This window comes from Pseudonocardia sp. EV170527-09 (genome assembly GCF_008369905.1).
Taxonomy (GTDB): domain Bacteria; phylum Actinomycetota; class Actinomycetes; order Mycobacteriales; family Pseudonocardiaceae; genus Pseudonocardia.
Genome location: NZ_VRMC01000031.1, coordinates 1 through 57,671, shown reverse-complemented (window position 1 = coordinate 57,671; position 57,671 = coordinate 1). Strand labels below are relative to the sequence as shown.

The window sequence follows — 57,671 nt, the reverse complement described above, 5'->3', positions numbered from 1 at the left end:
CGGACACCACGCCGACCGGCTCCTCGGCGCCCTGCGCCGGCAGCTGGGCGACGCCGACACCGACCGGGCGGGCCGCCCGCGCGACGACGTCGCGCACCGTCGCGCCACCGGCCACGCCCGCGCCACCGCGGCCGCCGTGTACCTGCGCGGCCTGCTCGCCGACGTCGAGGGTGGGGTCCGGGTCACCGCCCGGTCCGCCGTCGACGCGCCCGACGGGGTCGTCCCGCCCCCGTCGCGCGGGGTGCAGGCGCTCGTCGACCAGCCGGTCCGGCGCACCGTGATGGGCGACCCGCAGGGGCGTCACCTCGCCGACGTCCCGCGCCGGGTGCACGTCCCCCTGCTGAACGGGCGACTCGACTCCCGGAGCCTGCGGTCGCTGGCCGCGTGGGCGCAGCGGACCGGTGACCCCGCCGACGTGCACGTCTGGACCCACGCGGGCCGACTCACCGAGACCGCGCGGGTCAGCCTGGACCGACGCGGGTTCACCGTCCGCGACGTCGCCACCGAGTTCCCCGCCGGCACCCGCGCCTCGGACCGCATCCTCAGCCGCCTGCTCACCGACGACCTCGACCGGGCCGGGGCCGACGTCGCGGTCGCCGTCCTGCACCGTGACGGGGGCATCTGGGCCGAGCCCGGTGTCCTCCCGGACACCCTGGAGCCGCTGCCGGAGGTGATGCCGCTGATGCCCCGCGGTCTCACCGACGGCGAGCCGCTGTTCCCCCTGCTCACCCGCCCCGACGACGGCTCGGGAACGCCGCCCACCGGGTTGATGGTCGCCCCGCCCGGGTCCCCGTTCCTCGGCGCGCTGCTGGACTCCCCGCGCCTGGCCGAGGACGGTTTCGTCGCCGGCCGTCTGCACGGGTACCTGGAGACCCGGGGTCTGGTGGACCTCGACGCGCCCCGCGACCCGAACGCGGTGCGCGCGTTGCGCGACGACCTGGAGTCGGGCCGCTACCGGTTCGACGACGACGTCCTGGCCCCCTGGACGGGCCCGGAGCCCGCTCCCCGGCGCGGCGACGGGCCCGCCGGGACGGGACCGGCGACCCGCACCGGCGGCCCGGGGCCCGACCGGCTGCTGCGCGTGCGGACCGTCGGGGCCGACCAGCGCCGCGCCGTCGCCGAGCTGATCGACGAGATGGTCCCCGGCCGCCACCGCCGTCGGGAACGGGCGGTGGCCGAGCAGCTCGACGAGATGCTGCGTGCCCGGCCGGAGGCGCTGCACAGCGGCCTGCCGTTCGACGTCCGGGTCGGGGGCCGCGTCTTCGAGGCCGTCGTCGCGATCGACCAGGACCCGGCCCGGCCCGGCCCGGTCCGCGGCCCCGACGCCCCGGCCGCGACCGACGGCACGGAGCAGATCCGCCGGGGAACCGCCACCTACGTCGAGGGCCTCGCCCACACCTCCGGCCTGTCGGTCCCGGTGGTCGGCACCGGCGGATCCATCACCGGCTTCGGTGGCGGCGGGATCACCCTCGGCGGCAGCGACACCGTGCACCACCGCACACGCAAGACCGTGAACGTCGACATCGGCTACGACGGCAAGCACCCCCCGGCCGGCGACGTCCCGGTGCGGTTCACCGTCACGCTGCGCGACGACACCGGCGCCCTCGTCGGACCGGGCCCACGTACCCTCGCCGGCACCGCGAGCGGCTGGTTCGACACCGCCGACCGCCGGTCCGGCGGGCGCGTCCCCGCCCGGCTGGACGGCACCGCCGGCCCCGCACTGTCCAACGCCGCGGTCCTCGACATCCGCACCCCCGGCGTGGACGCAGCACTGGCCCGGCTGGCCGGCCAGCTCCCTCCGGAGCTGGTCAGGCCCGGGACGCCGGGACACAACCGGCTTGCCCACTTCCTGTCCGACAACACCCTCACCCACCACTTCCAGCGGCTGACCGGCGGCTGGATGAAGTCCGACGAGCTGAGCGTGGGCGGTGGCCGGTCGGCGTTCGTCATGGCCCGGCTGGTCCCCAGAGCCGGGTCGTGGCGCGGCCCGATCGCCGGCAAGACGACGCTGTCCCAGCGCATCGACTGGGGTGTCGAGTCCGGCCGCAGCCGGGGCCGCGGCGTGTCCGGTGAGCTGCGCGGCGGCTGGCGGGTCGCCCCGAAGTTCCTGTTCCTGAACCTGGGTCCCTATGTCGGTGCGGGCTGGAACCACCGGCGCGGGTGGTCCGCCAACCACATCAGCGCCTCCCGGCGCAACGTCGACCAGACCAGCCTGCAGGCCTTCGACGTCGACTTCGACCTGGAGATGAAGGTCGCCTGGGGTTCGACGAGCGAGACCGCCCCGCCGGTGCGGGTCCCGGTCGAGACGCTGCTCGCCGACGACCCGCACAACGCCCGCGACGCGGGTCTCCCGGTGCCCGACGAGATCCGCGACGCCCCCCGCTCGGCCCGCACCGACACCCTGCCGCCCTACCTCGCGGCGGGCCGCGGCATCGGTCGCGCCCACGTGCACTCCCTCGGGGACGCCCCGGCCCGGCTGCGGGAGCGGATCGAGCGGATCGCCGCCTCCGAGGAGGGCGGCATGGCCTCGCTGGTCGACCCCGACGGGTCACACCGCACCGCGTCGAAGGCCGGCACCGTCGAGGGCTTCGGCGAGAGCTGGCGGATGCTCGACCACCAGACCACCCACGCCGTCCTCGGGGCGACGGCGGACCAGCTCCACGACGGCGGCGTGCACCTGCTGTTCGCCCGGGACGGCGTGCGGCACACCGAGTACCTGCACGTCCGCGTCGACGCGGAGATGTCCGGCGTCGTCGACGAGGGACCGCGGGCCGGCGTCGCCGTGAAGACCAGCGCGGGCCACCGTAAGGAGTCCACGGCGAGCGCGGGCAGCGCGTTCGACGCCGGGTTCGGCGCCCGGTTCGGCCTGAGCTTCGACGTCGGCCCGATGTACCTGGGCGGGACGGCCCGTGCCGGCTACGCCCACGGCGGCGACGCCGGGAACGCGGTCGGCACCGTCACCGGCCGGCGCAGCGTCGGGGGCCCCGGCGGCGACGCGCACCGCGTCACCGGACTCAACACCTACCGCGTCACGGCGGAGAGGTTCTCGGTCACCAACGCGTTCGGCCGGGTCACCGGCATCGGCCGGCCGGGCCTGCAGGCCGTCGAACGGACCCCGGTGCCCGACGTCGCCGAGCCGCCCGTCGCCGAGCCGTTCGCCCTCGACGTGCCGAAGGAGGAGATGCTGCAGCCGGGGACGCCGTCGCGTCTGCAGCGCGTCCCGATGCCGGGCGCACCGACGGCGACCCCGATCGGACGGAACTGGACCAACCTCGCCCCGACCCTGCGACCCGACACGATCCTCACCTGGGTCGGCGGGGCGGCCGCCCGGCGCGTGGCGATGGAGCAGGCCTTCGACGCCACGACCGGGGCCGGGGTGCTCGCCCGGTCCGGCACCGACGACGGCCGCGCCCTCGACATGACCTTCGGCCCGGAGCGGATCGCCAACGACCGCACCGTCACGCAGAAGGGGATCGGGACACCGGTCTTCGTGCACAAGGGTCGCCTGTTCGACCAGCGCGGCACGGGGGAGGGCGAGCTGATGCTGTTCCGCCCGCGGATCCTGTCGGTGGACCACGCACCACCCGTCGATCGCTCTCGCAGCGAGGTCGTCTTCAGCGGCGGCCTGGCGTCGGGCAGCAGCAACCGCACGCACACCGTCACCGGGACCGCCGGCGTCGAGGCCAACGACACGGCGCTGACGGCACAGGACATCGCCGCCGCGAACGGGCACCCGACCGGCTCGGGGGGAGTGCACGGCGGCTACCGGGCGTCGCACCGGGCGGGCCGCTCGCGCGGTACGTCGGGGGCCAGCGAGACGTTCCACGACCTGGGCAGCAGCCGTTCCTACGTCGTCGTGATGGACGGGGTGTTCAAGGCGACGGCGCGCACGACGGCCACCAACCGGGCGCTGGACCTGTTCCACACGCCCACCGAGCGGACCGCGACCCGCTACGTGAACCTGCCCCGGCAGGTCTACGTGTCCGCCGGTGAGGCACAGCTGCGGGACTGGGGCCTGCTGCCCCCCGAGCTGCCCCGTCCGGACACGGCCGACGTGCCGCTGCAGGTGCCGTCGCGGCTGCGCGCCGCGTCGCCGGTGGGCGGCCTCGGCTGGGCCATGGACGAGGGCGTCGCCGGACCTCTCGCCGACCTGGCGGCGAAGATCCCCGCGCACTTCGACGGGGTGCTGTCGGAGGCCGACATCCGCACCGTGACCGAGCGGTTCACCGATCCGCAGCGCGGGTTCACCGCCTCGGACCTGAAGGGCATGCAGGACAGCCTGGCCGGCAACGGCCTGACCTTCACCGGCTCCCGCGGCGGTGTGGTCGGCCACCACGACCTGACCGGGACCCTGCGGTTCGTGCCCGACCCGGCGCCGGACGCCGCGCGGGTGGAGCGGGTCGTCCACGACGGACACGCGCCCAAGGTCGAGCAGTACTTCAGCGACCAGCGGATGAGTGTGACCGCGGTGTCGTCCGGGCCGAGCGCCGACATCGGCGGCAGCGCGGGGGGCCGGGAGGGCTCCGTCGACGGGAGGCCGCACTACGGCGGCGGGCTCGCAGCCGGGGGCGCGTCCTGGTCGTCGACGACCCACCGCCCCGACGCGACGGCCCACACCTACCGCGGCTGGCGCTGGCTGGGGTCCGACGGCCCGACCGCGATCCTCGGCCGCGACGGACATCTGGAGCTGTCGGTGTCCCGGGACGGGACGACCACCCCGTCGCTGGCCTCGGTGCCGTTCACCCTGCGTCAGCGGGTCCCGGCGTCGTTCCTGTCCACCCAGCCCGACCCGGCGGTCCCGCCGCCGAACCAGATGCGTCCGGCGGCGGCGGTCGACCCCGAGACCGTCCTCGGCAACATCCGCGGCGACGCGCAGCGCGCCCGGACCGCGTTGCAGCAGGCGTTGCAGGCCGCGGACGTCCCTCGGGCCTGGACGACCCCGGGGGAGCCCGGTCACCACGCCCTCGACGCGATGTTCACCCCCGAGTACCTCGACCCCTGGATCCCGCTGCTGCTGGACGGCCCGACCGACCTGCCGCCGGTCGCGCACCCGAGCCTGCCCGGCTCCACGCTGACGCCGCGGCTGCGCATCGTGCCCGAGTCGCTGCACACCGAGGCCGTGTCGGCCCAGCTCGGGGTCGGTGCGGAGTCCAACTCCATGACCTCGACGGTCGCCGGTCCCTACGGCGAGGTCTCCAGCGGTGTCCGGAGTGGCCTGATCGGGGACGGCCGTACCGTCGACGAGTCCCGCGGGGACCTGCGCGGCGACGCCCAGGGGCAGTCGTCGACCAGCAACCGGTCCATGCAGCTCCCGCTGACCGGACGCGAGCACGAGACCAAGCTCGGCGACTCGGTCCGCATCCTCGGCGGCTCCTACCGCTACGAGGTCGGGGCGGTCCTCACCCGGCCCGCTCGCGCCGACCTGGACATCACGGGCACGGTCCGGGGCGGGGACCTGCGCCTGTTCATCGGCGAACGCGACGCGGAGGCGCTGCTGGGGCCGATGCCGGCCGAGGTGCGTGCCGCGATGACCGACGAGAAGGCGCGCGCCGACGCCTGGCGCGCCGCCGACACGGAGCTCGTCGCGGTCCAGCACCGCTACGACGAGCTCTGGCTGGACACGCCCGCGGCGGACCGCCGTCGGCTGGAGGGCCTGCGTGGTGAGGCGACCGGCCGCATCGCGACCGACCTGCGCGTGGCCGGCGAGCGCTACGCCGAGGCCGCCCGCGAGTGGGCCGAGGCCAAGACCGAGCTGGACCGCCGCACCGCCCAGTGGGTGCAGCAGCGTCCGGTGGCGCCCGCGCCGCTGCCGCCCCGCGCGCGGCGGCTGGGCACGATCCCCGAGGACGACGAGCCCCCGGCGCCCACCCGGTCGGGGAGGAGCACGGCCCCGGGAGACCCCGGGACGGTCGTGCACCAGCCCCTCCGGGCACCGGAGATGCCGACGCGACCGCAGATGGACGCCATCCGCGTCGCCCTGGACGACCGTGGGCTGCGCTCCGGTCGGGACGACTCGTTCGAGGTCTACCAGCGCTGGCGCGAGCAGGGTCTCCCGGTGCCGTCGTCGCCGACCGAGCTGGCCCGCGCCGCGGTCGAGCACGCCGACCGCAACGGCCACACCGCCGAGGGTCGTCTCGCCGCCGCGGTCACCGACCGGGACGGTCGCCCGCGGCCGTTCGTGATGCCGGACCGCTGGGTGCACCTCCTGCAGGGCGATTCCGCGGACGCCGCCCTGGCCGTCGTGGAGACCTGGCACGGGGCTCCCCGGCTGCCCGACGCGGGCTACCGCCGCACGGCGGACGAGGTCGTCGCCGAGGGGCTCGGCACCGAGCTGGTCGCCGTCGGTGACGGCGCGGGCGCGTGGGCCGCGGTGTCCACGGCCATCCGGGACGCGGGGCACGGTTCGTCGGCCGTCGTGGAAGCCGTCCGGGACACCGGCCGGCGGGGACCGCGCGCTGCTCCCAGCACCTGGGTGCTGCTCCAGGACGGAGACACCCAGTGGCTCGTCGACCCACGTGCCGGGGCCGCGACGCGGGTCGGGCCGGACGGTCTGCCCGCCGTCCGCGAGGTGCGCGCCGCCGCGGTCACCGGCGGTCGGGCGCCGCTGCCGCTGCCCAGCCACTCGGCCGTGCCGGAGACCGCGCCGACCCCGGAGCCGACCCCGGAGCCGACCCCGGAGCCGACCCCGGAGCCGACCCCTCGGACGGAGCCCGCCGTCGCGGGCTCCGCGGCGGACCGGTCCGGCCCCGCCGGGTCCTCCTTGCCCCAGGGGGATCGCCCCGGCGACCCGACCGAACTCGGTGGGTCCGGAACGCAGAGCCCGACCGTGCTACCGTTCGTCGTCCTCGATCCCGGCGCGGTGGGCTCCGCCACGACGACGACGTCGACGCCCCGGACGGTGGACGACCTGGCCTGGACCTACTCCGGATCCCGTCCCACCGCCGCCGCCGAGCTGCACGAGGCCTGGCACGGGCAGCCGCACGCCCCTCGCGAGGAGCCGTCCGGGCCCGTCGGCACCCGTCGGATGCTGGAACGGACCTTCGGCGCTCCGTGGACCGCGGTCGGCACCGGTCCGGCCGCGCTCGGCGCGGTCATCGACACCGTCCGGGCCGCCGGCCCGGGCGCCGACGCGGTGGTCTGGGGCGCGTTCGAGCGCGACCCCGCCGTCCCACCGACCGGAGAGGGACACCCCCGGCTGATCGGGCCGACCCACTGGAACCTGCTCAACGACGGCGGCACGGTGCTGCTCGTCGAGCTGCGTACCGGCGACGTCGTCCCGGCCACCGCCGACCACCTGAGCTACCTGGGCCGGGTCGAGGCGGTCGGGACCGGCGCCGACGGCGTGCCGCTGGTCTTCCCCCGGGCCGACCACCGGTCCGTTCCGCGGCCCCCGTTCGCCGACGACCCGACGGCCGTGTTCGGGCTGCACGAGCAGATCTGGCGACAGCTGCGGGGATCCGGTCTCGACGGGCACCTGGCGGTGCACGATCTCTGGTGGGGCCGCCCCCGCACCACGCCGGACTCCGTCGCGACGCCCGCACCGGCCGCCACCCCCGATCCGGTCGACACCCGGGCTCCGACCGAGAGCGACCGGGGCCGGAGGAACGTCCGGGACGAGATCGAGCGGACGTTCGGGTTCCCGCCGGTCGAGATCGGCACCGGCCCGGACGCGTGGGCCCGGTTCGCCGACGCGCTGCACGGCGGTGGCCACGGGGGCTCCGGGCTGGTCCGGCTCGAGCACCCCGGCGACGGGCGCGTCGAGACGCTCACCCTGCTGCAGGTCGAGGGTGACGTGCTCGTACTGACTCCGTCCGACGGCGGCATCGTCCTCGCCGAGCACGTCGTCGTCCCCGACGACGCGCGCCTCACGGCGGTAGGGGTCACCAGCACGGGCGACCGTGTGCGGGCCATCCCGGCCGACGAGCCGGAACCGTTCGTGCCCGGGCCATCGGTGCCCGAGGCGCCCCCCGTGGACGCGGTTCCGGCCGCCCGCTCCGGGCGCGCGGAGCCGCTGCACCGCACCGGCCCCCGGTGGCAGCAGGGGCACGAGCCTGCGGCGGACTCCGAGCAGCTGTACCGCCGCGACGTCGTCTGGGACGCCCAGCGGGCCGCGGCACCGGTGACCCTCGTGCGGCCCGACGCCGTCACGGTGCTTCCGCCCGGTGAACGGGACGTCGGCATCTCCCGGTTCGCCGACCTCGCGCCGGTGGAGGTGCGCCGCTACGAGGTGTTCCCCGGGCACTTCGTCCGTGAGCTCACCGCCGCCGTGCGGCTGGTGGGTGACCCGGCCGCGGTCGCCGAGGCCACTGCGTTGGCCATCGAACAGCTGGAGCTGCTCAACTACCGCTACCGGCTTCCCGGCGGGGACCAGCTGCACCTGAGTCTCGATCTCTCGCCCACCCGCCCCGAGCATCAGGTCGTCGTGGTGGAGGACGTGCCGTGGGTTCGCGGGCAGTCGCCCACGTCGCACCAGGAGCGCTGGCAGCTGGACCAGATCCGCAGCCTGAAGGCGACGGGGTCCGCCGTCGCGTCGCACGAGCTCTCCCACGTGTTCGGCCTGCCGGACAGGTACGGCCCGCACGGGAACGCCGCCGCCGTCGGCGGGACCGTCGCGTACGGCGCCCTGATGGGCCCCGACGGCATCCCGGTGTACACCGAGGCCGATCTGGCCCGCCTCGACGCCCTGTTCGGCGGGCCACAGCTGCCGAGCAGGCCGCTGCCGTCGGTCACCACGCCGACGGCCCGGGATCGGCTGGTGCCGGGCCACCACCAGTGGGCCGCGATCCAGAACGTGCTGAGGGACCTGCGTCTGCCCGTCGTCCGGGACGATCTTCCGGAACCGACCGCGTCCGGCGAAGCCGCGGCGACCGCGCGGGACCGCGCGGCGTACCACGGGAACGAGGCCTACCGCACGGCGTTGCTGGACGCCTACGACGCGTGGCGGCGGCGGACCTCCCCGCTTCCCTTCGACGTCGACACGCTCGCCCGGGCGACCGTCTCACTGGCCGAGATGCGCAACCTGGTGCGCGATCTGCTCCCGTTCACCACCGACCGGACGGACCGGTTCGCGCTGCATCGTGGGGCGTGGGAGGAGTTGGCGGGCAGCGGTCTCGACGGGCACCTGGCGCTGCACGACCTGTGGCGTGGACGCCCACGGGAGGTCGTCGCCGAGCCCGCCGCGGATGCGGTCGAGCAGACGTTCGGCGCCCCGCTGGCGGAGATCGGCACCGGCGTCGCCGCCTGGGTGCAGGTCCACAACGGCCTGGTCCACGGCGGTGACGGCAGCTCGGCGCTCGTCCGGATGCATGACCCGGCCACGGGACGGACCGAGACGGTGTCGATGATCCACAGCCGGGGAGCCGTGGTCGTGCTGACCCCGTCCGACGGCGGCGTCGTCGCCGCGGTGCGGCGGGAGCCGGGCGCCGGCGTGGTCGTCTCGGCCGTCGCGACGGGCCGCGACGGCAACCTGCTGCGACTGCACGATCCCGCGCCGGCCGACGGCGTATCCACCGACGGCGTGCCCACCGACGGCGTGCCCACCGACGCCGCCCCGGAACCCACCCCCGCACCCGAAGCTGCTCCCACGCCCGAGCCGGCCTACGCCCCCGCCCCGGGCAACACCCTGGCCCCAGCGACCCAGAGCGGTCCGACCACGGGCGTCGACCACGTCGTCACGGTGGCCGCCGCACTGTTGCCGCGCCCGCCCGCCGACAACGATCTCGCCTCCCTGCGGCACGCCGTTCGGGACGACGTGGGTGCCCTGCTCGACGGCCGCATCGTGCGGGTCGGCCGGGAGAAGGTCCTCGTCACCGTGGACCCGGACTGGTCGGCGGCGACCCCGGTCGACGATGGCTCGTCCGAGCCCGCAGGCGCGTCCCGTGAGTCCCACCGGGGCTCCTCGGCGGCGACGTCGTCGTCGCGGTCGCCGATGACCCGTTGGTTCCTCTTCGTCCCGGCGGTCCCCGGTCTGTTCGGCCTGGGTGGGGTGACCCTGCCGACCGGGGCGTCGACGCACCGCACGGCCGTCCGCTCGGAGTCCGAGCAGGTCGCGATCTCGGTGACGCTGCCCGAGCGGCCCGAGGGCGGCACCGGGTTCCGGGGCATGCGCACGGTCGAGGTGCCGCTGCGCTTCAGCCTCACCAGGGTCGACGCCGCAGGCGACCCGATCGGCCCGACGACGACGGTCGGGGACCGTCCCGGCGACCCCCGGGTCTCGGCCGGGATGACCGTGCCTGTCGGGCTCCGCAGCACCGGGACGACGGTGCCGCTGCCGCCGACCCTGCCTCCGTCGTTGGTGGAGGGCGCGCACCTGGACTCCTCGACGCCCGGACGGCACCAGCGGACGGCACTGCCCGCCACCCCGGAGCGGACGCCGGACGTGGCGCGACAGCTGGCCGAGCACATCGGGTCGGCGAACTCCCACACCCTGCGTGCGCTGCGGACGGCGCTGAGCGCGGACGGCCTCGCCTCGCAGCTGCCACGGATGGCGGTCGGCCCGCGCCAGGCCGGCAGCGGCGCCGGCTGGGTGGACTCGGTGTCGTTGCTCCCCAAGAGCAACCCGCTGCTCTCGCTGTTCAGCTCGCACGGCCGCAGGCTCCAGCTGCGGGCGGTCGCCCGGGAGGTCGAGTACCTGGAGACCATCGAGGGAGCGAGCTGGTCCACCACGACGAAGGGCGCCGCGACGGCCGCCGGCGGCACCCGGGCGAGCCGGGCGGGCGAGGGCTCACTCGGGGCCGGAGCGGGCGTCGACGTCGGCATGGTCACCGCGGCGGCCGGTCCGCTCGGGGCGGGCGGCCGCTCGGCCGAGACCTCCCACGCCCACGACCGCACGACCACCCACGAGTCGACGCAGGACCGGACGGGCCCGGTCGTGCGCTACCGCACGGTCTACGACCTGGAGGCCCGCCTCCCGGGCCAGGCGCCGATCACCTTCGACCGTGCGCTCACCGCGCAGCACTGGACCACCCCGGAGGAGGCGGCCCGCACCGGCGTCCTCCCCACGGCGGACGGCCTCCCGGGAGGCCCGTCGGCGTCTCCCGAGCCGCAGGCGACGAGCGAGAAGCTCGCCGCGATCATGCGGGACTCGGTGGCGTTGCTGCCGGGCCACCACCGGTGGTCGTGGCGGGACTCGACCTTCGCCACCTCCTTCGACGACACCCGGCTGAGCGGCGGGATCTCCGACCGCCACGAGCGCGAACTCGGCCGCACGGACGCGGTCGAGGCGGCGGTGTCGGCGGACCGGCTGCCCCGCATCACCCCGGACCTGCTCGTGGACGGGCCGCTCACCGTCGAGCTCACCCCCGAACCCGGCCGCGGCCACGACTACCACGTCGCGCTGCGGGTCTCGGCCCGGCTCGACGGCGAGCTGGTCGACCTGGGCCCCGCCCCGGAGCGCCCCTCGACCACGCGGATCGGCGAGACCGGTAGCGGCGAGCACACCGCGAAGCGGGGCTGGTCGGTCACCGGGGGAGTCGTCGGCCGGGTGTACTCGCAGCTTGCCGGGAACCTCGCACTGGCCACCTTCTACAGCAAGCTCGGGTACCACCGTTCCACCTCGACGACGATCAGGCACACCACCGGGTCCGACGTCGGGGGGGCCCGCGGCCCCCGGCTCGACGCCGACGGCGCGCCGGTGCCCGAGCCCCTGCACCGGTACCGGGCCCGGGTCGAGTACACCGTCACCGGGCACCACTGGTCCCGGCCCAACGCCCTGGTCCGGGGGGTCACCGTCGGCGGTTCCGGACTCGGCGTCCCGACCCGTCATGACCTGACCATCGTCGATCCCGGAGCCGCGGAGGCCGGACGTGCGCCGGGGACGGTCGTCGCCGACGTCGTGCTCGAACTGCCCGCCGGGTCCGACGCCGCCGCCGTGCGCGCCGAGCTGGAGCGCACCGTCGTACCGACCGACCGCACCGCCCTCCCGGGGATCGCGCTGAACGGGGACCCGGCGCTGCGCCGGGGCACGTCCCGCGAGCTCGACAGGATCCGGCTGCTGTCGGTACACGGCCTCGAACACGTCCGGACCTCGGTGCGCGACCAGACCGTCGACGCCTCCGGAGACCCGGCCCTCGGGTTCGCCGACGGAGCGAACTCCGGCCTGATCGACACCGCGCTCTCACAGAGCGCGCTGCGCGGCGACCCGCACCTGTTCTCCCGGCCGGTGCACCTGGACGGGCTCGGCTGGGCGCGTCGCCGGGCCGACACCCAGGCAGCGGCGGCGGTCTCGTTCTCCCTCCGCGAACCTCAGGTGCTGGACACGGTGTGGGAGCAGCCCTCGGGGGCGATCACCGGCGGCAGCGTCCTGGCCCGCGAGGCCGGGAGCGGCTGGTCGCTGACGAACTCGATCGAACCGGCGTACCTCGCCACGGGCGACCCGGGCGCCATCGGTGGCGGTGCCGGCAACGCGATCGGCCTGTTCCTCGGCGAGATCGGCCTGTGGGGTGGCTCGCAGTCCTTCCGGGACGGGGAGAGTGCTGCCGCGCAGACCACGCGCACGATCTCCGGTGAGCCCCGGGCACTGCACCTGATCCGGGCCGACCTGGGCTCCACCGTCGCCGCCGAGGCGAGCCGCCGGGGCAATCTCGACCGATGGGAGGTGTTCGGGCGGTCCCCGGTGGGACGCTCCGCGGAGCGTTTCACGCTGCCGGGAGCAGTGCACGCCCTGGTGACGGACGAGCAGCTCCACGCGATCCGGACCCTGCAGGCGGAGGAGGACGCCCTCCGCGCCGCGGAGACCGGACCGCCCCGCCTGCCGGAGCTGGTCCTGGACCACACCCCCGGCGGGTCGATCCTGGCCCCCTCGTCGCGTCCGGCGGTCGAACCGGTGCCCGAGGGGCGGTCGCTGCCGGCACCGGACCGGGTGGGCGGCGTCATGCAGCCGGTCGACCTCGGCGACACTCTCCCGCTGCTGCGCGAGCAGCTGGTGCACCGGCTCGGGCCGGAGCGGGCCGAACGACTGCTCTCGTCCTCGGCCGTGACGACCCCGCACGACGGCCACCGCGAGGCGCACACCCTGCTGTCGGCCCTGCAGGGCTCGTTGCGTGACGCGATGGCCGACGGGGTGGGTATCGCGCTGAGGCTGGAGGACCGGCTCAGCGGCCGGACCTACGACCTGCGCGTCGGAGCCGAGCTGCTCGCACCGCCCGAGCCGCTGGGCGTGACCCACGGCGAGCTCACGACGACGACGGTCTCCACGTTCACCCGGACCGCCGCGCGCACCCTGCGCCGGGTCCTGGCCGAGGTCATCATGACCGTGGTGCCGGGCGGGATGTTCATCCCCTCGACCGAGGCGGGCACCGCCCGACATGGTGCCCCGTACCTCGCGGCCGGTCTGGGGCTGGCCTACGTCGGGGAGTGGCTGGCCCAGACCCGGCAGACGGTCGAGGAGTGGGCGACGGCCCGGCAATCCTCGGAGACGGCGTCGGGGGTCCTGGCGGCACACCGTGCAGACGTCCTGTTCGACGTGCGGATCGAGCGGCACGGTGAGCGGATCGCCGCTGCCCCCGCGGTCCGGACGGTCGAGCTCCGGTCCCTGGCCGAGGACACGCCGGCCGGTCGTATCCCGCAGGCCCACCCGCAGGTCCCAGCCTCGCGGACCACGATCCGGTCGGCGGACGAGGCCCGGCCGGACGCGCTGGCAGCCTGGCGGTCCGCGGACGCGGCCGTGCTGCCCGCCGAACCCGCCCGTGCCCGGGCCGTCGACTTCGCCGGCGACACCGGCGACCTCGTCCGGGCCGCCGAGCAGGCCGTCCGTGAGGGCGGCGGGACGGTCACCGCGGCGACCACCCGTGCCCTGCAGGCGGACCTGACCCCGAGCCGGTTGACGGCCTCGGCCCGCGAACAGCTCGAGCGCGGGATGCCCCTGATCGTCCCCACCAGCTCCGGCTTCGACCTGACCCTGCACGCCGTGCTCCCCGACACCGGCGAGCTGGTGGGGGCCAGCGACCGCATCCGGCTGGGTGGCTCCACCGCCCGGACCGGCGCGGAGCACGTCGAGTACGGGTCCGCCAGCGAGCACCTCGTCGGTGCCATGCCCGTCGTGTCCGGCGGTGTCCCGCACCCGCCCGAGTCGAACACCTACTCCGAGGGGCGGCAGCCGTTCGGCCAGGCCTCGGGCTGGGCGCTGGGCCTGGAGCCGCTGGGCGCGGCCGGGGCCGAGCACGAGCAGCGCGGCGCGACCTCCTCGGGCGGCACCGAACGCCCCGCACGCGGGCCGGGTGACGTGAGCCCGATCAGCACCCTGCACACGCACGGGACCCGGTTCAGGGTGGTCGCCGAGCCCCGGTCCGTGCCGCTCGGCTCCGGCCGGCGGACCGGCGTCGTCGACGTCGACCTCGACCAGGGGTACGTGGTCCGGCGCACCGACCGCGGCGAGAGCCTGCCCGCCGCGCTCGTGGACGCGGTGCACCAGCTGGGCGTCAGGGACCGGGAGTGGGGCCGGGCCCGGTCGGAGCTGCGGGCCGCGGAGAGGGGCGCCGGGGCCGATGCCGCCGCGAACGACCACTCGGCCGCCGCGGAGCGCGAGCGGGCCGCCGCCGAGGCCTGGTGGTCGGCCAAGGGGACCTACGACGCCGAGCTGGCCCGGACCGGCACCCGTTCCGACAGCCCCCTCCCAGTGCGAGGGGACCCCCCGCGTGACCCCGCCCCCGCCGACGGTCCTGGCGTGCCACCCGGCCCCGCGGTCCCGCCGGCTCACGAGAGCTGGGTCTCCGAGGCGGTTCCGAGCTGGGACGTCGACGGCGACGTGTCCACTCGCGAGCCCGTCCGGTCGGCCCACGAGGACGACGCCGTCCGGGCCGGGCACAGCGGTCAGTCCGCCCGGACACCCCCGACGCCGTAGGCTCCCGCCGTGCTGTCGATGTGGGACCTGCCGGAGATCCGGTCGGCCCCGCGACGGCCGGGCGTGTGGCCTACGGCAAGGACGGCACCCGGTGCGCGGCACGTGGACGCGATCCGGGACCTGGGGCGTCCCGACCCACGCGTGGCAGCGCCCCGGCCGCCCGCCCGCTGACACCACGAACCGCCCCCGAACGGAGCGCTGTCCATGAGCACCTCCCCCGGCCACACGCCCACCCCGGAGGGCGGGCCCGCCGAGCCCGAGGTCCCCGACACGGCCGAGGACCAGATCGCCTACCTCATCGACCCGGGCTGGCGGCCGACCCCCGGGCAGCCCGATCCCGGGCCGGCCCAGGTGGTGGGGGCCTGGATCCTGCGCGCCGACGGCGGGATCGAGGGGTTCCAGAGCAACCCCGACTACGTCCCGTCGGACCCCGGGTCACCGACCGACCCCGTCGACGCCGTCCTGCAGATCCTGGCCCTCGACCGGGAGGACGGCCTGCGCCCCGAGGACGAGACCATGGAGCTGCTCGACACGGTGCTGGTCGAGGCCCGGCTCGGCGTCGCTCTCGACGAGAACGGTGTCGCGGTCGTCCGGGCGGCACCCGGCGGGGGAGTCGTCCCCGTCGTCACCGCCGCCGCGCACCGGGACCGGGTCACCGGCGTCGCGTCCTGGCGCGAGACCACCGCCGCGGAGCTGGCCGCCGCTCTCCCCGCCGAGGGTGTCGACATCGTGGTCAACCCCGACTCGCCCGCCCCTGCGCTGATCCCGGCCGCGAGGCTGCGCTCGCTCGTGGGCGGGGCCCCCACCGGGTGACCGGTTCGCGGGGGATCTCCCCCGTGGCGCGCGCGTGGGGTCCCGTCGTCGCTCCGCGGTGCCGGGGCCCGCACTAGACAGGGGAGGACCGCCGGAACCGACTCTGCCGAAGGGGCGCGATGGAGCCGCGACGCCGTACGGGACCGGTGCCGCGATGAGCGCGGCACTGGCCGTCTCGCCGATGGGCGGTACCGGGCACCGCAGCCTCGCCGACGCCGTGGCCGCGGCACCGGAGGGCGCCGTCATCAGCGTGGCGCCGGGGACCTACACCGAGCCCCTCGTCCTGCGGCAGGCCGTGACGATCCTCGCCGAGGAGGGCCCGGGCACCGTCCGGATCGCCCCTCGCGAGGGGGTCGCGGTGGTGCTGGCCGGGCCGCCGTCGGCGACCGCGCAGCTGTCCGGCATCACCGTGGCGGGCGCCGAGGGGGTGGTCGCGGCGGTGCTGGTGACCAGCGGGGCGCTGCAGCTGAGCGAGTGCGCGGTCACCGGCGCGGGCTGGTCGGCGGTGCTCGCCCGCGACGACGGCGCGGTGCACGCCCGCGACTGCACGCTGACCGCCCCGACGGGCGCGGGGGTCGTCGTCAGCTCCCCGGTGGGCAGCACCGTGTCGCTGTGCCGCATCAACGATGTCGGCACCACCGCGGTCGTGGTGGCCGGCGACGGTGTGCTGGACCTCGCCGCGACCCGGATCGAGAACCCTGCCGGCAACGGCGTGTTCGTCCACGAGCGGGGCCGGCTCACGCTCTCGGGGACGTCGGTGTCCGCGGCGGGCAAGCCGGCCGTCGCCGTCGAGCAGGAGGGTGCGCTCACCGCTTCCGACCTGCGGGTCACCGACACCGCCGGGGCCGGGCTGTACCTCGCGAGCAGTGCCGCGGTGCAGGTCGACGGCGCCGAGATCGGGCCGTGCGGCGCCGTCGGCGTGCACGTCGACCAGGCCTGCCGCCCGCAGCTGCGCGCGCTGACCGTGCGCGCCGCCACCGGGGCCGGGTTGCTGTGGACCGGCCGGGCCTCGGGCACCGCCACCGGGTGCACCGTCGGGTCCACCGAGGGCGACGGGCTGCGGGTGACCGGGCGCAGCACCCCCGAGCTCGACGCCGTCGAGACCGGTGGCGACACCGGCGCCGACCCGTTCCTGCGCCGGCTGCGCGTCCTGGACGCCGGGACCTGTGCCCTGGTCGTCTCCGGTGGTGCCCGCGGCCGCCTGGAGAACGTGGAGATCGAACGCGCGGGCGCCGACGGGGTGCGGGTCACCGACGGGGCCCGCCCGCAGATCGACGGGCTGCGCCTGCGCGGCGCCACCGGGTCCGGTGTGGCCGTCGGCGGCGCGGCGTTGTCGCTGGCCGACGGCGACCTGTCCGCGGTCGGCGGCGACGGCGTCACCGCCGGCACCGGCGCCGACCTGACCCTGCAGCACTGCCGTGTCGTCGGGGCGCCGGGCGCCGGGTTCCGCCTGGGCACGGGCTCCGGCGGCACCCTCGAGGGCTGCGGGGCCGTCGACGGGGGAGCGGACGGGATCGTCGTCGCCACGGCCGAACCGGTCCGGCTGGCCGGCTGCACCGCACAGGGCAACGCCGGTGCCGGGCTGCGGGTCACGGCCCCCGCGGCGTCGCTGACCGTCGAACGGCTGGCCAGCCTCGCCAACGGGATCCCGGACGCGCCGGGTCCCCGGTCCGGTGGCCAGGCCGCGGTGGCCGACGGCGGCCCCGCGGAGGTCGCCGCACCCGCACCGGGCACGACATCGGCCCGGCGGCCGACCAACGACCCGCTCGACGCCCTGCACGCGCTCGTCGGTCTGGAGGGGGTGAAGGCCGACGTCACCTCGCTGGTGAACCTCAACAAGATGGCCAAGCGCCGCGTCGACGCCGGGCTGTCCGCCCCGCCGATGGCCCGCCACCTGGTGTTCGCCGGCGCGCCCGGCACCGGCAAGACGACCGTCGCCCGGCTCTACGGCGAGATCCTCGCCCGCCTCGGGGTGCTGCGGTCCGGCCACCTGGTCGAGGTGGCGCGCGCGGACCTGGTCGCCCAGATCATCGGCGGCACCGCGATCAAGACCACCGAGGCGTTCACCAGCGCACTGGACGGGGTCCTGTTCATCGACGAGGCCTACACGCTGTCCAGCGGACGGGGCGGCACCGGCCCCGACTTCGGGCGCGAGGCCATCGACACCCTGGTCAAGCTGATGGAGGACCACCGCGACGACGTCGTCGTCATCGCCGCCGGCTACTCGAAGGAGATGCAGCAGTTCCTGGAGGCCAACCCGGGCATGGAGTCCCGCTTCAGCCGGACCATCGAGTTCGCCAACTACGACGCCCCCGAGCTGGTCACGATCGTGCGCAGCCAGTGCGAGCGCCACGACTACCGACTCGCCCCGGAGGCCGAGCAGGCCCTGCTCGCCTACTTCGAACGGATTCCGAAGGACGGCACGTTCGGCAACGGGCGCACCGCCCGTCGGGTGTTCGAGCGGATGGCCGACCGGCAGGCGTCCCGGCTGAGCTCCGGCGGCGCCGTGGATCCCGCCGACCTGACACTGCTGACCGTGGATGACCTCGAACTCGCCGTCTGAGGCCGTCGCAGGTCCGGGACGCGACCGGTCAGCCGGAGAACCCCGGGTCCTGCATCGCCGTCATGAGCTCGGTGCGCGACCGGTAGCCGGCGCGCGCGAACATCCGGCCCAGCCTGCCCTCCACACTCTTCTCGCTGACCTGGAGGATCGTGGCGATCGTCCGGTTGCCGAAGCCCTGCCCCACCAGCAGACCGAGCAGCCGCTCGTTCTCCGCCACGACCGAGGCCCGGCCCGGCACGGTCACGCCGGCGCGGGTCATCAGGCCGCGGACCCAGCTGCGGCACAGCAGCGCGCCGAGCTCCCCGAAGAGGTCGTAGCACTCCCACAGGTCGTCGGGCCCCACGAGATCGAGCTCGCCCAGCATGCCGATGACCGTCGCCAGTTCGAGGGGGATCCCGCGCTCCCGGGCGAGCCGCAGACAGCTCTCGACGGTCGCCCCGTCGCGGTCGACGAAAGAGCGCACGAGCAGCAGGTACAGCTCCGTCCGCGAGGTTCCCAGCATCCCGTGCAGACGTTCCAGCGCCCCGCCCACGCGCCGGGCGCCGTCGGCGTCGCCGCGAGCCATGGCGATGCGCGCCACCTGGAGGTGGGTCGCCTCGGTCCCGATGAGGACACCGCGCTCCTCCGCGTCGGCGACCGAGCTCTGCAGCCGGTCCATCGCCTCGTCGAGGTCCCCGACGGCGACGTCGGCGAGGGCACGGGGGGCGGCGAGCAGATGTCGCAGCGACGACTTCGCCGCGATCGCCTCGTCCAGGAACTCCCGGGCCCGGGTGATGTCGCCCCGGGCCAGCAGCAGGAAGGCGTGGTGCTGCTGGGTCAGCTCCAGGCCCGCGTCGTGCCCCACGACGAGCCCACCGACGCGGTAGCGGCGGGCCAGGTCCTTCGCCTCGGTGGTCCGGCCCTCCAGGAACGCCAGCGAGGCCCGGTCGGACAGGCTCAGCATCTCCGGGGTCAGCCCCTCGCTCGCCATCAGTCGGCGGGCCCGGTCGACCTCGCTGAGCTGGAGCAGGAGTGTGACCAGCCCCTGGACGAAGGCCAGTTGCCGACGGGCGGAGTTGTCCTTCGGCCACAGTTCGCGGTCGGCGAGCAGCGTCTCGAACGTCGCCGGACGTCCGGCACCCAGCTCGGCCATCATCGAGATCGTGTCCCCGAGGTAGGAGTTCGCCCCCGGACCACGCCACGCCCACCGTGTGTCGTCGAGCAGCTCCAGGGCGTCCCGCCACCGGCCGAGCATGAACAGGGCCAGCGCCCGCCACGACGACCGTGCGGCCACGTCGCCGGGGAGCTCGCGGCGGCCGTGGGCGACGGCGCGGAGCCCCTCGATGTCGCCGAGGCTGCGCATCGAGCCGAGCAGCGTCGCACCGGCGTCGATCACCCACTCCTCGGGCAGGACGTCGCCGAGGTCCTCCAGGACGGACTCGATGGTCGTGACGGCGGTGGCGTAGTCACCGGTGCGGTAGCAGCTGGTGGCGTACATCCAGCGGGCCATCGCCTCGTCGGCGCGGTCGGAGGACAGTTCCGCGGCGGCCAGCCACCAGGCCTTCGTCCGGCCCGGGTCGTCGGCGGCACGGATCGTGGCCCGCTGGACCAGCTCGGTCCGGGCCCGGCCGGTGTCCAACAGCGCGCCCGCCTCGGCGATCCGGTCGGTGAGGTAGTCGGGGTCCTCGGCGCGGGCGGCGCCCGTCCACACCGCGACGACGGCGGTGACGGCCACCCAGCGTCGTTCATAGGGGCCCAGACAGGCGGCGAGCTCGACCGCCACCTGCGGGACCGGGAAGCGCCAGCCGCCGTCCGCCCCGCCACGGTGCAGCACTCCGGCGTCGACGAGCTCGCCGAGGTGGTCGCGGGCCTGCTCGACGCCGATGCCGAGGCTCGCGGCGAGCAGCCGGGGCAGTGCAGGCCCGAGCGGCGCGAGCAGGGCGACGGCGGTCGCGACCGGCCACATGGCGGGTCCCAGGCGACGCACCGGGCGCAGCAGCGGCCCGTCCGGACGGGGGGTCGGCTCCTGTCCCGGACCGAGGTACGCGTGCCGGTCGGAGATCACCACGCGCCCTCCCGCCGAGAGGCTTCCCAACAGGTCCAGCACCGCCTCCGGTACCCCCCGCGTCCGCGCGAGCACGAGGTCGACCAGCTCGGGCGCCGGACGGCTGCGCAGCTGCTCGGCCAGCAGGCGTGCGATCTGCGCACGGTCGAGCGGCCGCAGCCGGTGCGAGTCGAGGACGCCGTCGCGACGCAGCGCACGGACCACCGGGACGAAGGGACGCAGGAACCCCGGAACCGGGGTCTGGACGGTGAACACCGCCCGGACACCGGCCTCGGCCAGGGACGGCACCAGCGCGGCGAGCACCGCGACCGAGTCGGGATCGCTGCGATGCAGGTCGTCGACGAGCAGGGTCAGCCGGTGCCGGTCGAGCACCATCGCGATCGGTGCCGCCACCCGGGCGGCGAGGGCGGGGGAGTGCCGGGCGCCGTCGACCGGGTGCAGCAGCGTCGGCGGGACCCGGTCGAGGACGGCCGTGCTCCCGTCGATCACCGGACCGTCGGGGGTGTAGCGCAGGCGCAGGACCTCGCCGCCGCGGTCCCCGATCCCGGCGCCCAGCCGGTCGAGCAGGGTGGTGCGCCCGATACCCGGCGGCCCGTGCACGAGGGCCGGGCGGGTTCCGTCGTCCGGAAGGTCCGGGACGGGCAAGGGTGCCTCCACAGGGCGGTCGTCGACGACGGCGTGACAGGACGGGGGAGTCCTCGCACCGCGGACGACGAGCGGACATCGGGCCGGTGCCCGGTCTTCCCGGGGGCCGGTCGCGGCGGTGCGGATCGTGCCTCGTCGGTCGATCGTACCGTTCCGCGCTACATGTCATGATCGTCGCAGCTTGCGGGGCCGCATGACAGGGCCGCACGACAAGGACGGTGACGTGAGCAGGGAACGGATCGAGCTCTGTGGTCGGGACGAGGTGCTGGACGCTCTGCGCGGCACGCCAGGGGCGTCGTTGACGGTCCTCCGTGGCCCCACCTCCAGCGGGCGGACCGCACTGCTCACCCGGATCGGTGACGAGCTGCGCGAGTCGGGTTCCACCGTCCTGTTCGTGGACGCGGTCCAGGACCACGCGGACTGGGACCGGTTCGGGGTCCGCCCGCTGCTGGCCGCGGTCCGTCGATCCTTCGAGCAGCTCGACCCCGGGCTCGAGCTGCCCGGGGCGATGCGGTCGGTGCGCCACCTGGCCACCGCCGAGACCTACGAGTCGATCGCCGGGCGCTCCCGGCTGCGCGCGGAGACCGGTCGCCTCCTCGCCGCGGTCGGGGCCCGGGGCCCGGTCACCGTCGCCGTCGACGACGCCGACCACGTCGAGGCTCCGCTGTTCGTGCTCGCGGAGGCCCGACGCGCCGGGCACCGCGTGCTCGCCGCGACGCGGACGGCACAGCTCCCGACCGAGCAGGTCGCCGAGGTCGGTGACGCCGCCGACGAGATCATCGACCTCCTGATGCTGCCGGACGAGGCATCGGTGGAGATCCTGCGCCGGGCGGCGGGCGGCCCGGTCGACCCGGGACTCGTCGACGCCCTGCGGGGTGCGCTCGGGCTGTTGTTCGGGTGCCCGGGGACCCTGATCTCCACCCTGGCCGCGTTGCGTGCGGACGACCGTGTCGTGCGCGTGGACCGCAACCTCTGCCTCCGCGACGACCGCGCGCCGATCGGGCTCCCGACCGGGCACTTCCTGGTGGAGGCGGTGCGCACCGCAGGCCGTGTCGGGGAGGAGCTCGTCGCCCTCGCCGCGGGCCCCACCGGGCTCCGGATCGCCGACCTCGACGCCGTCGCCGGGGCGACCGGGCGGACCGCGGTGGGCTGTGGCGCCGTCGTCGACGCCCTCGCCGCGGAGTCCGCGCTCGAGTGCGACTTCCGGGGGCGCCTGACGCCGCTGTGCCGGGCGCTGGGGACGACGGTGCGGGCCGGGCTCGGGGAGGACGCGCTGCGCGACCTGCACGTGCGGATCGGCCGCCGGCTGCAGTCCACGGTCGAGCTCAGCGGCCGCGACGACCTGTCCGCACTCGCCGACCACGTCGCCGCGGCCGGAACGGCGTGGCCCGCCCAGCAGCGGCTGACGGTCGTGTTGCACGACGAGGCCGTCCGCGTCGCCGACAGCGACCCGGACCGCGCGATCACCCGTCTCCGGTCCGCGTGGCGGCACGCCGGGCCCGGACACGGCCGGCGTCGTGTGCAGACCGAGCTGATCCGCACGACCCGGGCCGCGGGCCGCTTCGACGAGCTGGCCGACTTCGTCGCCGACGCCGTCGACGAGGGTGGGTACCGGACGACGGGCTCACGCACCGAGCTGACCGCGGCCGCCGCGCTCGCCGCCCTGCAGCTCGGCCGCCGGGTGAGCACGCCGGTCCGCTCGGCCCTGGCCGGGATCGGGGACCCCTACTGCCCGCTGGAGCTGTGCGAGCGCTGGTGGCGCGGTGACCACCTCTCGCTCGGTGAGCTGGTGCGGGGCTTCGCGCCGCTCGCGCCCGGCGGGCCGGTGTCGACGCTGCGGGACCTGTCCGCGGACTCGCTGCGGGTGCCCGCGGACGTCCGGCACGCGTACTCCCGGCGGCGGCTGGTGCCGCTGCTCCGGTGGCTGCAGGGACCCGGCTACCGGCCGCCGGCCGCCGGCCCGTTCGCGGCGTTCGAGCGCATGATGATCGCCTACGGGGACGGGCGCTGGAACCGGGCGTTGTCGGCGGCCCGGCTGCTGCAGACCCAGGAGTCCGCGGACCTGGTCTCCCGGCCGTGGGCGGCGCTGGCCGCCGCGGCCGTCCACCGCTACCGGGGCCGGGAACGGCGTGCACTGGCGTGGGCGCAGATGATCCCCGAGCTCGACGACACCGACACCGCCGTGCCCGCGTTGCGGGAGTGGGCGCAGGCGCGGCTCGCCTACACCGGGGAGAACCCGCTGGAGGCGCTGCCCCTGACCTGGGCGGTGTACCGCCGCGAGCTGCGGCGCGGCTCCCCGGGGCCGCACGCCGGTGAGGTCCTGAACTGGCTGGCGATGCTCGCCCGCAGCAGCAACGACGACGGGTGGCGGCGCCGGATCGGCGAGGCGGTCGAGGAGGCGGTCGCCGCCGAGCCCGAGTCGGTCGGCCCGGAGTACGGCGATCTCATCCGGGCGATGCTCCACGACGACCCCGCCGCCGCCCGCCGGGGCGTCGCGTGGTGGCGTGAACGTGGCAGCCTGCCGGACCTGGCACAGGCGTGCCTGCAGGCCGCCGACGTCGTCGGGGCCGAGGAGGCGGAGCCCCTGCTGCACGAGGCGCTCGCCATCGCCGACGACCTGAAGGCGGTCCGGCTCCGGCGCTCGGTGCGGCGGGCGATGGCGCGGTACGGGATCGCCGTGCGGACCCCCGAGCTCACCGAGCAGCGGCTGTCCGAGCTGGAGATGCAGCTGGTCGAGCTCATCACCGAGGGCCGCTCGAACCGGCAGATCGCGGCCAGGATCACGATGAGCGAGAAGACGGTCGAGAACCACCTCACCCGGCTCTTCGGCAAGACCGGCTGCCGCAACCGGCGCGAGCTGGTCGTCGCGCACCTGGCGGGCCGGCTCACCGGGCTGGCTCCCGAGCCGTGGGAACCCGGCGTCGGGGCCCGTTAGAGTCCGCTGCGTGACCGAATTCGTGAGCCTGTCCGTGGACGCCGGCGTCGGGACGATCCGGATCGACCGCCCGCCGATGAACGCATTGAACCGCCAGATCCAGGGTGAGCTGCTGGAGGTGGCCGACGAGGCCGCCACCCGCGCCGACGTGCGTGCGGTCGTCGTCCACGGCGGGGAGAAGACCTTCGCCGCGGGTGCGGACGTCAAGGAGATGGCGTCGATGTCCTACTCGGACATGGCCCCGCAGGCCCGCAAGCTCTCCGCCGGGCTGGGCGCGATCTCCACCATCCCGAAGCCGACGGTCGCCGCGGTGACCGGCTACGCCCTCGGCGGCGGCCTGGAGGTCGTGCTCGGCGCGGACCGCCGCATCGCGGGCGACAACGTCAAGCTCGGCTTCCCGGAGATCCTGCTCGGCATCTTCCCCGGCGGCGGCGGCACCCAGCGCGCCGCGCGGCTGATCGGCCCGTCCCGCACCAAGGACCTGATCTACACCGGCCGCATGGTCAAGGCCGACGAGGCCTTGGCGATCGGCCTGGTCGACGAGGTCGTTCCCGCCGACGAGGTCTACACCCGCGCCGTCGCGTGGGCGCAGCAGTTCACCGCGGGCCCCGCCCTGGCCTACGCCGCGGCGAAGAAGGCGATCGACAACGGCCTCGACACCGACCTGCGCACCGGCCTGGACATCGAGTCCGAGCTGTTCGCGGGCGTGTTCGCCACCGACGACGCGAAGGCCGGCATGGCCAGCTTCGTCGAGAACGGCCCCGGCAAGGCCACCTTCACCGGCCGCTGAGCCGCACCGCCCCGCCCGGACGCGCGACGCGCCCGGGCGGGGAGCGGGTCGGCAGCCGTGTTCTGCAAAACTCCTACTCATGAGTTCGGACCCGGCGCCCACCCCGCACGCCACCGCCGAGCAGGTCGAGGCGGCCTGGCACGACCCGAAGCTCGCCAACGTGCTCTACCACGACTGGGAGGCGGGCACCTACGACGAGAAGTGGTCGATCAGCTACGACGAGCGCTGCATCGACTACGCCGTCGGCCGGTTCCGCGCCGCGGCCCCGTGGGACGGCCGCCCCTACCTGCGCGCCCTGGAGCTGGGCAGCGGCACCGGGTTCTTCCTGCTGAACCTCATGCAGGCCGGCGTCGCCGACCGCGGCGTCGTCACCGACCTCTCGCCGGGCATGGTCGCCGCCGCCACCCGCAACGCCGAGCACCTCGGGCTGGAGGTGGAGGGCGCTGTCGTCGACGGCGAGCACATCCCCTTCCCCGACGACAGCTTCGACCTCGTCGTCGGGCACGCGGTGCTGCACCACATCCCCGACGTCGAGGCCGCGTTCCGCGAGGTCCTGCGAGTGCTGGAGCCGGGCGGGCGGTTCGTGTTCGCGGGCGAGCCGACCACCGTCGGCGACGCCTACGCCCGCACGCTCGGGCAGTGGACCTGGAAGGCCACCACCACGCTGACGAAGCTCGGCCCGCTGCGGGGCTGGCGCCGCCCGCAGCACGAGCTCGACGAGTCCTCGCGTGCCGCCGCGCTGGAGTCCGTCGTCGACATCCACACCTTCGACCCGGCCGCGCTGGAGGCCACCGCCCGGCGGGCCGGTGCCGAGGGCGTCGCCGCGCACACCGAGGAGTTCGCCGCGGCCATGCTCGGCTGGCCGGTGCGGACCTTCGAGGCCGCCGTCCCGCCCGGGCGGCTCGGGTGGAACTGGGCGATGTTCGCCTACCACGGCTGGCAGCGGCTGTCCTGGCTCGACGAGCACCTGCTCACCCACGTCGTGCCGCGCAGCTGGTTCTACAACGCGCTGATCACCGGGACGAAGCCGAGATGAGCGTTCGGCCCCGCCGGGGCGCCCTCGCCGTCAGACTCGACGACGTGGAGCACCCGCTGGAGCCGTTCTGGCGCGGCGTCATCGCCTACCGCCTGCTGACCCTGCTGACCGTCGTCGGCGTGACGCTCTACCACCTGCGCACCGGCTACGAGCGCCCGCTGGCCGCGGTCGGCGTGCTCGGCGTGATGACGGTGTGGACGGCCGTGACGTCGTGGGGCTACCTCGGTGGGCTGCCCGGCGCCCCGGACCGCCGCGGCCTGCTGGCGCTGGCCGACCTCGGTGTCTGCGTCGCGGTCATGGCGACGACCCCGCTGGTCGTGCGCGTCGCCCACCTCGACGAGGGCGGCCCCGGCATGGGGTCGATCTGGACCTCCGGCGCGGTGCTGGCCTGCGCGGTCGCGTTCCGGATCACCGGCGGGGTGCTCGCCGCCGCCGTGATCTCGGTGGCGCTGGTGCTGTCCAAGCAGCGGTTCGGGGTGCTGGAGCTGGGCGACATGCAGCTGCTCCTGCTGGCCGGGCTGACCGTCGGGTTCGCCGCGCACGTGCTCGAGCGCACCGCCGCCCGACTGCGCCGCCTCGTCGCAGAACAGGCCGCCACCGCCGAACGCGAGCGGCTCACCCGGGCCGTGCACGACGGTGTCCTGCAGGTGCTGGCGCACGTCCAGCGCCGCGGTGCGGAGCTGGGCGGCGGGGCGACCGAGCTGGGTGTGCTCGCCGGGGAGCAGGAGACCGCGCTGCGCGCGCTGCTGTCCGGGTCGGGGACCACCGACGCGTCCGGGCGCCGCGACCTCGCCGCCGCGCTCCGGCTCCTCGCCTCGGACCGGGTCACCGTCTCGGCCCCCGGACGGCCGGTCGAGCTGAGCGGGCCGGTCGTCGACGAGGTGGAGGGCGCGGTGCGGGCCGCGCTCGCGAACGTCGCGCTGCACGCGGGCCCGGACGCGCGCGCCTGGGTGCTGGTCGAGGAACTGCCCGGGGCGGTCGAGGTCAGCGTCCGCGACGACGGCCCCGGCATCCCCGAGGGCCGCCTCGCCGAGGCCGAGGCGCAGGGCCGGATGGGGGTGTCCCGCTCGATCCGTGGCCGCGTCGGCGACATCGGCGGGACACTGACGCTGGACACCGGACCGGACATCGGGACCGAATGGGTCATCAGGGTCCCCAGGGAGGACACATGAGCATCCGGGTGATGGTCGTCGACGACCACCCGATCTGGCGCGAGGGCGTGGCCCGCGACCTCGCCGAGCGCGGCCTCGACGTCGTCGCGACGGCCCCGGACGCGCCCGCCGCGGTCCGGATCGCGACGGCCGTGCGGCCGGACGTGATCCTCATGGACCTCAACCTGGGCGCGACCTCCGGCGTGGACGCGATCGCCGCGATCGGGCAGCAGAGCCCGGACAGCCGGGTGCTGGTGCTGTCCGCGTCGGGCGAGCACGCCGACGTCCTGGAGGCGATCAAGGCCGGTGCGCTGGGCTACCTGGTGAAGTCGGCCGGGGTCGAGGAGCTGCTGGAGGCGATCCGGCGCACCGCCGACGGCGTCGCCGTGTTCACCCCGGGGCTGGCCGGGCTGGTGCTGGGGGAGTACCGGCGGCTCGCCGACGCCCCGCGCCCCGCCGACGGCGCGCCGTCGGTCCCGGCGCTCACCGAGCGGGAGACCGAGGTGCTGCGCCTGGTCGCGAAGGGCATGACGGCCAAGCAGATCGCGGCGAAGCTCGTCGTCTCGCACCGGACCGTCGAGAGCCACGTGCAGAACACCCTGCGCAAACTGCAGCTGCACAACCGCAGCCAGCTCGTCCGCTACGCGATCGAACAGGGACTCGCCGACTGAGCCCGTCCCGGAGCGGCACGGTGGGTTCCCTGCGGTGAGCGGAGGCAAACGGTAACGGGGGACACCCCCATCACGAACAGGTCACGGGACCCGGCAGACTCGGACCAGCCCCCGACGCGCGACCCCCGGAGACGCCTGTGACCGACCCGAGCGCGCTGATCGGGTACCTGCTCCAGAGTCCCTGGCTGGTGCCCCTGCTCGCCGTCGCCGTGATGTGCGACGGGCCGTTCCCGTTCCTCCCGAGCGAGCCGGTGCTCTTCAGCGCCACGGCCGCCGCACTGGCGGACGGCGACCGGTGGCGGATCGTGGCTCTGTTCGGTGCCGCGGTGGTCGGCTCCCTGCTCGGCGACGCGCTGCTGTACGGCGCCGGACGCAGCTCCCACTCGGTGGTCCGGGCCACCCGTCGCCGTGACGGGACCGGTGCCTGGATCCGCCGCCACCTGCACCGCCGGCCGATCACCGCCCTGGTCGCGACCCGGCTGCTACCGGGCGGACGGCTGGCGAGCGTGTCCGCGGCCGGCCGGGTCCGGCTGCCGCTGCGCGCGTTCCTGCCCGCGACCGTCGCCAGCGCGCTGGTGTGGAGCACCTGGATGACCGGCATCGGTGTCCTGGTCGGACCGATCACGCACGGCGACCCGCTGATGTCGGTGCTCGCCGGGGTCGTCCTCGCGGCGCTCGTCGCGTCCGTGGCCGCCGCGGCCAGGGCGCTGCTGCGGCTGCGCCGCCCCGTCGTCGCGGTCTGACCCGGTCCGACGGGCGCCGACCCGTTCGCGTCGAACCTGCGTCCCGCGCCGTTCGGACGGTCTCCTGCGCTGCGGCACATGGCAAGCTGAGCCGTCCGGACGAACGGGGCGGGGAGAGCTGAGGACGTGCACGAGGACGGCGAGCGGATCTCGGCGGTGGCGGTGGGGCGGCCGGTCGTGCCGCCGGGGGTCGAGGTCGTGGCCCACGTGTCGCCCGCGCCCGCCGAGGGGGCCGCGGCTGCGGTCGACCGCGCCCGGCCCGTCCTGGTCCTGGTCGACCTGACCGGCCCGGAGGGCGTGGCGCCCGCGGTGATCTCCGCGGTGCTCGCGCGCGTCCCGGCCGTCGCCGTGCTCGCCGTCGCCGGTGCGGTCGCCGACCACGCCCGGGTCCTCGACGCGGTCCGGGCCGGCGCGACCGGCGTCGCGACCAGTGCGGACCCCCGGGAGCTCGCCGCCGTCGCCGCCGCGGCCGCTGCCGGGCGGCCCGCGTTCTCCCCGGGGCTGGCCGACGTCGTCCTGGAGTCGGTCGCGGCACCCGCGCACGCGGTTCCGGAGCTCAGCCCCCGCGAGTCCGAGGTGCTGCGGCTGGTGGTCGAGGGGCTCACCGCCAAGCAGATCGCGGCCCGGCTGGTGCTGTCCCCGCGCACGGTCGAGAACCACGTGCAGCGGCTGCTGCGCAAGTTCGAGGTGCCCGGCCGCGCGGCGCTCGTCCGGCACGCCATCGAGTACGGGCTCGCCTGAACCGTCGCTTGTACGTTCCTGCGTATTTCCGTACTTTGGTGGTGTGACCGATCTCGATGCCCGGCTGCGTGCCGTGGAACGTGCCGTCGCCGACCTGCAGGACGCACTCCGTCCGACCGGCGGGGACACCCCCGCGGCGTCCGCGGACGATGTCCTCTGGGCGCTGACCGAGCTGGAGGCCCGCAGCCCCGGCGCGGTGCTGATGGCGGGAAGCGTCGCCGTCCCCGGTACCGGTGAGGTCCGCTGGCAGTACGCCCGCCCCGGCGAGGCGCTGCTCGACGCCGACTGGTCCGAGCTCGCCGGCACCCTCGACGCGCTCGCCCACCCCGCACGGCTGGCGATCCTGCAGCACGTGCTGGGCGGGGTGCACGGCACCGCGCAGCTGCTGGAGCAACCCTCGGTCGGCACCACCGGGCAGCTGCACCACCACCTGCGCCAGCTCGTCGCCGCCGGGTGGCTGGCCTCGACCCGCCGCGGCCACTACGAGGTGCCCGCCGCCCGTGTCGTCCCGCTGCTGGTCACCGTCCTGGCCGCGCACCGATGAGGGGACCCTCCATGACCGCCACCACCTCCACGGGGACCGCCGGGACCGGGCACCGCGTCGGGGCCGTTTCCGCTGTCGCCGCCGTCGTCGCCGTGCTGGCGGTGCTCGTCGGCGCCGTCGCCGGCCCGGAGCACCGGCGGCTCGGCCCGCAGACCACCGGCGACCCGGCCCTGGCCGAGCGGGTCCGCGCCGCGGCGGGCGGACACGACGGCTACCGGTCGCTCGCCGTCGCCGAGGTCACGCCGACCTCGGTCACCACCGCCGGGCTCGGCCCCGCCGACGCCGGGGCACCCTTCGAGATCGGCTCGGTCACCAAGACGTTCACCGCCGCGTTGTTCGCCGACGCCGTGACCCGCGGCGAGGTGCGTCCCGACGACCCGCTCCGGCGCGCCCTGCCGGAGCTGGCGGGCACCCCGGCGGGCGCGGTCACCCTCGCCTCGCTCGCCCAGCACCGCTCCGGACTGCCGGGGCTGGGGGCGACCGCCACCGCCGGGGCCCTGGCCACGACGGTGAACCTGAACCCGTACTCGTCCACGACCACCGCGCAGCTCCTCGACGACGCCCGCACCGCCGCGGTGGATCCGCAGCAGCCGCCCACGTACTCCAACTTCGGCGTCGCGCTGCTGGGGACGGCGCTCGTCCGCGCCGCAGGCGCCGACGGCTACCCGCAGCTGGTCGCCGACCGGATCACCGGCCCCCTCGGCATGACCACGACGACCTTCGCCGCCACCGACGCGCAGGTCCCGGACACGGCGGTCCCCGGACACCGCGACAACGGCCGCCCCGCGCCCCGCTGGGCCGGCGAGGGCTACCTGCCCGCCGGGAGCTCCACCTTCTCGACCGTCGAGGACCTCGCACGCTGGGCCGGGGCCCAGCTCACCGGCGTCGCACCGGGGACCGCCGCGCTGACCCCGACCGCGCAGGACGGGCCCGGCACGTCGATCGGCTGGATCTGGGTCACCAGCGAGGCCACCGGCGCCGACGGCGCCCGGCACCCCTACGTCTGGCACAACGGCGGCACCGCCGGGTTCAGCAGCATGGTCGCCCTCGACCGCGACGGCGGCCGGGCCGTCGTCGTGCTCGGCGACACCACCGCAGGGGTCGAACCGGTCGCCCGCACCCTGCTGTTCGGCACACCCCCGTCCGACGGCGGCGCGGGCCTCCTCGCCTGGGTGCCGGTCGCGGTCGCGGCGCTGTTCTCGCTGCTCGCGCTGCGCCGCGCGCTGCGGGAGGGGGCGCTGCTGCCGATCGCCGACGGCCTGCTGACCGCGGTGTTCGGGCTGGTGCTGCTGTGGAACCGGGGGCCGTGGGCCTCGGTCGGGGGCTGGGTGTGGGGCCTCGTGCTCGCCCCGGCCGCGGCCGCGCTGGTCCTCGCCGTGCTGCGGGGCCGCGACCTGCCGCTGCGCCCGCCCGGGCGCGCCGTCACGGCCTGGGCGGGGCTCGGGCTCTCGGCGGCGCTGGTCGCCGTGGCGGTGTGGGCGGGCTGACCCCCAGCGAGGTTCCGGGAGCAGCGCCCGCGCGTCGGCTACCGACGCGCGGTGAGCCGGGCCAGCGCCGCGTCGAGCACGGCGGGCACGTCGGGCGCGGACAGCACGTCCACCGGCCGGGTGCCCGGCTCGGCGGGCACCGTCGCCCCACGGGCCGGCCCGAAGCCGGTCTCCACGGTCAGCGCCGTGGGTGTCGGGGTCAGCGACCCGGGCGCGACGCACTCCAGCAGCGCCGTCGCGTCGTGCAGGGCGACGGCGTCGCGGCCGTAGCGCCCCCGGTAGAACCGCATGTACGGGGCGATCATCGCGGCCAGCTGGGCGCCGACCGGATCGGCGTCGCCCAGCGCGGCGACCCACTCCGGGCCCGCGGCACAGCCCAGCGTGGTCTCCAGCGGCACCAGCGCGACGGGCACGGAGCCCGCGCCGGGGTCCTGGGCGAGGACGCGGTGCGCGGCCTCCGGGTCGGCGTGGACGTTGAACTCGGCCGCGGCGGTGACGTTCCCGCCGCCGATCGCCCCGCCCATGACGACGACCCGCTCGATCCGCCCCGCCAGGTCGGGACGGGCGGCCAGCAGGATCGCGGTGTCGGTCAGCGGGCCGATCGAGGCGATCGTGACCGGCTCGGTCGCCTCCTCCAGCACCCGCGCCATCAGTGCGACCCCGGACCCGGCCACCGGCGTGACCGGCTCCGGCAGGGCCGCGGCGCGCCCGCCGAGCCCGTCGGAGCCGTGCACGTGCCCGGCCCGCTGTTCGCGCCGGTGCACCAGCGGCCGGGCGGCCCCGCCCCCCAGGGGGACGTCCGGCCGCCCGGCGAGGGCGAGCAGCCGTCCCGCGTTGGGCAGCGTGGCGTCCAGGCCGACGTTGCCGAACGTGGCGACGACGGCCCGGACGTCCACCTCGGGACTGCGCAGGGCGAGGACGAGCGCGACGGCGTCGTCGACACCGGGGTCGGTCGAGATGATCAACGGACGGGGCACACCCGCGAGCCTACGACCGGCCCGCCGGGGCGGTCACTCGCTCCGGGTGGGCTCGTCCTCGTGCTCGGCATCGACCTCGCGGGCGGCCGCTCCGGTGGCCCCGGAGTCGTCGGTCGTCGCGGCGGGGCGAGGGTTGCCCGCCTTGTCGGCGTCGACGCGGGAGGTGCCGCCGCCTCCGGAGGTCAGTTCGTCGGTACCGACGTCGGTGCCGTCGTCGGGCTGTCGGTGGTCGCTCACGGGCAGGCCTCTCGGGTGGGGGTCGCGGTCCTCGGGAGGTACCCGTCGCCGCAGCGGTGCACACGCCTAGTGTCTGGCGGGTGCGACGTCCGCCGATCCCCGACGCCGACCCGGAGCAGGCGAGGCTGTTCAGCCTCACCTCGCTGCGCTGGATCCTGCGCCACCGCGCGTACGGCCCCTGGTACCTGCGGCGGTACTGGCGGCTGGCGAAGCTGCGGCTGCGGCACCCGCACGTCGTGCTGCGCGGCATGGTGTTCCTGGGCAAGGACGTCACGATCGAGGCCCGCCCCGGGTTCGGGCGACTCGAGATCGGCCGGTGGGTGCACATCGGCGACGGCACCGCCCTGCGCTGCCACGAGGGCTCGATGCGGATCGGTGACAAGGTCGTGTTCGGCCGCGACAACACCGTCAACTGCTACCTCGACGTCGAGATCGGCGCGACGACGCTGGTCGCCGACTGGGTCTACGTCACCGACTTCGACCATCGCACCGACGACGTCCGGCGCCCGATCAAGGACCAGGGCATCGTGAAGTCGCCGGTCCGGATCGGCGAGGGCTGCTGGCTCGGGGTGAAGACCTCGGTGCTGCGCGGCACCCGGATCGGCCCGGGCAGCGTGCTCGGGGCGCACGCGGTCGCGCGCGGGGACATCCCCGCGGAGTCGATCGCCGTCGGGACCCCGGCGCGGGTGGTGCGGGACCGGCGTGCCGACTACGAGGCCGCCGCCGCCGAGCGCGCCGCCGTCGCCGACATGGCCCGCAAGGCCGACCGGGCCCTGCAGGCCCGGCTGGACCGGGCCTGAGCACCCCGCGGGCTCAGGTGTCGAACAGGTTCCCGGTGGGGATCTTCGGGCGGGGGAGCTCCCGTGGCCCGGCCGCGGTGGCACCGGCGTAGATGCGCGCGGTGTGCCCGGCGATCACCGGCCAGGCGAAGTCGGTGCGCAGCCGGGCCCGGGCGGCGCGGGCCCGGCGGCGGGCTGCGGCCGGGTCGGTGAGCGCGCGGTCCACGGCGTCGGCGATCCCGGGGACGTCGCCGGGGGCGAACCCGAGACCGGTCTCGCCGTCGCGGACCAGCTCGCCGAGCCCGCCCGCGGTCGAGGCGACGAGCGTCGCGCCCACCGCGGCGGCCTCCAGCGCCACGATCCCGAACGGCTCGTAGCGGCTCGGCAGCACGACGGCGTCCGCACCGCGCAGCAGGGCGGTCAGCTCGCCGTCGGGCAGGTGGCCGAGAAAGGTCACCGAGCGCGTCACCCGGTGCTGCGCAGCGCGCTCGACCAGCATGTCCTGCTGGGTCCCGGTCCCGGCGACGAGCAGCCGGGTCCCGCGGTGCCGCCGCCGGATCCTGGGCAGCGCCGCGATCAGGTCCTGGACGCCCTTCTCGTACTCCAGGCGTCCGACGTAGACGATCCGCGGTCCGTCGCCCGCCGGGGCCGCGGCGGCGCGGGACCGCCAGCGACGCGGGTCGATGCCGTTGTGCACCACGTGGACGGCGACTGGGTCGAGGTCGTGCAGTGCCGAGACCTCGGTGCGCATCGCGGCGGAGCAGGTGATGACCTCGTCCGCACGCTGGGCGAGCCACCACTCGGTGGAGTGCACCTGCCGGTTCAGCGGGCCCGGCAACCAGCCGGAGTGCCGGCCCGCCTCGGTGGCGTGCACGGTGGCGACCAGTGGGACGCCGAGGACGTCGGCGAGCGCGATCGACGGATGCGCGACGAGCCAGTCGTGGGCGTGCACGACGTCCGGCCGCCAGCCCGGCAGCAGCGCGGTCAGGGCGTGGCGCAGCATCGCGTGCCCCATCGCGAGCGTCCATGCGACCAGGTCGTCGGCGAACTCGAGCTCCGGCGGGTCCTCGGCCACCCGTAGCACCCGGACCCCGTCGACGGTCTCGGTGCGGGTCGGATGGGTCTCGGCGTCGGTGCCGGTGGGGGCCCGGGACAGCACGACGACCTCGTGCCCGGCCGCGACGAGCTCGCGGGACAGCGCGTGCACGTGCCGACCCAGCCCGCCGACGACGACCGGCGGGAACTCCCAGCTGACCATCAGCACCCGCATCGCCCGATCCTGGCAAACGCCGGACCGGTGGTAACCCCCGGGGCGTCGTGCCCGCCGCGCCGGCCTCCGCCCCGCCGCGCCCGGCGTGGTGGTGAACCCGGCGTCCGGGGCCGGTGGTCCACGGACACCTACCTCTCCGTACTCGCTCACCGGGTGAGCGAGTTCGCGGTCAGACCCGCCCCAGGTCCCGCGCGTCCACGTGCCCGAAGGTCGGCAGCGGCGCGTCCACCCAGGCCGCGACCCGGCGCCGAGCGGCCCGCCTGCGCCCGGCGCGCAGCAGCCCGGACAGCTCCGCCACCCGCCCGGCGTGCAGGGCGGCGCGCGAGCGGGCGTACCCGGCGGCGGAGTCCTTGCTGACCATGAACGCCCAGTCGCTGGACAGGGCGTGCAACGCCTGGTCGGCGAGCAGGTCGGCCAGCGGATCCCGGACGGGCCCGGGGCGGGGGGCGGCGAGCAGGTCGGACTGGACGGAGGCGTTCGTCGCGACCAGGTCGGCGACCTGCGGCCCGGCCCAGACCCGCCAGTCCTTGCCCGAGCCCCAGGAGGACTCCCGGAGGTCGACCGGATCGCCGACCAGACCGTCGTCGACGGCGTCGCCGAGGGTGCGCACGGCGACACCCGCCTCGGGCAGCCGGCGGAGCACGGCGGCCAGCCAGGCCGGTCCCTCGTGCCACCAGTGCCCGAACAGCTCGGTGTCGAACGCGGCGACGGTCAGCGCCGGGCGGCCGCGCTCGGCACGCAGCGCCCTCAGCCGCGCGACGACGGTGTCGACGAAGTCGTCGGCGTCGCGGGAGACCGCGCGGGCGGCGAGCGCGGGGTCGTAGGGCTTCTTGCGCCCGGTCGGCACCCGCCGTCCGGTGACCCGCGCCGGTTTGAGGCCGGACTCGTGGTCCCAGGTGTGGAAGTCGCGGTACTCGGCCGAGCCGGGGTAGCCCTTGCGGGGCGACCACACCCGGTAGGTGATCTCCAGGTCGCGGCCGACGCACACGACGTCGGAGGTCCCCACCGGCCGGGCGAACGCGGTGTCACCGCGCAGCGCGGGGCCGTCGACGAGGAAGCGGTGCACCCCGGCGGCCGCGTAGTCGTGCTCCATCCCGGGCGCGAAGCCGCACTCGGGCGCCCAGATCCCGGCCGGTCGGGCACCCAGGCGGAGCGCGTGGTCGTCGAGCCCGGCGCGCAGCGAGAACGCCCGGACCCGCGGGTCGAGCAGCGGCTGGAACGGGTGCGCGGCCGGCCCACCCAGCAGCTCCACGGCGCCGGAGTCGCGCAGCCCGCGCAGCGCGGGCGACCCGCCGTGGCGCCAGTGCCGCTCGAACTCCGCCGTCGCCGTCGTCGACACCCGGTGCTCGTGCGCGGCCAGGTCGGGCAGCCGGCCCGCCGCCGAGTGCGCGCGCAGCGTCCACCCGCCGAGCCAGTCGTGCACCCCGCGCAGGCAGTGCGGGTCGTCGAGCTGGGCGGCCAGGACCGGCGTCACCCCGAGGGTGGCGAGTCCGGTGCGGCCCTCGTCGGCCAGCTCGCGCAGCGTCGCGACGACGGGCAGGTAGGAGTGCGCCCAGGACTGGTAGAGCCACTCCTCGCCGACCGGCCACCGGCCGTGCCGGGCCAGCAGCGGCAGGTGCGAGTGCAGGACCAGGCAGAACGTCCCGACGGGCGTGCCGCTCACGGCCGGGTCGCCGTGACCAACAGGTCGAGCGAGGCGTCGAGGTCGGCCTGGTCGCCGGTGCGCAGCACGAAGTCCGAGCACCGCACGCCGGCGACGTCGACGGCCAGCGCCTGCGGCCACGGCTGCCCGGACAGCGCCAGCGCGGTCTGCGCCTCGATCAGGCCGCCGTGGCGGGAGTCGAGCTCGCGCAGCCGCGGACCGTGGTGCAACCCCTGGACCACGACCCGGCCGAACCCGGCGTCGGTGACCAGACCGGCCAGCTCGCGCGGGTCGAGCTCGCGGGTGTGGAACGGGTTGAGCGGGGTGTCGCGGCCGGGGGAGAAGGTGATCCGGTTCGGCGTCGACACCATCAGCCGCCCGCCGGGACGCAGCACCCGCAGGCACTCGCGCAGGAACCGCTCCTGCTCCCACAGGTGCTCGATGACCTGCAACGACACGACGACGTCGACGCTCCCGTCGGGCACCGGCAGCGCCACCAGGTTGGCCCGGGCCACGCCGACCCGCGGATAGCGGGCCCGGACGTGGGCGACGGTCGCCCCGTCGTAGTCCAGCGCAAGCACCGCGCGGGCGGTCCCGGCGAGCAGGTCGGCGCCGTAGCCCTCGCCGCATCCGGCCTCCAGTACGACGCCGCCCGAGCAGTCGGCGGCGATGGCCGCGTAGACCACCTCGTGGCGGCGGAACCAGTAGTTCTCGTGGCTGATGCCCGGGACGGTGCGCTCCCCGGTGAGGGGCAGGCTGCTGGTCACCCTCCGACTTCACCACGCCCGTCGGGGAGATCTCCCACCGGTCCCCTCGCGTGCGCTACCGCTCGTCGACGCGGGGCAACGCAGTGTCACCGCGGACGTCTGGAGAGGTGGAGCCCGACGCAGGACCTGCCAGGCACGACGGAGGGAGACCCATGACCGACATCGCGACCGACGAGGACACGGTGACGCTGACCATCACCGGCCGTAGCGGATCCTGGCTCGTGTCGGGTGTGCTCGGCCGGGAACCGCTGCCGCTCAAGGGGTTGGACGACGGCGCCCTCGCCGAGATGCTGTGGGCGATGCTGCCGGTCCCACCGTCGGCCGCGCACGGCCCCGCGTGCCCGGCCCCCGCGCCCGGTCGCCGGCACCCGGGCTGAGCCGCCCTCGGGTCGCGCACGTCCGGTTCGCGGTCGGCGCACGGTTCGTGCCGGTCGCCGTGCGATCGCTCCCCGGACGGGTAACGCCTGCCCACCGACGGGTATCCGCCCTTCCCCCGGCCGTGCGGGCCGGGGTGACGCCCACGGCGTCGTGCCGAGAGGAGCCCAGGATGAACGACCCGGCGGACGAGAACGAGACGCTGTCGCTCACCATCACCGGGCGGTCCGGTTCCTGGGTGGTGTCGGGCGTGCTCGGTGACGAGCCGGTCGAGCCGCGCGCGATGGACGACGAGGCCCTCGGTGAGGTGCTGTCGATGGTCGTGCCCGAGGAGGACCGGGTCGACGCCGAGCCCCCGCCCGGCCGCCGCGTCGGCTGAGCCCTACAGCCGTCCCCGCAGCAGCGAGGCCGCCAGCAGCGCCACCTCGACCTGCAGCCGGTCCTTCCCGACCGGGCGTCCGAGCAGCTCCTCGGCCTTGCGCACCCGGTAGTGCACGGTGTTCTTGTGCAGGTGCAGCCGGGCCGCGGCCCGGGTGTAGCTGCCGCCCTCGGCCAGGAAGACGCGCAGCGTCGCCCGGAGCTGGTCCACGCCCGGCTCGTCGGAGGTCAGCCCGGCCAGCACCCGGTCCACCCAGCGGCGCAGCTCGTCGGACCGGTCGGTCAGCAGCGCGGCGACCGCGACCTCGTCGAAGTCGGTGACCGCCGGGCGGGCCTCGTCGGTCTCGGCGACCGCCCGCGCCCGGACGGCCTCCGCCAGCGACCCGCGGAACCCGGTCAGGCCCCGGCCCGCTCCGCCGAGCGCGAGGCGCAGGTGCCCCGGCAGCCGCTCCCGCAGCAGGGCGACGTCGAGCGGGGGCACGTCGGGCGCGCTGTGCCAGGCCCACAGGGTGCGGCTGTCGGCGAGCACGGTCAGCGGTGGCCGGCTCGACGCCTCGCCGAGCAGCCGTGCCCCGGCCTGGAGGACGGCGTCGTCGACCGGCTCGCCCGCCGCCCCGGGCGCCCACAGCACCGCGGCCCGGTGCCAGCCCCCGACCGGGATCCCGAGCAGCTCGCGGGCGGCGGCCTCGCTCAGCGGTTCGGTCTCCAGCACCATCCGCACCCGCGCGGCGAGGTCGGCGCCGGAACGCGTGCTCCACCGCCGTCGCTCGGTCTCGTAGATGTCGATCAGGCCCCCGATGACCTGGTCGATGTAGCGGTTGGTGCGGCCGGTCAGCTCGGACAGGACGGTGAGCGGGTCGGGGCCCGGCCGGTCCAGCCGGCGCAGCGCGTCGATCGCCCACTGGTCGAACATGTGCTCGCCGAGCCGGTAGGCGCGCAGCAGCGCCTCCAGCGACAGCTCGTACTGGGCGAACCGGCGGGCGTACTCGGCGGCCGCCGGGGGCACCGTGATCTGCTCCATCGGGATGGCGTGCGCGAGCATCCCGACGATCGCCGACAGGTTCGCCGCGGTGCTCGCGACCATCAGCCGTCGGACCGTCTCGTCGTGCCGGAACTCCGGGATGACCCCGACGAACCAGTCGGTCATCTCGGTGGTCAGCTCGGGCAGCCGGGCCTCGATGTCGCGGGCGACGGCCGCCACGACCTCGTCGACGTCGGCGGGCACGACGACGAACCTAGAGCCAGGCCGGATCGAGGTCGACGGTGGTCCGGTCCAGCGACGTGAGCAGGTCGAACCAGGGCCCGGTCCGCGGCAGCTCGTAGCGGAAGAAGTACCGGGCGGCGGCCCGCTTGCCCCGGCCCAGGTCGTCGTCGCGGCCGGCGGCGGCGAGCAGCTGCTCCAGCCACACCCACGCGACGACGACGTGCCCGGTCGCCTCCAGGTGCACCGAGGCGTTCGCGAGCCGCGCCGCGACGTCGGGTTCGGCGTGCAGCGCGCGGGTCACCTCCACCAGCCGCACCCGGGCCGCGTCGAGCGCGTCGGCGTGCTCGGCCGCCTCGCCGCCCGCGGCGCGGCCCCGCGCGACGGTCGCGGCGAGCAACGCGTCGAGGGCGTCGAGCCCGGCGCCGCCGCGCATGGCGAGCTTGCGTCCGAGCAGGTCCAGGCCCTGGATGCCGTGGGTGCCCTCGTGGATCGGGTTGAGCCGGTTGTCCCGGTAGTGCTGCTCGACGTCGTACTCGCGGGTGTAGCCGTAGCCGCCGTGCACCTGGATCGCCAGGTCGTTGGCCGCCAGGCACCACTGCGACGGCCAGCTCTTCGCGATCGGGGTGAGCACGTCGAGCAGCAGCCCGGCCCGCTCGCGGTCGGCCGGGTCCTCGGCGGTGCGCTGGTCGTCGAGCAGCCGCCCGCAGTACAGGACCAGGCCCAGCCCACCCTCCACGTAGGACTTGCCCGCGAGCAGCATCCGCCGGACGTCGGCGTGGTCGACGATCGGGACCTGCGGCGCCGCCGGGTCCTTCGCGTCGACCGGGCGGCCCTGCGGCCGGCTCCGCGCGTACTCCACCGCGGCGAGCTGGCCGGTGTAGCCCAGCGCCACCGCGCCGGCGCCGACACCGACCCGGGCCTCGTTCATCATGTGGAACATCTGCGCGAGCCCGGTGTGCGGCTCGCCGACGAGGTATCCGACAGCTCCCGGCTCGCCGCCCGGGGTGTGCGCGCCCTCGCCGAAGTTCAGCACGGTGTTGGTGGTGCCGCGGTAGCCCATCTTGTGGTTCAGCCCGGCGAGCACGACGTCGTTGCGGTCCCCGTCGGGAAGGAACTTCGGCACCACGAACAGCGAGATGCCCTTCACCCCCGCCGGACCGCCGGGGATCTTCGCGAGCACCAGGTGGACGATGTTCTCGCCGAGCTCGTGGTCCCCGCCGGAGATCCACATCTTGGTGCCGGTGATCCGGTACGTGCTGTCGTCGCGGGGTTCGGCGCGGGTGGTGATGTCGGCCAGCGACGACCCGGCCTGGGTCTCCGACAGGCACATCGTGCCGTGGAAGCGGCCCTCCAGCATCGGCCGCACCCAGGTGTCCACCTGCTCCGGGGAACCGTGCGCGAGCAGCAGGTTCGCGTTCGCCGTGGTGAGCATGGCGTAGGCGAAGGTGCTGATGTTCGCCGCCGCGAACCACGCCGAGCACGCCGTGTGCACGACCTGGGGGAGCTGCAGGCCGCCCGCGTCGGCGTCGGCGGTGGCACCGAGCAGGCCGGTGCCGGCCAGCGCCGCCAGCGCGGGTGCCACCTCCGGGTGCATCTCGACGCGGCCGTCGACGAAGCGCGGCTCCTCGGCGTCGTTGCGCTTGTTGTGCGGGCGGAACCGCTCGGCCGCGATCTCGGCGCAGACGTCGAGGACGGCGTCGACGGTCTCCCGGGAGTGCTCGGCGAACCGAGGACGGGCGGTCAGCGCGGTGACGTCGAGCCAGTCGTGCAGCAGGAAGTCCAGGTCGCTGCGGGAGAGCAGCTGCGACGGTGCGGCCATGACGGCTCCTTCGGGTCGGGGCGGCGGGTCGGGCGGGTCGGGCGCGGTCAGCGGGTCGGGGACGGGCCGCCGTCGAGCGGCAGGACCGTACCGGTGACCGACCGCCGGCCCCTGCGGCACGGGGAACGTCGTGGGTACCGCGGCATGTCCGTCCCGGACGAGGATCGCGGTCCGCGTGGTGCAGCGCGAGGAACCCGGCGCGGCTTTGTGTCCTCGGTACAACCGGCCCGGCCGGGTTCGTGATCCACGCCCATGGCGTCGGTCACACGGCGCTCCTACCTTGGGCGGGTCGATCGACGACGCCGTGTCCGACACCGAGGGGAAGGACCCCGATGCACATCGCCGTGCTCCCGCAGGATCGCGTCCGGGCTGCGCCGACCGGACCGTGCATCGCCGACGAGACCCGCGCGCTCGACAACGCGGCGTTCGCCGACGCCGTCGCGGGTGCTGCCGCCGCCCTGCACGCCGCGGGGACCGGTCGGGGCGACGTGGTCGCGGTCGTGCTGCCCAACCGGGTCGAGCTCGTGGTCACCCTGTTCGCGGCCTGGCGGCTCGGGGCCGCCGTCACCCCGGTCAACCCGGCACTGACCGTCGACGAGGCGGGGCACCAGATCGCCGACTCCGGCGCGGGCGTCGTGATGGGGGAACGGGCGGCGTCGCCGCTGGTGACCCTCGACGTCGCCGAGCTGGCCGGGGACCCGGCCGCCGCGCCGGAACCGGTCACCGACGACGACGCGCTGGCCCTGCTGATCTACACCAGCGGTACCACCGGGCGGCCCAAGGGCGTCATGCTCGACCACCGCAACGTCCGCGCCATGTGCGAGATGATCATCGCCGGGATCGGGCTCGACGACACCGACCACAGCCTGCTGGTCCTGCCGCTGTTCCACGTCAACGGCATCGTCGTCTCCGTCCTGTCCCCGCTCCTGGCCGGCGGGCGCACCACGATCGCCGGCCGGTTCCGGGCGGAGACCTTCCTCGACGTGGTCGCCCGGGTCCGGCCCACCTACTTCTCCGCGGTCCCCGCGATCTACGCCATGCTCGCCGCGCTGCCCGCCGACGCGGTGGCCGACACGAGCTCGCTGCGCCTGGTCATCTGCGGGGCGGCGCCCATGCCCGCCGAGCTGATCGCCCGTTTCGAGGGCCGGTTCGACGTGCCGCTGGTGGAGGGGTACGGACTCTCCGAGGGCACCTGCGCCTCGACCCTGAACCCGCCCGGCGGGCCGCGCCGTCCCGGCACCGTCGGACTGCCGCTCCCGGGGCAGACCGTCGCGCTGATGGGCCCCGACGGCACCCTCGTCGACGACGGTCCGGGCGAGGTCGTGATCTCCGGTCCGAACGTGATGCGCGGCTACCTGAACCTGCCCGAGGCCACCGCCGAGACGATCCGCGACGGCTGGCTGCACACCGGCGACGTCGGCCGGTTCGACGACGACGGCTACCTGGTCCTGGTCGACCGGATCAAGGACATGATCATCCGAGGTGGGGAGAACCTCTACCCCAAGGAGATCGAGAACGCGCTCTACACGCACCCGGCCGTGCACGAGGCCGCCGTGGTCGGTGCCGCCGACCCGGTCCTCGGCGAGGTCCCCGTCGCCCACGTGGCCCTGCTCCCCGGGGCCGTCGCGAGCCCGGAGGAACTCGTCGAGCACTGCGCGGGGCGACTGGCCCGGATCAAGATCCCCACCCGGATCACGATCGTGGACGCCCTGCCGAAGAACTCCGTCGGCAAGATCGACAAACCCACCCTGCGCCGGGCGGCCGTCCCGACCGGCTGACCCGGCACGACCCGACACCGACACGGCACCGATACGACACCGACCTCCCGCGGACCGACCCGGTCCGGCGGGGGAGCCGACCTGCCCGGAAACGCCCGCGGACGGCTACCGCATGCCACCCTCCGAAAGGGGATGAACAATGGGGTTCAAGACGGGGGACTTCCCCCCGGTCGATCTCGACACCTTCCTCGACAAGCCGCTGTTCGAACGCACGAAGGCGCTCGCCCTGCACTGGGTGGAGTACGGCTTCGGATCGCCGAAGATGATCCCGACGACCTACGTCGTCAAGCTGGTGGTCCTCTACGTGCTCGTGGGCACCACCCTGATCACCTGGACCTCCGGCGTCGGCCCGGTCTGGGACGTCGCGGGCTGGTGGAACGAGCCCATCGTCTACCAGAAGCTCGTGCTGTGGACGGTGTTGCTGGAGGCGATCGGCGTCGCGGGTTCCTGGGGTCCGATCGCGGGCAAGTTCAAGCCGATGACCGGTGGCATCCTGTTCTGGGCCCGCCCCGGGACCATCCGGCTGCGCCCGTGGAAGGCGGTCCCGGGGACCGACGGCGACACCCGCACGGTGCTCGACGTCGTGCTCTACCTGGGCCTGCTCGCCTCGCTGCTGACCGCTGTCGTGCTGCCCGGCGTGCCGAGCGCGTCGCTGTCGGCGGTGCTGCCCGACAACACCTCCGGTCTGGTCGCGCCGTGGCTGATGGTCGCGCCGATCGTGCTGCTGATCCTCTGCGGCCTGCGCGACAAGACGATCTTCCTCGCCTCCCGCGGTGAGCAGTACCTGCCGGCGATGGTGTTCTTCGGTGTCCTGCCCTTCGTCGACATGATCGTCGCGGCGAAGCTGCTGATCTGCGCGGTGTGGATCGGGGCGGGCGTGTCCAAGTTCGGCCGGCACTTCACCAACGTGATCCCGCCGATGGTGTCCAACAGCCCGTGTGTCCCGTCGAAGTGGGTCAAGCGGGCCCACTACCGGGACTTCCCTCGCGACATCCGCCCGTCGAAGCTCGCGACGTTCATGGCGCACGTCGGCGGCACCACCGTCGAGATCATCACCCCGCTGGTGCTGCTGTTCTCCATCAACCACTGGCTGACGCTGGCCGGGGTGGTCCTCATGGTGGTGTTCCACCTGTTCATCACCTCGACGTTCCCGCTGGCCGTGCCGCTGGAGTGGAACATCCTGTTCGGCTACCTCGCCGTGTTCCTGTTCCTCGGCTTCCCCAACGGCGACGGCTTCGGCGTCACCGACATGTCCTCCCCGGCGCTGACCCTGGTCATCGTGGCCGCGCTGGTGTTCTTCCCGGTCCTCGGCAACCTGCGCCCGGACCTCGTGTCCTTCCTGCCGTCGATGCGCCAGTACGCCGGGAACTGGGCGTCGGCGCTGTGGACCTTCGCCCCCGGCGCCGAGGAGAAGCTCAACTCGATCGCGCACCGGCCGACCAGGAACCAGGTCGACCAGCTCCAGGCGATGGGCTACCCGGCCGCCGTCGCGGAGGTCACCATGCAGCAGACGATCGCCTGGCGGTCGATGCACTCGCAGGGCCGCGGGCTGTTCTCGGTGCTGTCGGCCCGGCTCGACGATCTCGACTCCCGCACCGTGCGCGAGGCCGAGTTCACCTGCAACTCCTTGATCGGCTTCAACTTCGGCGACGGTCACCTGCACGACGCGCACATGATCTCCGCGGTCCAGCGGCGGGTCGGCTTCGCCCCGGGCGAGCTCGTCGTCTGCTGGGTGGAGTCGCAGGCGATCCACGCGAAGGTCCAGCACTACCAGCTGATCGCCGCGGCGCTCGGAGTCGTCGAGCGCGGGTACTGGAACGTGGCCGACGCGGTGAACGAGCAGCCGTGGCTGCCGAACGGGCCCATCCCGCTGACCGTCACCTGGCGTGCCCCGCAGCGGTCGGCCGCCGACGAGGACGCCGCCGGGGCCCCGGCGGTCTGAGTCCCGGCGGGGCGGGCGGAGCACGACGCCCGCCCGCCCCGCCGACCCATCCGACGTCCCATCGACGAAGAAGGAACGCACCATGGGTGACGCACTGAACGGCCGGGTCGCGATCGTGACCGGCGCGGGCAAGGGACTGGGACGGGCCATCGCGGAGCGCTTCGGCGCCGAGGGCGCGACGGTCGTCGTCTCCGACATCGACGAGGCCGCCGCGAAGTCGGTCGCGGACGGGATCGCGGGCGCCTCGTACCTGGTGTGCGACGTGCGCGACGAGGAGCAGGTGCAGGCGCTGGTGGCCCACACCGTCGAACGGCACGGCGGCCTGCACGTGATGGTGCCCAACGCCGGCGTCGGGCGGCCCGAGCCGCTGCTGGAGATGGACCTCGCCGCCTGGCGCGCGGTCACCTCGGTGAACCTCGACGGGGTCTTCCTGTCGATCCGCTACGCGGCCCCGGCGATCATCGCCGCGGGCGGCGGCACGATCGTCACCCTCGCCTCGGTCACCGCGACCACCGGTTCACCGCTGATCGGCCACTACGCCGCCGCCAAGGCCGCCGTCGTGAACCTGACCAAGACCGCGGCGACGGAGTTCCGGCCCCACGGTGTGCGGGTCAACGCGTTGCTGCCCGGCTTCATCGACACCGACCTGGTGACGGCGGCGCAGCCGGGATTCGAGGCGGCGCTCGGACTGCCCGCCGGCGGGTTCGACGGTCTCATCGCGCAGAAGCAGGGGGGTTACGGCACCCCTGCCGACGTCGCCGAGGCGGCGCTGTTCTTCGCCAGCGAGCGGTCCCGGTTCTGCACCGGGAGCGGGCTCGTCCTGGACGGCGGACTCGATGCGTCGCTGCTCTGAGGAGCCCCCCGGGAACTCCCGTCGCGTCTGCGTGGCGGTGTGGCGGACCGCCACGATGATCGGCTCGCCCGCGTCGTCGCGACCGGGCACCCGCACCGCCGGGACACGGGGCCGGTCGTGAGCCGTCCCCGGGACGGGGCGTCCTGTGCCACCGGGTCCGGGTACAACTGCGGCGGCGGGGGAACCACCTGCTGTCGGTCCGCTGAAACGGGAGAACACACATGAGCACCGCGACGGTCGTCGGTTCCGGCCCCAACGGTCTCGTCGCCGCCGCCGTGCTCGCCAGGGCCGGGGTCGAGGTCACCGTGCTGGAGGCCGCCGACGAGATCGGCGGCGGCACCCGCACGGTCGAGGCGATCGTGCCCGGCCTGCTCGTCGACCACTGCTCGGCGGTGCACCCGATGGCGGTCGGCTCGCCGGTCCTGGCCGAGCTGGGCCTGGACCGGCACGGGCTGCGGTGGCGCCTGCCCGAGGTCGACTGCGCCCACCCCCTCGACGACGGCGACGCAGGCATCCTGCTGCGCTCGGTCACCGACACCGCGGCCGGGCTGGGCGCCGACGGGCCGCTGTGGCGTGCGTTGTTCGGCAGCCCGTCCCGGAGCTACGACGCGCTGTCCCAGGACTTCCTGGGCCCGTTGCTGCGATTCCCGGGCCACCCGCTGCTGCTCGCCCGCTTCGGTGCGCCGACCGTCCTGCCGGCCGAGCTGCTGGCACGGGCGTTCCGCACCGAGCGGGGCCGCGCCCTGTTCCTCGGCACGGCCGCGCACGCGTTCCGGCCGCTGAACCGCCCGCTGTCGAGCGCGATCGGGATGGGCATCCTCACCGCCGGGCACCGCTACGGCTGGGGCGTCGCGCAGGGCGGCTCCCGGGCGATCTCCGACGCGCTGGCCACGGTGCTCGCCGGACACGGAGCGAAGATCGAGACGGGCGTGCACGTCCGCTCCGCCGACGAGCTGGGCGACCCGGACGTCGTGGTGTGGGACGTCGGCCCCGACCGGCTCCCGCAGCTGCTCGGCGACCGTCTGCCGCCGCGGGCCGCGCGGGCCTACCGGCGGTTCCGGTACGGGCCGGCCGCGTTCAAGGTCGACTACGCGGTGCAGGGCGGGATCCCGTGGGCGTCCCCCGGGGCGCGGCGGGCCGGGACCGTGCACGTCGCCGGGTCGGCCGCGGAGACCGCACTCGTCGAGCGCGAGGTGCACGCGGGCCGGATGCCGGAGCGTCCGTTCGTGCTGGTCGGGCAGCAGTACCTGGCCGACCCGACGCGGTCGGTCGGCGACGTGCACCCGGTCTACGCCTACGCGCACGTCCCGTACGGGTACACCGGCGACGCGACCGCGGCGATCACCGCGCAGATCGAGCGGTTCGCTCCCGGCTTCCGTGAGCGGGTCGTCGGGACCCTGGTCACCGACCCGGCCACGTTCGCGGGGAACCCGAACTTCGTCGGCGGGAACATCCTCACCGGCGCCAAGGATCTGCGGCAGCTGGTCCTCGGGCCGCGCACGACGTTGCAGCCCTACGACACCGGAGCACCGGGGCACTTCCTCTGCTCGGCCGCGACGCCGCCCGGACCGGGTGCGCACGGGATGTGTGGCGCGCACGCCGCGCGCCGCGCGCTCGCCCACCTGGGCCGCTGAGGGCGGCTCAGACGGGCTCGGGCTCCCCGCTGACCGCCACCACCCCGCCGATGTCCTGGCGCAGCCACGCCAGCAGCGTCGTGTCCTCCAGGGTCAGCGGCACCTCCGGCCCGCCCCACCCCAGACGGGTGGTGGGCCGGTGGACCAGCGCGTCCTCCAGCATCGCGGCCAGACCCTCGGTGGCCCGGACGGTGATACCGCCGTGCTCCACCGTCCTGGTGCCCGCAACGTCGGATTCGGCGTGCGGCCCCGTGCTGAGCACGTAGCCGGTCCCCAGACGGTCGTCGAACCCCGTCACCTGCACGACGGCTCCCTCCTGCCGAGTGCGCGAGATGTCGACGGTAGCGAAACCCCACCCCCGATCAGGGCGTACGGCGTGTGACGTCGTGCGTGCACCAGGTGAGGAGGACCGCGCGTGAGTACGGTCACGACCGACCCCGGTTTGCCGGGGCGCTACTCGTTGGTAACAATGAACGTCACAGTGGCACGGCGTGCCATTACGGCACGACCAGTGGCAGAGTCACCGGCTACGACGGGCGCGACGCCGCGGCCCACCCCGCTCTCGCGAGAGCGCGCGGCGCAGCACCGTCACGGTGACGCGAGACGGTCCGGACCCCGACGGGGCGGATCGCGAAGAGGACGACGCGGTGTGCGCGTGGGCGCAGGCCGCCGCGGCAGGAGGTCGAAGAGGTCCTATGAAGATCGTGACCCTGGTGAAGCAGGTGGCCGACACCTACTCGGAGCGGAAGCTGTCCGACTCCGACCACACCCTCGACCGGGAGGGTGCCGAGGCGGTGATCGACGAGATCAACGAGCGCGCCGTGGAGCAGGCCCTGCTGCTCAAGGAGGCGAACGACGGCTCCGAGGTCGTCGTCGTGTGCATGGGCCCGGACCGGGCCACCGACGCGATCCGCAAGGCGCTGTCGATGGGCGCGGACTCCGCGGTGCACCTGTCGGACTCCGCGATCCACGGCTCGTGCGCGGTGCAGACCGCGAAGGCGCTGACCAAGCTGATCGGCACCGTCGAGGGCTGGGACCTGGTCATCGCGGGCAACTCGGCCTCGGACGGCCAGATCGGTGCGGTCCCGGCGATGATCGCCGAGCTGCTCGGCGTGCCGTCGCTGACCCACGCCAACGAGCTGTCAGTCTCCGGCACCACGGTGACGGCCAAGCGGGAGACCGACGAGGGCGTCACCCACCTGACCGCCGAGCTGCCCGCCGTGGTCTCGGTCGGCGAGAAGTCGAACGAGCCGCGCTACCCCTCCTTCAAGGGGATCATGGCGGCGAAGAAGAAGCCGGTGCAGACCCTCGACCTGGCCGGTGCCGGGATCGACCCCTCCGAGGTCGGGCTGGCGAACGCGCTGACCTCGGTCGTCTCGGCGTCGCCGAAGCCGCCGAAGCAGGCCGGCGAGAAGGTCACCGACGAGGGCGACGGCGGCGCGAAGATCGCCGAGTTCCTGGTCGGCCAGAAGCTGATCTGACGCTGATCGACGACCGACACCACTTCTGCACAGGAGATACTCATGGCTGAGGTTCTGGTCCTCGTCGACCACGTCGACGGCGACATCAAGAAGACCACCTACGAGCTGCTGACCGCCGCCCGCGCGCTGGGCGAGCCGTCGGCGGTCGTCGTCGGCCCGGCGGGCACCGCCGACAAGCTGGCCGACGGCCTGACCGAGCACGGCGCCGAGAAGATCTACGTCGCCGAGACCGACTCCACCGACTTCCTCTCCCCGGAGACGACGGTCCTGGAGTCGCTGGTGAACTCCGCCTCCCCGGCCGCCGTGCTGCTCGCGGCCACCGGCAACGGCAAGGAGGTCGCCGGCCGGCTGGCGATCCGCACGAACTCCGGGCTGCTGTCCGACGTCGTGGGCGTCTCCGCCGACGGCGTCTCGCACTCGATCTTCGGTGGTGCCTACACCGCCGAGGCGAAGGCCAACACCGAGCACCCGGTCATCACGGTGCGCCCGGGCTCGGTCGAGATCTCCGCGGCCGCCGGTGCGGGTGCCCGCGAGACCGTCGAGGTCCCGGCGCCGTCGGGGCGTGCCGCGACGGTGACCGGTCGTGAGCCGATCCAGGGCGGGTCGCGTCCGGAGCTGACCGAGGCGACGGTGATCGTCTCCGGTGGCCGCGGTGTGGGCTCGGCCGAGGACTTCAGCGTCGTCGAGGGCCTGGCGGACTCCCTCGGTGCCGCCGTCGGCGCCTCGCGTGCCGCGGTGGACTCCGGCTACTACCCGCCGCAGTTCCAGGTCGGCCAGACCGGCAAGTCGGTCTCGCCGCAGCTCTACATCGCCCTCGGCATCTCCGGCGCGATCCAGCACCGTGCCGGCATGCAGACGTCGAAGACGATCGTCGCGGTGAACAAGGACGAGGAGGCGCCGATCTTCGAGATCGCCGACTTCGGCATCGTCGGCGACCTGTTCAAGGTCGCGCCGCAGCTGCAGGAGGAAGTCGCCAAGCGCAAGGGCTGACCCCCTCCGGTCCGCCACACGGTCGACGCCCGGGTGCCGCGCGCACCCGGGCGTCGTCGTGTGTGCGGGGCCCGTTCACCTGCTCCTGCCTGCGACGACACCTGTCCGGGACCGTTCACTCCGATGCCACCGACGTGTCGTCGCGGAACCGTCCGGGTGTCGCACCCGCCCGGTACCAACCCGGTGTGACCCAGGTGATCGTCTCGACCCCGGAGACCGCGGCCCGGCGGTACTCCCTGCTCCTCACGACCGACGACGGCGACGTCGCCGCGGCGCAGGCGCTGCGGCACCGGGTGTTCGCGGATGAGCTCGGCGCCCGGCTCGACAGCGCCGTCCCCGGCCGCGACGTCGATCGCTTCGACGCCCACTGCGACCACCTCGTGGTCCGCGAGGACGCCACCGGTGAGATCGTCGGCACCTACCGGATGCTCCCGCCGCAGCGGGCGCGCGCCGCGGGCGGCCTCTACGCCGACGGCGAGTTCGACCTCACCGCCCTCGACCCGCTGCGGTCCGGCATCGTCGAGACCGGCCGCTCCTGTGTGCACCCCGACCACCGCGGTGGCGCCGTCGTCGGGCTGGCGTGGGCCGGGCTCGCCCGCTACATGCTGCTCACCGGGCACCGCTGGCTGATCGGCTGCGCCAGCGTCTCCCTGGCCGACGGCGGCGCCCAGGCCGCGGGCGTCTGGGACCGGGTCCGTGCCAAGCACCTCGCCCCCTCGGAGTACCGCACCGTCCCGCTCCGCCCCTGGGACCCGACCGACGTCCCGCGCGGCCGGGGGGTCGCCGTCCCGCCGCTGCTGCGCGGCTACCTGCGGCTGGGCACCTGGGTGTGCGGGCCGCCCGCGCACGACCCGGACTTCGGCGTCGCGGACTTCCCGGTGCTGCTGGGGATGGACCACATCGACCAGCGCTACCTGCGCTTCTTCCTGGGCGAGGACGCCGCCGGGGTGACGGGCGCATGACCCTCGCTGCCGGACCGGAGGGCGACGCCGGCGCGCCCCTCCGCCCCCTCCGCCGCCTCCGGCCCCGTGGTCGTGCCTCCGCGGCCGTCCCCCCGGCCGGGGCCGCGGTGCTCCCGCCCACCCCGGCGGACCCGGCGACGGGGGACCGGCGCGGTGCGGTGCACCACCCGGCCCGCGCCGCCCTGCGGACCCCGGTGCGCCCGGTCGTCGACCACCCCACTCACCCCCCGGCGCCGCCCGCGTCGCGGCGTCCCGGCGGGCCGTGGGCGGCGTGGTCGCCGTGCACCCCGCAGGAGTGCCTGCCCCCGCGCACGACGACCGGCACGCTGCGCCTGGCCCGCCGTGCCGCGGCGCTGCTCGTGGTGCTGGCGGTGGCCGCGATCCTCGTCCCGGTCGCCGCGCTGTGCGGCGCCCGCGTGCTGGAGCCGGTCCTGCGGACGCTGCACCGTGCGGTGCTCCGCGCCGCCGGGGTCCGGCTCGTCGTGCGCGGCGGACCGCTGGCGCCCGCGGACGGGCGGGGCGCGCTGGTCGTGGCCGACCACACGTCGTGGATCGACATCCCGGCGCTCGGCGCGATCGGCCCGGTCACCATGCTCGCCAAGCGGGAGGTCAGGGACTGGCCGCTGATCGGTGCGCTCGCCGCCCGCACCGGCACCCTGTTCGTGCACCGCGAGGGCCTGTCCCGGCTACCCGACACCGTCGCGACCTGCGCCGACGCGCTGCGGGGCGGCACGCTGGTCGGGGTCTTCCCCGAGGCGACGACGTGGTGCGGCGCGATCTCCGGGGAGTACCGGCGCGCGCCGTTCCAGGCCGCGATCGACGCGGGTGCCCCGGTCCGGCCGGTCACCGTCGCGATCACCACCCCGGACGGGCGGCCGACGACGGCCGCTGCGTTCGTCGGCGAGCAGACCCTCGGCGACACCGTCGGCCGGGTGCTCCGGCTGCCCGGACTGGTCTGCGAGGTCACCGTCGGCGAGCTCGTCGAGCCGGGCCCGCGCACCGACCGGCGCGCGCTGGCCGCCCGGGCCCGCGACCGGGTCCGTCACCCGCGCCCCGCCGCGACCGCCACGGTCGTGTGAGACGGACGGTCGTCCACGACGGGTTCGGCACGCACCGCTGTCACGGCGGGGTCTACCCTGGAGGCCGATGACGTACCTGGACCACGCGGCGACCACACCGATGCTGCCCGCCGCCGTCGCCGCTCTGAGCGACGCGCTCGGCCGCACCGGCAACGCGTCGTCGCTGCACTCGTCGGGGCGCCGCGCCCGGCGCGCGGTCGAGGAGGGGCGTGAGCGGATCGCCGAGGCGGTCGGCGCGCGCCCGTCCGAGGTCGTGTTCACCACCGGCGGCACCGAGAGCGACAACCTCGCGGTCAAGGGCCTGTTCTGGGCCCGCCGGGCCGCCGACCCCCGCCGTTCGCGGGTGCTGGTCTCGGCCGTCGAGCACCACGCGGTCGTCGACGCGGCGGAGTGGCTGGCCACCCACGAGGGTGCCCGGCTGCGGCTGCTCGAGGTCGACGCGACCGGCCGGGTCCACCCGGAGACGCTGCGTGCCGCGCTCGCCGAGGACCCGGACGGGAACGCCCTGGTCTCGGTCATGTGGGCCAACAACGAGGTCGGCACCGTCAACCCGGTGCGCGAGCTCGCCGCCGTCGCCCATGAGTTCGGGGTGCCGTTCCACACCGACGCCGTGCAGGCCGTCGGCATCCTCGACGTCGACTTCGCCGCGAGCGGCGCCGACGCGCTCACCCTCACCGGGCACAAGCTCGGCGGCCCCTACGGCGCGGGCGCGCTGCTGCTCGGCCGCGAGGTCGCCTGCACCCCGCTGCTGCACGGCGGCGGCCAGGAGCGCGACGTCCGCTCCGGCACCCTGGACGTCCCGTCGGTGGCCGGACTGGCGGCGGCCGTCGTCGAGTCGGTGGCCGCCGCGCCGCGCCGCCGGGTGCACCTGGCCGGGCTGCGCGACGAGCTGATCCGCGTCGTGCGCACCGAGGTGCCCGACGCGGCGCTGAACGGCGACACGACCGACTCCCGGGTCGACGGCGGTCCCGGCAGGCTGCCCGGCAACGCGCACCTGTCGTTCCCCGGCTGCGAGGGCGACAGCCTGCTCATGCTGCTCGACGCCCACGGCATCGACTGCTCCACCGGCTCGGCCTGCACCGCGGGCGTCGCCCAGCCCAGCCACGTGCTGCTGGCGATGGGCGCCGACGAGTGCACCGCCCGCGGGTCGCTGCGCTTCTCCCTGGGGCACACCAGCACCTCCGCCGACGTGGCCGCGGTCGCCGGGGCCATCGGGTCGGTCGTGGAGCGGGCCCGCAACGCGAGCCGTCGCACCCCCGCGTCGGTCACGGGCTGAGCCGTGCGGGTCCTCGCTGCGATGAGCGGTGGCGTCGACTCCGCGGTCGCCGCCGCGCGGGCGGTCGCCGCCGGGCACGACGTCGTCGGTGTGCACCTCGCGCTCTCGCGCACCCGCGACGCGATGCGGTCCGGGTCGCGCGGCTGCTGCTCCAAGGAGGACGCGGGCGACGCCGCCCGCGCCGCGGACGTCCTCGACATCCCGTACTACGTCTGGGACCTGTCCGAGGAGTTCACCCGCGACGTGGTGGACGACTTCGTCGCCGCCTACGCCGCCGGCCAGACGCCGAACCCCTGCCTGCGGTGCAACGAGAAGATCAAGTTCGCGGCGGTCCTGGACCGGGCCCTCGCACTCGGCTTCGACGCCGTCTGCACCGGTCACTACGCCCGGCTCGACCCGGCCGGACCGGTGCTGCGTCGCTCGGCCGACGGCGGCAAGGACCAGTCCTACGTGCTGGCCGTGCTGCGCGCCGACCAGCTGCGGCACGCGATGTTCCCGGTCGGCGACACCCCCAAGCCGCAGATCCGGGCCGAGGCCGCCCGGCTCGGGCTGCGCGTCGCCGGCAAGCCCGACAGCCACGACATCTGCTTCATCCCCACCGGTGACACCCAGGGCTTCCTGGCCGACCGCCTGGGCAGCAGCCCCGGTGCCCTGGTCGACGCCGCCACCGGCGAGACCCTCGGCACCCACGAGGGCGTGCACGGCTTCACCGTCGGGCAGCGCAAGGGGCTCGGGATCGACCGCCCGGCCCCCGACGGCCGTCCCCGCTACGTGCTCGGCATCGAGCCGGTCAGCGGCACCGTGCGGGTCGGCCCGGAGGCGGCGCTCGACGTCACCGCGATCACCGCGCGCACCCCGGTCTGGACCTCGGGCGCGGCGCCGGACGCGCCGTTCGGCTGCGTCGTGCAGGTCCGCGCGCACGGCGGCACCGCACCCGCGACCGTCACCCCGCTCGGCTCCGCCGTGCAGGTGGACCTGGCCGAGCCACTGCGCGGAGTCGCCCCGGGGCAGGCCGTCGCCTTCTACCGCCCCGACGACGACGGCGACATCGTCCTGGGGTCGGCGACGATCACCGGGACTGCCTGACCGGGACTGCCTGACCGGGACTGCCTGACCGGGCTGCCCGACCGGGTCCCCCTGACCGGGACCGTCCGACACGTACTGCCGGGCCGGCCACGTCCCGCTGGGGCCCGCCCGGACTCGGCCGCCGGGAGTGCGCCGCAACCGCCGGCGCCGGGCGCTGCCGTGGCGGATCGCCGTCCGCCGAGATGCACCTCAGCGGGCCCCACGCGTCGCCGGAGCCCGCTGATCCGCATCTCGGTGCACTCCCGACGAGAGCACTGCTCTCGCTTTCGTGCGTTGACGGGTGAACACTGCTCTCAGGAAGAATCAGCGCTCTCGGTCCCGCTACCTCGCCCCCGGCCGGTTCACCCGAAGGGTCATGAGCCCCCTGGTCGCCGGCCTCACCCGGCTCGGCCTCCCGCTCGCCGGCTCCGCGGTGCTCGGTGTCCGCGGCCGTCGCTCCGGCGAGGTCCGCACCACGCCGGTCAACCCGCTGCATCACGACGGCGTGCGGTACCTCGTCGCCGCCCGCGGTGAGACCCAGTGGGTGCGCAACCTGCGCGTCGCGGGGGAGGCCGAGCTGACCGTCGGCCGTCGCACCGAGCGGGTGGCCGCGACCGAGCTGACCGACCCGGCCGTCGCCGTCCCGGTGCTGCGGGAGTACCTGCGCCGCTGGGCCTGGGAGGTCGGGGCGTTCTTCGACGGCGTCGACGCCTCCTCGTCCGACGCCGAGCTGGCCGCCGCCGCACCCCGCCACCCGGTGTTCGCCCTGCAGTGAGACTCCGCCCTCTGGTGATCGCCGACGGTGGAGCGTCGGGTGCGGCTCACCCGCCTCCGCGCGCCACGTCCGCCGATCATGCCCGCCGCCGACGGACCGGGGCCGCACGCGCCGGGACGGGAGCGCGGAGGACACTGTGCGGGTGACCATCCCGGACCCCACCGACCCGCTGGCCGCCGCGCTCGCCGCCGCCGGACTCGGCGACGTCCGTCCCGGCGAGACCCACCCGCCGCAGCCCCGGATCGAGGTCGTCGACGACACCCCCGCCGAGCCCGCCGCGCCCCGCGCCCTGTGGCCCGTCGGCGTCGGCACCGGCGTCGGATCACTGCCCGGCACCGACATCCGCGAGGCGTGCGCGCTGGTCACCGGCGAGACCCCCGAGTTCCCGGCACTGCCCGAGCTGCCCGCCCGCGGCGTCGGCGCGGACATGATCGGGCGCACGGCCGGGCTGCTGGTGGACCTCGCCGTCGAGGTCGTGCCGACCGGCTGGCGGGTCACCGCCCACCCCGGGCGCGACCTGCGCCGGTCCCGTGACCTGATGTCCGGCGATCTGGACGCCTTCGACGACGCCTGCGACCACATCCGCCCGTCCTGGGTGAAGATCCAGCTCACCGGCCCGTGGACACTCGCCGCCTCGGTCGAGCTCACGTCCGGGCACCGGGTGCTCACCGACCGCGGCGCCGTCCGCGAGTTCGCCGCCAGCCTGACCGAGGGGCTGCGCACGCACGTCGCCGAGGTCGCGCAACGGACCGGGGCGACGGTCGTCGTCCAGCTCGACGAGCCCGGTCTGCCCGCGGTGCTCGCCGGGTCGTTGCCGACCGCGTCCGGCTACGGCACCGTCCGCGCGATCGCCGCGCCGGACGCCCAGGACCTGCTCCGCGACCTGGTCGACGGCGTCGACGCACCGGTCGTCGTGCACTGCTGTGCGGACCGCCCGCCGATCCGGCTGCTCGCCGGCACCGGTGCGGCCGCGGTCGGCATCGACGCGACCCGACCGGCGTTCGCCGGGGGCACCGCCGAACCGAGCGCCCTCGACGCGATCGGTGAGACCTGGGACAGCGGTGTCCCGTTGTTCCTCGGGCTGCTGCCCGGCACCACGCCGTCCCGCGAACCGGCGATCGGCGACCTGGCCCGCGCCGGCTACGACCTCGCCGACCGGCTGGGCTTCGACCGGCCGCGGCTGGCCCGCCTCGCCGTCCCGACGCCCGCCTGCGGGCTCGCCGGGGCGTCCCCGGCCTGGGCGCAGCGTGCGCTCGCCCTGTCCCGCGAGCTGGGAAAGGCCTTCGCCGATCCGGACGAGGTCGCGCCCGCCGACGGGCGCTGACCCCGCATGATCGGCGTCGCGCGCGCCTCCGTGCTCCGCGCGTGCGTCCGGACGCACGCGCGGAGCGGATCACCGTGGCGGAGCGGATCACCGTGGCGGAGCGGATCACCGTGCGCGGAGCGGATCACCGTGCGCCGAGCGGATCATCGCGCGCCGGGCCGGCGTCGGAGCGGTTCTCCCCGGGCCATTCAGTTCAGCTTGCGGGTGCCCTCGGGGAGCCCACCGCCGGCGTAGACGTCGGTGGCGAGGTCCTGCAGCGCGGTCAGCGCGACGTTCTGGCTCCACGGGCCGTAGGACACGCGGGCGACGCCCAGCTGCTGGGCGGTCCCCAGTGGGATCGACCCCGGGATGCCGATCAGGTTGACCTTGCGCTCGCCGAGCGCCTCGACCAGGCGTCCGACCTGGTTCTCGTCGAGCTTGCCGGGCACGAAGAAGTTCGACGCGCCCGCGTCCAGGTACGCCTTCCCTCGCTCGATCGCGTCGGCCAGCACGGCCTCGGGGTCCTTGTCACCGGCCTTGAGGAAGGCGTCGGTGCGCGCGTTCAGCACGAAGTCGATCCCGGCCTTCTCGGCCGCGGCGACGGCGGCCTCCACGGCCTTCACCGCCTCGGTGAGCGGCTTGACCTGGTCCTCCAGGTTGCAGCCGACGATGCCGACGTCGATCGCGCGCGCGACGGTGCCCCCCGGGTCGCCGTAGCCGGCCTCCAGATCGGCGGTCACCGGCAGGTCCCCGGCGACCTCCGCGATCAGCCCGACCTCGGCGATCATGAGGTCGCGCGGGATGTGCTCGCCGTCGGGGTAGCCGCGGGACGCGGCGATCCCGTGGCTCGCGGTGGCCAGGGCCGTCGTGCCCGGGGCCTCGGCGACGACCTTCGCGGTGATCGCGTCCCAGACGTTGACGACGAGCAGCAGCTCCGGCGCGGCGTGCAGCTCCTGCAGCTTCGTGGCCTTCTCGGCGATGGAGGTCATGCGGTCACCGTATGCCGGTTCCGGGGCCCCCGCCGCGTACCCAGAACTGAGGATCTGCGGTGTCCCCGACAGCGGCAGGGCCGTCCGACCCCCGATCCTTGTGCCGTGCTCCGAGACCGGTCCGACGTCCGACAGCCGACCACCCCGCCGGGTGGTCTCGGGTCGTCCGCGCTGGTGCTGGGAGCGCTGGGCTCGGTGTTCGTCTCCGTCGCGATCGCGCTGTCCGCGGTGTCGCCGCTGACCGTCGCCGGTCTCGCGTTCGCCTCCGCCGGGGTGGTCCTGGCCATCGGCGGTCTGGTGCTGGGCACGCTGGGCGCGGTCCGTGCCTGTCCGGGCCGGTCCCGGACGGCGATCTCGGCCGCGGGACTGTCGGTGGCCGGGCTGGCCGGCGGGCTGATCTGGCTGGTCGCGTTCGTGATCCTCGCCGTCACCGGGCCGGGACCGGCGCCGGTGCAGGGCGCCGGCGCCGCGCCGACCTGCGGGCCCGGGGCCTGCCACACCCCCTGAACCGGCAGCCCGGGCGACGCGTTCGCCCCGTCGTCCGAGGACCCCGACGGCACCGCGCTGCTACGGCGCCCGCCCGCCGGAGCTCTCGGTCCCGGCCCCGGCGCTCGCCCGGGCCAGCGCGATCGTCGCCACCACGAGCACGGCCACCAGCACCGCGACGAGCGCCCACCCGGCCCCGCCGGTGGACAGCCGCTCGTCGAGCACGGTCACGCCGACGACCGCCGCCACCACCGGCTCCCCGACGACCACCGCGGGCAGTGACGCCCCCAGCGCCCCGGCCTGGAACGCGGCCTGCTGCAGCAGGGGCCCGCCGACCACGGCGACGACCAGCGCCCAGGTCTCCCACGACGTCAGCACCGTGGTGATCCCGTCGGACAGCGTGTCGACCACGCCCAGGGTGAGCGCGGCGACGACGCCGTAGGTGTGATGTCCAGGGAGGTTGGTCAGCCTGGTGACTGGTGGCTGGCCGCCGATGGTGGAGTGAGCGCGGTGGTGATTGTAGAAGTGCAGCCAGCCGGGTAGGGCGTCGTTGCGTTGGCGGGTCGACTCATAGAGTCGGGCGTAGGCCCAGCCGTCGGCCAGGGTCC

Annotated in this window: 39 protein-coding genes (1 of these 39 running past the window's edge); 28 read left to right on the top strand and 11 right to left on the bottom strand. The window is 75.4% G+C overall.

Going from position 1 to position 57,671, the window contains the following annotated elements:
- From FVA95_RS12250 to FVA95_RS12240, 3 genes are all read left to right on the top strand, one after another.
- Positions 1-14,839, top strand: partial view of a toxin glutamine deamidase domain-containing protein gene (locus FVA95_RS12250; RefSeq protein ID WP_149664328.1) — the 3' portion only. 3,488 nt of this gene lie to the left of the window's left edge; only the last 14,839 of its 18,327 coding nucleotides appear in the window; its start codon lies beyond the left edge, outside the window; the stop codon is at positions 14,837-14,839.
- A gap of 204 nt (positions 14,840-15,043) precedes the next feature.
- Positions 15,044-15,652 (top strand): type VII secretion system-associated protein, encoded by a 609-nt coding sequence (locus tag FVA95_RS12245; RefSeq protein ID WP_149664327.1) that lies wholly within the window; start codon positions 15,044-15,046, stop codon positions 15,650-15,652.
- Between the two features lie 154 nt (positions 15,653-15,806).
- Positions 15,807-18,215, top strand: coding sequence for a right-handed parallel beta-helix repeat-containing protein (locus FVA95_RS12240; protein ID WP_149664326.1), 2,409 nt, complete (start codon positions 15,807-15,809; stop codon positions 18,213-18,215).
- A 28-nt stretch (positions 18,216-18,243) separates the two neighbouring features.
- Here the strand turns inward: FVA95_RS12240 and FVA95_RS12235 are convergent, their stop codons facing one another.
- On the bottom strand, positions 18,244-20,904 hold the full coding sequence (locus tag FVA95_RS12235; protein ID WP_149664325.1) for an AAA family ATPase: 2,661 nt from the start codon (positions 20,902-20,904) through the stop codon (positions 18,244-18,246).
- A gap of 223 nt (positions 20,905-21,127) precedes the next feature.
- Here FVA95_RS12235 and FVA95_RS12230 point away from each other — a divergent pair, with 223 nt between their 5' ends.
- The 9 genes from FVA95_RS12230 to FVA95_RS12190 all read left to right on the top strand — a co-directional run bounded on the left by FVA95_RS12230 (position 21,128) and on the right by FVA95_RS12190 (position 31,002).
- A complete protein-coding gene (locus FVA95_RS12230; protein WP_149664324.1) occupies positions 21,128-23,839 on the top strand; it encodes a helix-turn-helix transcriptional regulator in 2,712 nt (903 codons plus the stop codon).
- 10 nt (positions 23,840-23,849) lie between these two features.
- Positions 23,850-24,629, top strand: a complete 780-nt coding sequence (locus FVA95_RS12225) for an enoyl-CoA hydratase/isomerase family protein (RefSeq protein WP_020624499.1) — start codon at positions 23,850-23,852, stop codon at positions 24,627-24,629.
- Between the two features lie 79 nt (positions 24,630-24,708).
- Positions 24,709-25,665: a class I SAM-dependent methyltransferase gene (locus FVA95_RS12220; RefSeq protein ID WP_020624500.1), complete on the top strand. Its 957-nt coding sequence runs from the start codon at positions 24,709-24,711 to the stop codon at positions 25,663-25,665.
- Positions 25,662-26,837, top strand: a complete 1,176-nt coding sequence (gene macS, locus FVA95_RS12215; protein WP_149664323.1) for a MacS family sensor histidine kinase — start codon at positions 25,662-25,664, stop codon at positions 26,835-26,837. The genes FVA95_RS12220 and macS overlap by 4 nt, the downstream gene beginning before the upstream one ends.
- Positions 26,834-27,487: a response regulator transcription factor gene (locus tag FVA95_RS12210; RefSeq protein WP_149664322.1), complete on the top strand. Its 654-nt coding sequence runs from the start codon at positions 26,834-26,836 to the stop codon at positions 27,485-27,487. Before macS ends, FVA95_RS12210 begins: the two co-directional genes overlap by 4 nt.
- Positions 27,488-27,624: 137 nt before the next feature.
- Entirely contained in the window at positions 27,625-28,230 is a 606-nt protein-coding gene (locus FVA95_RS12205; RefSeq protein WP_149664321.1) for a DedA family protein, read from the top strand.
- Positions 28,231-28,356: 126 nt separating this feature from the next.
- Entirely contained in the window at positions 28,357-28,971 is a 615-nt protein-coding gene (locus tag FVA95_RS12200; protein ID WP_149664320.1) for a response regulator transcription factor, read from the top strand.
- A gap of 43 nt (positions 28,972-29,014) precedes the next feature.
- On the top strand, positions 29,015-29,515 hold the full coding sequence (locus tag FVA95_RS12195; protein WP_193564337.1) for a helix-turn-helix transcriptional regulator: 501 nt from the start codon (positions 29,015-29,017) through the stop codon (positions 29,513-29,515).
- Between the two features lie 11 nt (positions 29,516-29,526).
- On the top strand, positions 29,527-31,002 hold the full coding sequence (locus FVA95_RS12190; RefSeq protein WP_149664319.1) for a serine hydrolase: 1,476 nt from the start codon (positions 29,527-29,529) through the stop codon (positions 31,000-31,002).
- Between the two features lie 38 nt (positions 31,003-31,040).
- On the opposite strand, the gene FVA95_RS12185 is transcribed toward FVA95_RS12190, so the two are convergent.
- Both FVA95_RS12185 and FVA95_RS12180 read right to left on the bottom strand, forming a co-directional pair.
- On the bottom strand, positions 31,041-31,979 hold the full coding sequence (locus FVA95_RS12185; protein ID WP_149664318.1) for a nucleoside hydrolase: 939 nt from the start codon (positions 31,977-31,979) through the stop codon (positions 31,041-31,043).
- A gap of 33 nt (positions 31,980-32,012) precedes the next feature.
- Complete coding sequence (locus FVA95_RS12180) at positions 32,013-32,216, bottom strand: hypothetical protein (RefSeq protein WP_075310605.1); 204 nt, start codon at positions 32,214-32,216, stop codon at positions 32,013-32,015.
- Positions 32,217-32,296: 80 nt separating this feature from the next.
- Here FVA95_RS12180 and FVA95_RS12175 point away from each other — a divergent pair, with 80 nt between their 5' ends.
- On the top strand, positions 32,297-33,016 hold the full coding sequence (locus FVA95_RS12175; RefSeq protein ID WP_149664317.1) for an acyltransferase: 720 nt from the start codon (positions 32,297-32,299) through the stop codon (positions 33,014-33,016).
- A 13-nt stretch (positions 33,017-33,029) separates the two neighbouring features.
- Here FVA95_RS12175 and FVA95_RS12170 read toward each other — a convergent pair whose 3' ends face one another.
- From FVA95_RS12170 to FVA95_RS12160, 3 genes are all read right to left on the bottom strand, one after another.
- On the bottom strand, positions 33,030-34,265 hold the full coding sequence (locus tag FVA95_RS12170; RefSeq protein WP_149664316.1) for a glycosyltransferase family 4 protein: 1,236 nt from the start codon (positions 34,263-34,265) through the stop codon (positions 33,030-33,032).
- A 169-nt stretch (positions 34,266-34,434) separates the two neighbouring features.
- Entirely contained in the window at positions 34,435-35,928 is a 1,494-nt protein-coding gene (locus tag FVA95_RS12165; protein ID WP_149664315.1) for a 1,4-alpha-glucan branching protein domain-containing protein, read from the bottom strand.
- Positions 35,925-36,674 (bottom strand): bifunctional 2-polyprenyl-6-hydroxyphenol methylase/3-demethylubiquinol 3-O-methyltransferase UbiG, encoded by a 750-nt coding sequence (locus tag FVA95_RS12160; protein WP_149664314.1) that lies wholly within the window; start codon positions 36,672-36,674, stop codon positions 35,925-35,927. The genes FVA95_RS12165 and FVA95_RS12160 overlap by 4 nt, the downstream gene beginning before the upstream one ends.
- Positions 36,675-36,826: 152 nt before the next feature.
- Here FVA95_RS12160 and FVA95_RS12155 point away from each other — a divergent pair, with 152 nt between their 5' ends.
- Both FVA95_RS12155 and FVA95_RS12150 read left to right on the top strand, forming a co-directional pair.
- Positions 36,827-37,051, top strand: coding sequence for a hypothetical protein (locus FVA95_RS12155; protein ID WP_149664313.1), 225 nt, complete (start codon positions 36,827-36,829; stop codon positions 37,049-37,051).
- Between the two features lie 170 nt (positions 37,052-37,221).
- Complete coding sequence (locus FVA95_RS12150) at positions 37,222-37,428, top strand: hypothetical protein (RefSeq protein ID WP_149664312.1); 207 nt, start codon at positions 37,222-37,224, stop codon at positions 37,426-37,428.
- A gap of 3 nt (positions 37,429-37,431) precedes the next feature.
- Here the strand turns inward: FVA95_RS12150 and FVA95_RS12145 are convergent, their stop codons facing one another.
- A complete protein-coding gene (locus tag FVA95_RS12145; protein WP_240051439.1) occupies positions 37,432-38,652 on the bottom strand; it encodes a CdaR family transcriptional regulator in 1,221 nt (406 codons plus the stop codon).
- 10 nt (positions 38,653-38,662) lie between these two features.
- On the bottom strand, positions 38,663-40,450 hold the full coding sequence (locus FVA95_RS12140) for an acyl-CoA dehydrogenase (protein ID WP_149664311.1): 1,788 nt from the start codon (positions 40,448-40,450) through the stop codon (positions 38,663-38,665).
- A 332-nt stretch (positions 40,451-40,782) separates the two neighbouring features.
- Between FVA95_RS12140 and FVA95_RS12135 the strand changes: the two genes are divergently transcribed.
- The 4 genes from FVA95_RS12135 (at position 40,783) to FVA95_RS12120 (ending at position 46,657) form a co-directional block, all read left to right on the top strand.
- Positions 40,783-42,228, top strand: coding sequence for a class I adenylate-forming enzyme family protein (locus FVA95_RS12135; RefSeq protein ID WP_149664310.1), 1,446 nt, complete (start codon positions 40,783-40,785; stop codon positions 42,226-42,228).
- 139 nt (positions 42,229-42,367) lie between these two features.
- Positions 42,368-44,170 carry a DUF3556 domain-containing protein gene (locus FVA95_RS12130; protein WP_149664309.1) on the top strand — a complete coding sequence of 601 codons (1,803 nt, stop codon included), beginning with the start codon at positions 42,368-42,370 and terminating at the stop codon, positions 44,168-44,170.
- An 82-nt stretch (positions 44,171-44,252) separates the two neighbouring features.
- Positions 44,253-45,023: an SDR family NAD(P)-dependent oxidoreductase gene (locus FVA95_RS12125; RefSeq protein WP_149664308.1), complete on the top strand. Its 771-nt coding sequence runs from the start codon at positions 44,253-44,255 to the stop codon at positions 45,021-45,023.
- 221 nt (positions 45,024-45,244) lie between these two features.
- Entirely contained in the window at positions 45,245-46,657 is a 1,413-nt protein-coding gene (locus FVA95_RS12120; protein WP_149664307.1) for an NAD(P)/FAD-dependent oxidoreductase, read from the top strand.
- 7 nt (positions 46,658-46,664) lie between these two features.
- Here the strand turns inward: FVA95_RS12120 and FVA95_RS12115 are convergent, their stop codons facing one another.
- Entirely contained in the window at positions 46,665-46,961 is a 297-nt protein-coding gene (locus tag FVA95_RS12115) for a hypothetical protein (protein ID WP_149664306.1), read from the bottom strand.
- Between the two features lie 391 nt (positions 46,962-47,352).
- On the opposite strand from FVA95_RS12115, the gene FVA95_RS12110 reads away from it, so the two are divergent.
- The 8 genes from FVA95_RS12110 to FVA95_RS12075 all read left to right on the top strand — a co-directional run bounded on the left by FVA95_RS12110 (position 47,353) and on the right by FVA95_RS12075 (position 55,609).
- The gene (locus FVA95_RS12110) at positions 47,353-48,138 is read left to right on the top strand and encodes an electron transfer flavoprotein subunit beta/FixA family protein (protein ID WP_149664305.1); all 786 of its coding nucleotides are present in this window, start codon (positions 47,353-47,355) and stop codon (positions 48,136-48,138) included.
- A gap of 42 nt (positions 48,139-48,180) precedes the next feature.
- Positions 48,181-49,128, top strand: a complete 948-nt coding sequence (locus tag FVA95_RS12105; protein WP_149664304.1) for an electron transfer flavoprotein subunit alpha/FixB family protein — start codon at positions 48,181-48,183, stop codon at positions 49,126-49,128.
- Positions 49,129-49,313: 185 nt separating this feature from the next.
- On the top strand, positions 49,314-50,090 hold the full coding sequence (locus FVA95_RS12100; protein ID WP_149664303.1) for a GNAT family N-acetyltransferase: 777 nt from the start codon (positions 49,314-49,316) through the stop codon (positions 50,088-50,090).
- Entirely contained in the window at positions 50,087-51,169 is a 1,083-nt protein-coding gene (locus FVA95_RS12095) for a 1-acyl-sn-glycerol-3-phosphate acyltransferase (protein ID WP_149664302.1), read from the top strand. Before FVA95_RS12100 ends, FVA95_RS12095 begins: the two co-directional genes overlap by 4 nt.
- Before the next feature lie 67 nt (positions 51,170-51,236).
- Positions 51,237-52,445, top strand: coding sequence for a cysteine desulfurase family protein (locus tag FVA95_RS12090; RefSeq protein WP_149664301.1), 1,209 nt, complete (start codon positions 51,237-51,239; stop codon positions 52,443-52,445).
- 3 nt (positions 52,446-52,448) lie between these two features.
- Entirely contained in the window at positions 52,449-53,531 is a 1,083-nt protein-coding gene (gene mnmA, locus FVA95_RS12085) for a tRNA 2-thiouridine(34) synthase MnmA (RefSeq protein WP_149664300.1), read from the top strand.
- Positions 53,532-53,886: 355 nt separating this feature from the next.
- On the top strand, positions 53,887-54,285 hold the full coding sequence (locus tag FVA95_RS12080) for a nitroreductase family deazaflavin-dependent oxidoreductase (RefSeq protein ID WP_149664299.1): 399 nt from the start codon (positions 53,887-53,889) through the stop codon (positions 54,283-54,285).
- A gap of 289 nt (positions 54,286-54,574) precedes the next feature.
- A complete protein-coding gene (locus FVA95_RS12075; protein ID WP_240051440.1) occupies positions 54,575-55,609 on the top strand; it encodes a methionine synthase in 1,035 nt (344 codons plus the stop codon).
- Between the two features lie 188 nt (positions 55,610-55,797).
- Here the strand turns inward: FVA95_RS12075 and FVA95_RS12070 are convergent, their stop codons facing one another.
- The gene (locus FVA95_RS12070) at positions 55,798-56,577 is read right to left on the bottom strand and encodes an isocitrate lyase/phosphoenolpyruvate mutase family protein (protein ID WP_149664298.1); all 780 of its coding nucleotides are present in this window, start codon (positions 56,575-56,577) and stop codon (positions 55,798-55,800) included.
- 105 nt (positions 56,578-56,682) lie between these two features.
- On the opposite strand from FVA95_RS12070, the gene FVA95_RS12065 reads away from it, so the two are divergent.
- Positions 56,683-57,084: a DUF4337 domain-containing protein gene (locus FVA95_RS12065; protein WP_149664297.1), complete on the top strand. Its 402-nt coding sequence runs from the start codon at positions 56,683-56,685 to the stop codon at positions 57,082-57,084.
- Positions 57,085-57,144: 60 nt separating this feature from the next.
- On the opposite strand, the gene FVA95_RS31590 is transcribed toward FVA95_RS12065, so the two are convergent.
- Positions 57,145-57,671, bottom strand: a 527-nt coding sequence (locus FVA95_RS31590; protein WP_167306416.1) for a DMT family transporter, incomplete at its 5' end; no start/stop codon positions are given.

What these genes read in the sequence shown, in the direction of transcription:
- FVA95_RS12090 (WP_149664301.1), top strand. Translation starts at nt 51,237, where the DNA reads ATGACGTACCTGGACCACGCGGCGACCACACCGATGCTGCCCGCCGCC.
- FVA95_RS12245 (WP_149664327.1), top strand. Translation starts at nt 15,044, where the DNA reads ATGAGCACCTCCCCCGGCCACACGCCCACCCCGGAGGGCGGGCCCGCC.
- FVA95_RS12070 (WP_149664298.1), bottom strand. Translation starts at nt 56,577, where the DNA reads ATGACCTCCATCGCCGAGAAGGCCACGAAGCTGCAGGAGCTGCACGCC.
- FVA95_RS12135 (WP_149664310.1), top strand. Translation starts at nt 40,783, where the DNA reads ATGCACATCGCCGTGCTCCCGCAGGATCGCGTCCGGGCTGCGCCGACC.
- FVA95_RS12155 (WP_149664313.1), top strand. Translation starts at nt 36,827, where the DNA reads ATGACCGACATCGCGACCGACGAGGACACGGTGACGCTGACCATCACC.
- FVA95_RS12125 (WP_149664308.1), top strand. Translation starts at nt 44,253, where the DNA reads ATGGGTGACGCACTGAACGGCCGGGTCGCGATCGTGACCGGCGCGGGC.
- FVA95_RS12110 (WP_149664305.1), top strand. Translation starts at nt 47,353, where the DNA reads ATGAAGATCGTGACCCTGGTGAAGCAGGTGGCCGACACCTACTCGGAG.
- FVA95_RS12150 (WP_149664312.1), top strand. Translation starts at nt 37,222, where the DNA reads ATGAACGACCCGGCGGACGAGAACGAGACGCTGTCGCTCACCATCACC.
- FVA95_RS12220 (WP_020624500.1), top strand. Translation starts at nt 24,709, where the DNA reads ATGAGTTCGGACCCGGCGCCCACCCCGCACGCCACCGCCGAGCAGGTC.
- macS (WP_149664323.1), top strand. Translation starts at nt 25,662, where the DNA reads ATGAGCGTTCGGCCCCGCCGGGGCGCCCTCGCCGTCAGACTCGACGAC.
- FVA95_RS12140 (WP_149664311.1), bottom strand. Translation starts at nt 40,450, where the DNA reads ATGGCCGCACCGTCGCAGCTGCTCTCCCGCAGCGACCTGGACTTCCTG.
- FVA95_RS12210 (WP_149664322.1), top strand. Translation starts at nt 26,834, where the DNA reads ATGAGCATCCGGGTGATGGTCGTCGACGACCACCCGATCTGGCGCGAG.
- FVA95_RS12095 (WP_149664302.1), top strand. Translation starts at nt 50,087, where the DNA reads ATGACCCTCGCTGCCGGACCGGAGGGCGACGCCGGCGCGCCCCTCCGC.
- FVA95_RS12080 (WP_149664299.1), top strand. Translation starts at nt 53,887, where the DNA reads ATGAGCCCCCTGGTCGCCGGCCTCACCCGGCTCGGCCTCCCGCTCGCC.
- FVA95_RS12240 (WP_149664326.1), top strand. Translation starts at nt 15,807, where the DNA reads ATGAGCGCGGCACTGGCCGTCTCGCCGATGGGCGGTACCGGGCACCGC.
- FVA95_RS12120 (WP_149664307.1), top strand. Translation starts at nt 45,245, where the DNA reads ATGAGCACCGCGACGGTCGTCGGTTCCGGCCCCAACGGTCTCGTCGCC.
- FVA95_RS12170 (WP_149664316.1), bottom strand. Translation starts at nt 34,265, where the DNA reads ATGCGGGTGCTGATGGTCAGCTGGGAGTTCCCGCCGGTCGTCGTCGGC.
- FVA95_RS12190 (WP_149664319.1), top strand. Translation starts at nt 29,527, where the DNA reads ATGACCGCCACCACCTCCACGGGGACCGCCGGGACCGGGCACCGCGTC.
- FVA95_RS12130 (WP_149664309.1), top strand. Translation starts at nt 42,368, where the DNA reads ATGGGGTTCAAGACGGGGGACTTCCCCCCGGTCGATCTCGACACCTTC.
- FVA95_RS12105 (WP_149664304.1), top strand. Translation starts at nt 48,181, where the DNA reads ATGGCTGAGGTTCTGGTCCTCGTCGACCACGTCGACGGCGACATCAAG.